Origin of the sequence: Virgisporangium ochraceum, assembly GCF_016863655.1 — a bacterium.
Taxonomy (GTDB): Bacteria; Actinomycetota; Actinomycetes; order Mycobacteriales; family Micromonosporaceae; genus Virgisporangium; species Virgisporangium ochraceum.
Genome location: NZ_BOPH01000041.1, coordinates 1 through 57,671, shown reverse-complemented (window position 1 = coordinate 57,671; position 57,671 = coordinate 1). Strand labels below are relative to the sequence as shown.

Annotated in this window: 48 protein-coding genes (1 of these 48 running past the window's edge); 20 read left to right on the top strand and 28 right to left on the bottom strand. The window is 72.3% G+C overall.

The window, feature by feature from the left end:
* The 10 genes from Voc01_RS16850 to Voc01_RS16805 all read right to left on the bottom strand — a co-directional run.
* On the bottom strand, nucleotides 1-625 hold the 5' portion of the coding sequence (locus Voc01_RS16850) for a GNAT family N-acetyltransferase (RefSeq protein WP_203928384.1). Its footprint begins 338 nt before the window's first position; the window shows 625 of its 963 coding nt (coding positions 1-625); the start codon lies at nucleotides 623-625; its stop codon lies off the left edge, out of view.
* 118 nt (nucleotides 626-743) lie between these two features.
* On the bottom strand, nucleotides 744-2,204 hold the full coding sequence (locus Voc01_RS16845; RefSeq protein WP_203928383.1) for a class I adenylate-forming enzyme family protein: 1,461 nt from the start codon (nucleotides 2,202-2,204) through the stop codon (nucleotides 744-746).
* The gene (locus Voc01_RS16840; RefSeq protein WP_203928382.1) at nucleotides 2,201-3,166 is read right to left on the bottom strand and encodes an LLM class F420-dependent oxidoreductase; all 966 of its coding nucleotides are present in this window, start codon (nucleotides 3,164-3,166) and stop codon (nucleotides 2,201-2,203) included. The genes Voc01_RS16845 and Voc01_RS16840 overlap by 4 nt, the downstream gene beginning before the upstream one ends.
* Complete coding sequence (locus Voc01_RS16835; protein WP_203928381.1) at nucleotides 3,163-3,561, bottom strand: nuclear transport factor 2 family protein; 399 nt, start codon at nucleotides 3,559-3,561, stop codon at nucleotides 3,163-3,165. The genes Voc01_RS16840 and Voc01_RS16835 overlap by 4 nt, the downstream gene beginning before the upstream one ends.
* Nucleotides 3,558-5,249, bottom strand: coding sequence for a class I adenylate-forming enzyme family protein (locus Voc01_RS16830; RefSeq protein WP_203928380.1), 1,692 nt, complete (start codon nucleotides 5,247-5,249; stop codon nucleotides 3,558-3,560). Before Voc01_RS16830 ends, Voc01_RS16835 begins: the two co-directional genes overlap by 4 nt.
* A gap of 14 nt (nucleotides 5,250-5,263) precedes the next feature.
* Entirely contained in the window at nucleotides 5,264-6,568 is a 1,305-nt protein-coding gene (locus Voc01_RS16825; protein ID WP_203928379.1) for an ABC transporter substrate-binding protein, read from the bottom strand.
* Nucleotides 6,565-7,656: a branched-chain amino acid ABC transporter permease gene (locus Voc01_RS16820; protein WP_203928378.1), complete on the bottom strand. Its 1,092-nt coding sequence runs from the start codon at nucleotides 7,654-7,656 to the stop codon at nucleotides 6,565-6,567. Before Voc01_RS16820 ends, Voc01_RS16825 begins: the two co-directional genes overlap by 4 nt.
* A complete protein-coding gene (locus Voc01_RS16815; protein WP_203928377.1) occupies nucleotides 7,653-8,549 on the bottom strand; it encodes a branched-chain amino acid ABC transporter permease in 897 nt (298 codons plus the stop codon). The genes Voc01_RS16820 and Voc01_RS16815 overlap by 4 nt, the downstream gene beginning before the upstream one ends.
* A 17-nt stretch (nucleotides 8,550-8,566) precedes the next feature.
* A complete protein-coding gene (locus tag Voc01_RS16810; RefSeq protein WP_203928376.1) occupies nucleotides 8,567-9,280 on the bottom strand; it encodes an ABC transporter ATP-binding protein in 714 nt (237 codons plus the stop codon).
* Complete coding sequence (locus tag Voc01_RS16805) at nucleotides 9,277-10,038, bottom strand: ABC transporter ATP-binding protein (protein ID WP_203928375.1); 762 nt, start codon at nucleotides 10,036-10,038, stop codon at nucleotides 9,277-9,279. The genes Voc01_RS16810 and Voc01_RS16805 overlap by 4 nt, the downstream gene beginning before the upstream one ends.
* A gap of 174 nt (nucleotides 10,039-10,212) precedes the next feature.
* Between Voc01_RS16805 and Voc01_RS16800 the strand changes: the two genes are divergently transcribed.
* From Voc01_RS16800 to Voc01_RS16780, 5 genes are read left to right on the top strand one after another with little or no spacing between them, the layout of a single operon-like run.
* Nucleotides 10,213-11,751, top strand: coding sequence for a long-chain-fatty-acid--CoA ligase (locus Voc01_RS16800; RefSeq protein WP_203928374.1), 1,539 nt, complete (start codon nucleotides 10,213-10,215; stop codon nucleotides 11,749-11,751).
* Nucleotides 11,751-12,251: a nuclear transport factor 2 family protein gene (locus Voc01_RS16795; protein ID WP_203928373.1), complete on the top strand. Its 501-nt coding sequence runs from the start codon at nucleotides 11,751-11,753 to the stop codon at nucleotides 12,249-12,251. The genes Voc01_RS16800 and Voc01_RS16795 overlap by 1 nt, the downstream gene beginning before the upstream one ends.
* Nucleotides 12,248-12,994, top strand: coding sequence for an SDR family oxidoreductase (locus Voc01_RS16790; protein ID WP_203928372.1), 747 nt, complete (start codon nucleotides 12,248-12,250; stop codon nucleotides 12,992-12,994). Before Voc01_RS16795 ends, Voc01_RS16790 begins: the two co-directional genes overlap by 4 nt.
* Nucleotides 12,994-14,034, top strand: a complete 1,041-nt coding sequence (locus Voc01_RS16785) for an NAD(P)H-dependent amine dehydrogenase family protein (RefSeq protein WP_203928371.1) — start codon at nucleotides 12,994-12,996, stop codon at nucleotides 14,032-14,034. Before Voc01_RS16790 ends, Voc01_RS16785 begins: the two co-directional genes overlap by 1 nt.
* Nucleotides 14,016-15,527: an AMP-binding protein gene (locus Voc01_RS16780; RefSeq protein ID WP_203928370.1), complete on the top strand. Its 1,512-nt coding sequence runs from the start codon at nucleotides 14,016-14,018 to the stop codon at nucleotides 15,525-15,527. Before Voc01_RS16785 ends, Voc01_RS16780 begins: the two co-directional genes overlap by 19 nt.
* On the opposite strand, the gene Voc01_RS16775 is transcribed toward Voc01_RS16780, so the two are convergent.
* Genes Voc01_RS16775 through Voc01_RS16755 form a run of 5 tightly spaced genes read right to left on the bottom strand, consistent with a single transcriptional unit; the run spans nucleotide 15,518 to nucleotide 21,280 of the window.
* On the bottom strand, nucleotides 15,518-16,222 hold the full coding sequence (locus tag Voc01_RS16775) for a VOC family protein (RefSeq protein ID WP_203928369.1): 705 nt from the start codon (nucleotides 16,220-16,222) through the stop codon (nucleotides 15,518-15,520). The two genes, Voc01_RS16780 and Voc01_RS16775, sit on opposite strands and share 10 nt — an antisense overlap.
* Nucleotides 16,219-17,619, bottom strand: coding sequence for an AMP-binding protein (locus Voc01_RS16770; RefSeq protein WP_203928368.1), 1,401 nt, complete (start codon nucleotides 17,617-17,619; stop codon nucleotides 16,219-16,221). The genes Voc01_RS16775 and Voc01_RS16770 overlap by 4 nt, the downstream gene beginning before the upstream one ends.
* Complete coding sequence (locus Voc01_RS16765; RefSeq protein ID WP_203928367.1) at nucleotides 17,606-18,544, bottom strand: winged helix-turn-helix transcriptional regulator; 939 nt, start codon at nucleotides 18,542-18,544, stop codon at nucleotides 17,606-17,608. The genes Voc01_RS16770 and Voc01_RS16765 overlap by 14 nt, the downstream gene beginning before the upstream one ends.
* Entirely contained in the window at nucleotides 18,545-20,056 is a 1,512-nt protein-coding gene (locus Voc01_RS16760; protein ID WP_203928366.1) for a carotenoid oxygenase family protein, read from the bottom strand.
* A 3-nt stretch (nucleotides 20,057-20,059) separates the two neighbouring features.
* Nucleotides 20,060-21,280 (bottom strand): acetyl-CoA acetyltransferase, encoded by a 1,221-nt coding sequence (locus Voc01_RS16755; RefSeq protein ID WP_203928365.1) that lies wholly within the window; start codon nucleotides 21,278-21,280, stop codon nucleotides 20,060-20,062.
* Nucleotides 21,281-21,399: 119 nt separating this feature from the next.
* Between Voc01_RS16755 and Voc01_RS16750 the strand changes: the two genes are divergently transcribed.
* From Voc01_RS16750 to Voc01_RS16735, 4 genes are read left to right on the top strand one after another with little or no spacing between them, the layout of a single operon-like run.
* Nucleotides 21,400-22,596 carry an acetyl-CoA C-acyltransferase gene (locus Voc01_RS16750; protein WP_203928364.1) on the top strand — a complete coding sequence of 399 codons (1,197 nt, stop codon included), beginning with the start codon at nucleotides 21,400-21,402 and terminating at the stop codon, nucleotides 22,594-22,596.
* A complete protein-coding gene (locus tag Voc01_RS16745) occupies nucleotides 22,593-23,447 on the top strand; it encodes an SDR family NAD(P)-dependent oxidoreductase (protein WP_203928363.1) in 855 nt (284 codons plus the stop codon). The genes Voc01_RS16750 and Voc01_RS16745 overlap by 4 nt, the downstream gene beginning before the upstream one ends.
* Nucleotides 23,444-24,250, top strand: a complete 807-nt coding sequence (locus tag Voc01_RS16740; protein WP_203928362.1) for a DUF1295 domain-containing protein — start codon at nucleotides 23,444-23,446, stop codon at nucleotides 24,248-24,250. The genes Voc01_RS16745 and Voc01_RS16740 overlap by 4 nt, the downstream gene beginning before the upstream one ends.
* Nucleotides 24,247-25,104 carry an acyl-CoA thioesterase gene (locus Voc01_RS16735; RefSeq protein WP_203928361.1) on the top strand — a complete coding sequence of 286 codons (858 nt, stop codon included), beginning with the start codon at nucleotides 24,247-24,249 and terminating at the stop codon, nucleotides 25,102-25,104. The genes Voc01_RS16740 and Voc01_RS16735 overlap by 4 nt, the downstream gene beginning before the upstream one ends.
* On the opposite strand, the gene Voc01_RS16730 is transcribed toward Voc01_RS16735, so the two are convergent.
* The gene (locus Voc01_RS16730; protein ID WP_203928360.1) at nucleotides 25,101-25,469 is read right to left on the bottom strand and encodes a VOC family protein; all 369 of its coding nucleotides are present in this window, start codon (nucleotides 25,467-25,469) and stop codon (nucleotides 25,101-25,103) included. The genes Voc01_RS16735 and Voc01_RS16730 overlap by 4 nt on opposite strands.
* A 51-nt stretch (nucleotides 25,470-25,520) precedes the next feature.
* Between Voc01_RS16730 and Voc01_RS16725 the strand changes: the two genes are divergently transcribed.
* The gene (locus Voc01_RS16725; RefSeq protein ID WP_203928359.1) at nucleotides 25,521-26,141 is read left to right on the top strand and encodes a winged helix-turn-helix transcriptional regulator; all 621 of its coding nucleotides are present in this window, start codon (nucleotides 25,521-25,523) and stop codon (nucleotides 26,139-26,141) included.
* Here the strand turns inward: Voc01_RS16725 and Voc01_RS16720 are convergent.
* The 3 genes from Voc01_RS16720 to Voc01_RS16710 are packed head-to-tail and all read right to left on the bottom strand — an operon-like array spanning nucleotide 26,119 to nucleotide 28,987.
* Entirely contained in the window at nucleotides 26,119-26,880 is a 762-nt protein-coding gene (locus tag Voc01_RS16720) for an ATP-binding cassette domain-containing protein (RefSeq protein WP_203928358.1), read from the bottom strand. The two genes, Voc01_RS16725 and Voc01_RS16720, sit on opposite strands and share 23 nt — an antisense overlap.
* A complete protein-coding gene (locus tag Voc01_RS16715) occupies nucleotides 26,877-27,866 on the bottom strand; it encodes an ABC transporter permease (protein ID WP_203928357.1) in 990 nt (329 codons plus the stop codon). Before Voc01_RS16715 ends, Voc01_RS16720 begins: the two co-directional genes overlap by 4 nt.
* The gene (locus tag Voc01_RS16710; RefSeq protein WP_203928356.1) at nucleotides 27,863-28,987 is read right to left on the bottom strand and encodes a sugar ABC transporter substrate-binding protein; all 1,125 of its coding nucleotides are present in this window, start codon (nucleotides 28,985-28,987) and stop codon (nucleotides 27,863-27,865) included. The genes Voc01_RS16715 and Voc01_RS16710 overlap by 4 nt, the downstream gene beginning before the upstream one ends.
* A gap of 92 nt (nucleotides 28,988-29,079) precedes the next feature.
* On the opposite strand from Voc01_RS16710, the gene Voc01_RS16705 reads away from it, so the two are divergent.
* A complete protein-coding gene (locus Voc01_RS16705) occupies nucleotides 29,080-30,111 on the top strand; it encodes a LysR family transcriptional regulator (RefSeq protein WP_203928355.1) in 1,032 nt (343 codons plus the stop codon).
* A 75-nt stretch (nucleotides 30,112-30,186) separates the two neighbouring features.
* On the opposite strand, the gene Voc01_RS16700 is transcribed toward Voc01_RS16705, so the two are convergent.
* Nucleotides 30,187-31,614: a glycoside hydrolase family 43 protein gene (locus Voc01_RS16700; RefSeq protein WP_203928354.1), complete on the bottom strand. Its 1,428-nt coding sequence runs from the start codon at nucleotides 31,612-31,614 to the stop codon at nucleotides 30,187-30,189.
* 10 nt (nucleotides 31,615-31,624) lie between these two features.
* Complete coding sequence (locus Voc01_RS16695; protein ID WP_203928353.1) at nucleotides 31,625-32,992, bottom strand: family 43 glycosylhydrolase; 1,368 nt, start codon at nucleotides 32,990-32,992, stop codon at nucleotides 31,625-31,627.
* Between the two features lie 73 nt (nucleotides 32,993-33,065).
* On the opposite strand from Voc01_RS16695, the gene Voc01_RS16690 reads away from it, so the two are divergent.
* Complete coding sequence (locus tag Voc01_RS16690) at nucleotides 33,066-33,797, top strand: phosphodiesterase (protein WP_203928352.1); 732 nt, start codon at nucleotides 33,066-33,068, stop codon at nucleotides 33,795-33,797.
* Between the two features lie 28 nt (nucleotides 33,798-33,825).
* On the top strand, nucleotides 33,826-34,311 hold the full coding sequence (locus Voc01_RS16685; protein ID WP_203928351.1) for a TspO/MBR family protein: 486 nt from the start codon (nucleotides 33,826-33,828) through the stop codon (nucleotides 34,309-34,311).
* Here Voc01_RS16685 and Voc01_RS16680 read toward each other — a convergent pair.
* Nucleotides 34,301-35,026, bottom strand: coding sequence for a DUF6882 domain-containing protein (locus Voc01_RS16680; RefSeq protein ID WP_203928350.1), 726 nt, complete (start codon nucleotides 35,024-35,026; stop codon nucleotides 34,301-34,303). The genes Voc01_RS16685 and Voc01_RS16680 overlap by 11 nt on opposite strands.
* Nucleotides 35,027-35,075: 49 nt before the next feature.
* Nucleotides 35,076-35,657: a TetR/AcrR family transcriptional regulator gene (locus Voc01_RS16675; protein WP_203928349.1), complete on the bottom strand. Its 582-nt coding sequence runs from the start codon at nucleotides 35,655-35,657 to the stop codon at nucleotides 35,076-35,078.
* A 45-nt stretch (nucleotides 35,658-35,702) separates the two neighbouring features.
* On the opposite strand from Voc01_RS16675, the gene Voc01_RS16670 reads away from it, so the two are divergent.
* From Voc01_RS16670 to Voc01_RS16660, 3 genes are read left to right on the top strand one after another with little or no spacing between them, the layout of a single operon-like run.
* The gene (locus tag Voc01_RS16670; RefSeq protein ID WP_203928348.1) at nucleotides 35,703-37,931 is read left to right on the top strand and encodes a glycoside hydrolase family 3 C-terminal domain-containing protein; all 2,229 of its coding nucleotides are present in this window, start codon (nucleotides 35,703-35,705) and stop codon (nucleotides 37,929-37,931) included.
* Nucleotides 37,932-37,965: 34 nt separating this feature from the next.
* Nucleotides 37,966-38,931 carry a zinc-binding dehydrogenase gene (locus tag Voc01_RS16665; protein ID WP_203928347.1) on the top strand — a complete coding sequence of 322 codons (966 nt, stop codon included), beginning with the start codon at nucleotides 37,966-37,968 and terminating at the stop codon, nucleotides 38,929-38,931.
* 28 nt (nucleotides 38,932-38,959) lie between these two features.
* Nucleotides 38,960-41,161 carry an Hsp70 family protein gene (locus tag Voc01_RS16660; RefSeq protein ID WP_203928346.1) on the top strand — a complete coding sequence of 734 codons (2,202 nt, stop codon included), beginning with the start codon at nucleotides 38,960-38,962 and terminating at the stop codon, nucleotides 41,159-41,161.
* On the opposite strand, the gene Voc01_RS16655 is transcribed toward Voc01_RS16660, so the two are convergent.
* Entirely contained in the window at nucleotides 41,151-42,596 is a 1,446-nt protein-coding gene (locus Voc01_RS16655; protein ID WP_203928345.1) for a short-chain fatty acyl-CoA regulator family protein, read from the bottom strand. The two genes, Voc01_RS16660 and Voc01_RS16655, sit on opposite strands and share 11 nt — an antisense overlap.
* Nucleotides 42,597-42,743: 147 nt before the next feature.
* Between Voc01_RS16655 and aceA the strand changes: the two genes are divergently transcribed.
* Nucleotides 42,744-44,033, top strand: a complete 1,290-nt coding sequence (gene aceA, locus Voc01_RS16645; protein ID WP_203928344.1) for an isocitrate lyase — start codon at nucleotides 42,744-42,746, stop codon at nucleotides 44,031-44,033.
* Nucleotides 44,030-45,586 (top strand): malate synthase A, encoded by a 1,557-nt coding sequence (gene aceB, locus Voc01_RS16640; protein WP_203928343.1) that lies wholly within the window; start codon nucleotides 44,030-44,032, stop codon nucleotides 45,584-45,586. The genes aceA and aceB overlap by 4 nt, the downstream gene beginning before the upstream one ends.
* Nucleotides 45,587-45,663: 77 nt before the next feature.
* On the opposite strand, the gene Voc01_RS16635 is transcribed toward aceB, so the two are convergent.
* Nucleotides 45,664-53,322 (bottom strand): hypothetical protein, encoded by a 7,659-nt coding sequence (locus tag Voc01_RS16635; RefSeq protein WP_203928342.1) that lies wholly within the window; start codon nucleotides 53,320-53,322, stop codon nucleotides 45,664-45,666.
* A gap of 164 nt (nucleotides 53,323-53,486) precedes the next feature.
* On the bottom strand, nucleotides 53,487-53,933 hold the full coding sequence (locus Voc01_RS16630) for a hypothetical protein (RefSeq protein ID WP_203928341.1): 447 nt from the start codon (nucleotides 53,931-53,933) through the stop codon (nucleotides 53,487-53,489).
* A gap of 174 nt (nucleotides 53,934-54,107) precedes the next feature.
* Between Voc01_RS16630 and Voc01_RS16625 the strand changes: the two genes are divergently transcribed.
* The gene (locus Voc01_RS16625) at nucleotides 54,108-55,766 is read left to right on the top strand and encodes a glycoside hydrolase family 9 protein (RefSeq protein WP_203928340.1); all 1,659 of its coding nucleotides are present in this window, start codon (nucleotides 54,108-54,110) and stop codon (nucleotides 55,764-55,766) included.
* Here the strand turns inward: Voc01_RS16625 and Voc01_RS16620 are convergent.
* Both Voc01_RS16620 and Voc01_RS16615 read right to left on the bottom strand, forming a co-directional pair.
* Complete coding sequence (locus Voc01_RS16620) at nucleotides 55,757-56,371, bottom strand: transcriptional regulator (protein WP_239160253.1); 615 nt, start codon at nucleotides 56,369-56,371, stop codon at nucleotides 55,757-55,759. The two genes, Voc01_RS16625 and Voc01_RS16620, sit on opposite strands and share 10 nt — an antisense overlap.
* The gene (locus Voc01_RS16615) at nucleotides 56,368-56,748 is read right to left on the bottom strand and encodes a DNA-binding protein (RefSeq protein WP_203928339.1); all 381 of its coding nucleotides are present in this window, start codon (nucleotides 56,746-56,748) and stop codon (nucleotides 56,368-56,370) included. The genes Voc01_RS16620 and Voc01_RS16615 overlap by 4 nt, the downstream gene beginning before the upstream one ends.
* A gap of 75 nt (nucleotides 56,749-56,823) precedes the next feature.
* Between Voc01_RS16615 and Voc01_RS16610 the strand changes: the two genes are divergently transcribed.
* The coding region (locus Voc01_RS16610) for a PEP/pyruvate-binding domain-containing protein (protein WP_203928338.1) at nucleotides 56,824-57,671 on the top strand (848 nt) is incomplete at its 3' end.

The window sequence follows — 57,671 nt, the reverse complement described above, 5'->3', positions numbered from 1 at the left end:
CCCACCGTTCGAGGTCGCGGCGGGTGTGCGCGTCGAGCGTGTTCTCGTTGACGCGCATCATGACGTCGACCAGTTCGTCGTACCGGTCGGCCGCCGGTTCGAAGCGCAGCCGGGTCGACCGGGGCGGCAGCCCGTCGGCGGGGGTCCAGCGCAGGTTGAGCCGCTCGACGAACCGCACCAGGCCGAACCGTTCGGCCGCGGCGATGCGCCGTTCGGCGTCGCGGCGGGCGTCGGCCCGCTCGTTCCAGTCGGCCGGCAGGAACAGGTGGTAGTCGGGACGGCCGCCCTCCGGCTGCGACGGCACCGAGTAGTCGGGCGGCACCAACGCCGCGTAGGCGGCCCGCATGAGCCCGGCGCCCACCTCGACGCCGTTCTCACCGTGGAAGTCGAAGTAGTCGACGCTCCACGGATGCTGGTGCCCGGGCGGCGCCCAGAACGCGATGCGGGCGACGACCTCGCCGTCGCGCTCGGCGATCCAGAGCCGGTCGGGACGGTAGTCGCCGTCGGCGACGAGTTCCTCGAAGGTCTTCGCCCGGACGCCGACGCCGCTGGCGGGCACGGGGAACGCGGCGAACCGCGGGTACTCGCCCTCATCGGCGAGCGGACGGTAGATGATCTGGGACAACGCGAACTCCTCCTGGAGCTAGCGCGCTTCCCCCACATGGTTCGGCAGGATGGGGAAAGGCGACATCGGGCTGGCGAACATCGGACCCCTCCCTTCTCTCGCGTGCGAAGCGTCCATCCTATCGGGACAGATACGCCTCGCGTAAAACGGGTTTCCGGACCTTCAGCGCGGCGTTGCGGGGCAACTGGTCGACCACCATCACGTCGGTGGGCTTCTTGTACGACGCCAGGCGTTCGCGGCAGTACCCCGCCACCCCATCAGCGGTGACCGTCGCGCCCGGAGCCGGAACGACCGCGGCGACGAGCGTCTCGCCCCAGCGTTCGCTCGGCACCCCGAACACCGCGACCTCGGCGACGCCGGGCATCGTGGCCAGCACCCGCTCGACCTCGGCCGGGTACACGTTCATGCCGCCGGTGACGACCATGTCCTTGAGCCGGTCGGTGATGTAGACGTAGCCGGCGGCGTCGACCCGGCCCACGTCGCCGGTGTGCAGCCAGCCGTCGCGGAGGACCTCGGCCGTCTCCTGTGGACGGTCGTGGTAGCCGGCGAACAGCGTCTCCGAGCTCACCAGCAGCTCGCCGGTCCCGCCCGGTGGCAGGTCGTCGCCGGACGGGGAGACCACCCGTACCGACGCGAGGTGCACGGGCCGGCCCGTGGAGGCGTGGACGTCGTCGGCCGCGCAGTCGGGTCCCCAGTCGCCGGGCACGGTCGCGGTGACCGGCGCGCCCGTCTCGGTCATCCCCCACGTCTCGACGAACCGGTCACCGACGACCGCGACGAGGTCGGCCATCACCTCGGGACGCAGCGCCGACGCGGAGTGCAGCACGCCGGTCAGCGAGGCGAGCACCTCGGGACGGCGCCGCACCTCGGCGGTGAACGCCGGCGCCAGCGGGCTCGGCACGTAGGTGAACTGGGACCGTTCCGCGACCATCCGGTCGACCCACTCGTCGGCGGGCAGCCCGGCCATGAACGACACCTCGCCGCCGAGGAACAGGTGCGGCAGCAGCACTCCCCAGATGCCGGCGACGAACGAGAACGTCCCGGTGAACGCGCACCGGCTCCCGGGTCGCAGTCCATAGTGGACGGGCATGTGCCGCACGATCCGCGCGAGGTTCGCGTACGTGTGCACCACGCCCTTGGGCGTGCCGGTGGTGCCGCTCGTGTACCCGACGATGCCCGGCGTGTCAGCAGGTGTGACAACGGCCGGAAGCGGCGTGGCGGAGTCGAGCAGGCCCGCGAAACCCTTGTCCACCACCAGATCCGCATCGGTGGTCGACGACACGAACAGCGCCGGCCGGGCGTCGTCGAGCACCGCGGCGACCTCCGGCGGCCGCAGCCGGTCGTTGACGTGCACCGCCGTGAAGCCGCCGAGCAGGCAGCCCAGGTAGCATTCCAGGGCCTCGACGCGGTTGTCGAACATCAGCGCCACGCGGTCACCCGGCCGGAGCCCGCGCGCCGCGAGCACGCCCGCGAACCGGGCGGCGTGGTCGAACAGTTCGGCGTAGGTACGGGTCACGGAACCGTGGCGCACGGCCGTGCGGTCCGGCACCCGCGCCGCCACGCGCGCGAGGAACCTCATCGCAGCGCGGCCGCCGCGTGGAGCGTCGCGCTCCCGGCGGGGTCGTCCACAGTGGACGCGGGGACGAGCACCACGTCGTCCACCCCGTGCGCCCGGTACTCCGCGATCCGCTTGGCCGCCACCTCCCCGTCTCCGAGGACCCCGACCGTGGCGACGAGGTCCCCGGAGACGGCCGCGAGCAGCTCGCGGGGGTGGGGCGCGGTGCGGGCGAACGCGACGATGTCGCCAAACCCGGCCCGCGTGAACATGTCGGCGTACCCGGGCGCGGCGAGGTATCCGACGAGCCCGCGGCGCAACTGTTCCACGGCGGCCGGGGTGAACCCGGGTCCGATGGCGGCCGGTGCCCAGACCGCGACGCGCGGCCGCCGGTCGCCCGCCGCGGCGTGCAGTTGCCGGACGAGGTCGCCGGCCGTGGCCGGGTCGACGAGGTTGAGCACCATGCGGTCGGCGTGCCGGGCGGCCGTGCGCACCGCGTGCGGACCGAACGCCGCGACGACCAGGTCGCCGCCGGGTGGGTCGAGCCGCAGCCGGTAGCCGCGTGTGCTCACCACCTCGCCGGCGACGTCGGCCCTCGCTCCGTCGAGGAGCAGGCGGACGGCCCGCGCCGACTCGTCGAGGGCCCGTGCGGCGCGCGCCCGCGACCGGCCGTGCCACCGCTCGACGACCACCGTGCTCGACGTGCCGAGCGCGACGTCGACCGGCCGCCCGGTCAACGCCGCCACCGAGGCCGCGCCCATCGCGATCATCGCCGGGTCCCGTACGGTGACCGCGAGCGGGCCGAGCACCAGCCGGGTCGACGGCAGCAGCGGACCGGCCGCGGTGGCGAGTGCGAACGCGTCGTACGTCGCCATCTCGCCGATCCACAGCGCGTCGAACCCGAGGTCGCCGACGATCCGCGCGGTGTCGAGCGCCTCCGACGCCGGCCGGTCCTGCCAGAGCCCGAGCGAGACCTGGACCGTCATGAATGCACGTGATCCGCCGCGAGACCCATGCCGCGCATCAGCGTGGCCCGGTCGTAGTACTCCAGCCACTCGGTGACGAGCCCGTCCTCGATCCGCAGGATGCCGACGACCGGCACCTCGCCGTGGTGTCCGTCGACGTCGAAGTCGTCGACCCGCTCGACGAAGACCCGGCCGTCGATGACGCCCAGCGCCTTGACGCGCAGCTCGATCCGCTCCAGACCCTGTGTCAGCGCCCGGATCCGTTCGCCGATCGCGTCCCGGCCGACGAGGGGATCCTGCATGACGCTGTGCAGCACCCCGTCGGCGGCGAACAGGCCGATGGCGCGGTCCCAGTCCTGCCGGTTCCACGCGTCGAACATGTCGCGGGCCACGGCGAGGCGTTCGTCGTCGGTCACGCGGTCTCCTTCGCGATGTCGTCGCGCAGCTCGCGCTTGAGGATCTTGCCGACGGGGTTGCGCGGCAACGACTCCCGCACCCGCAGGTACTCTGGCAGCTTGTACGAGGCGATCCGCTTGTCGCGCAGGAAGCCGACCAGGTCGTCCAGCGACACCGACTCGCCGGGACGCGGGACCACCACCGCGCACACCTTCTCGCCGAGCACGTCGTCGGGGTACCCGACGATCGCCACGTCGGCCACCGACGGGTGACCGGCGATGAGCCCTTCCAGCTCCGCCGGCGCGATGTTCATGCCGCCGCGGATCACCAGGTCCTTGGCGCGGTCGACGTACTCGAGGAACTGGTGGTCCGCGCCGGCGATCACGAACACGTCGCCGGTGCGCAGGTAGCCCTGCTCGTCGAACGGGCTCGGCAGGCGGTCGCCGTGCAGGTAGCCGGCGAACACCGTGGGGCCCTTGATGCGCAGCTCCCCCGGGACACCCGGCCCGGTGACCTCGTCGCCGGTCACCGGGTCGACCAGGCGCACGCTCGTCCAGTCGGCGATGCGGGAGGACCAGGTGTAGCCGGGAACGCCGTACCGCGGGAAGTAGCGGGCGCGCTCCGACGGGTCGGGAACGTCGTGCGGGTCGGTGAGCAGCGCGATGCCCTCGTTCGACCCGAAGAAGTTGATGATGCCGATGCCGCGCTCCTGCCAGCCGCGCACCATCGGCGGCTGTAGCGGCACCGACCCCGACCCGATCTGCTTGAGCGTGGAGATGTCGGCGGCGGCGAGCATCTCCGGACGCTGCAGCAGCAGCGTCAGCAGCGCCGGCGGGGCGACCGTGTAGGTGACGCCCTCGGCGCCGATCTGCCCGAGGAACGTGGGCAGGTCGAACGGGTGGTGCTGCACGAGCACGCAGCCGACCCGCAGCCACGGCAGGAACATCCCGTTGATGCCGGCCATGTTCACCATCGGGAACGGGTTGAGCAGCACGTCGTGCTCGGTGAGCCGGGGCGCGTCGACGGTGCCCCAGCAGATCGCCAGCCAGTCGTAGTGGCACCGCGGCACGCCCTTCGGGGTGCTCTCGGTGCCCGAGGTCCAGCAGATGGTCACGCACTCGTTCGGGTCGGCCACGTGGGGGTCCACTGTGGACGTCACCGCGGTCATCAGCGCGTCGGCGGACAGCACCCCGTCGGGAACGTCCGGCCCGAACGCGAGGACCGCCCGCAGCGACGGGATCGCCGGGGCGTACCCCGCCAACTCCGCCGCCGCGGCGCGGTCGCCGATCCGCGTCGAGGTGAGGAACAGCGAGGCCTCCGCGAGCCCGGCCAGCTCCACGATCTCGTGCTCGCGGAACTGCACCGGGAACGGCGTGACGATGAGCCCGAGCCGCCACGCGGCGAGGTACGCCGCGACGAGCTCGACGGTGTTCGGCAGCTGCACGGCCAACACGTCGCCGGCGGCGGCGCCGTGGTCGCGCAGCACGACGGCCAGCCGGTCGACCTCGCCGTCGAGCTCGCGCCACGTCAGCCGGCGCGGTTCGGTGCCGACGAGCGCCACCTTGTTGGCCGGGTCGACGACGGCGACGCGGTCGGGCTGCCGGGCGACCTGCGCCCGGAACAGGGGGTCCATGGTGTCCCGCGACCACCAGCCGCGCGCGGTGTAGTCCGCGACGCGCTCCGGCGGGTGCAGTGTACGTCCCGGCATGCCCGACCCCTCCCCTACTTCGTCAGGTACTTGCCGGAGATGTCGATGACATCGCCGGACGGCTTGAACTGCTGCTCGGCGGCGTTCCACTGGAACGTGCGGAACGCGAGGATGCCCAGCGGCGCGTTGGGTTGCATCCTCCACTTGATGCCGTCGATGAACATCGGCGGTTGGTACTCCTGAACCCGGGCCGCTTCGATGATTCCGGCGTGGCTCAGTCCGGAGGATGATGCGGCGGCCTTCTTGAACACGTCGATCATCATGTCGCCGATGACCCAGCCGTTGACCGTGTAGCTGTTGGTCGGCGCCGGGTTGTTGAGCTTCTTCAGCTTCTCCAGGTAGTCCTTCACCGCGGCGTCGTCGGCGTACAGCGGGCTCGCCGGGTTCTTCAGCCACACCGGTACGAGCTGACCGTCGGCGGCGGCACCGGCCGGCGCGTACAGGGTGCGGCCGTCGACGCAGTTCGACGGCTGGATGAACGTCTCGGGCTTCCAGCCGGTGCGGCCGACCGCCGTCGACAGCGCCGGGCAGTCGGTGGTGACGGCCGCGTTGATGAGGACCTGCGCACCGCTGGCCGACAGCGTGGACGCGGCGGCGGCCGGGTCGGCCAGCGACGCCTCCTTCACGATCGTGAAGTTGGTGCCCTGCAACGCCTTCTTGTAGCCGTCGGCGAGGCCCTTGCCGCTCTCGGTCTGGTTGATCGCGAGGGCCACCTTGGCGCCGTTCGGGTACTTCTGCTTCAGCAGCTCCACGCCGAACGCACCCTCCACGTCGGCGGACGGAAGGTACTGCGTGGTCCACGGGAAGTTCTTCACGTCGCGGAACGTCGGCACGCCCGACTGCGCGAACAGCAGCGGCACGCACGCGGCGTTCTGGTCGTCGGCGACCGCGTCGAGCTGGCCGGAGCCGAACACGTCGATCACGTTCACCTTGTCGCTCTGGATGAGCTGCCCGATGTTCGCCTTCGCCTTGGCCGGGTCGAACGCGTCGTCGCGGGTGACCACCTCGAGCTTGACACCGCTGACGCCGCCGGCCTCGTTCTCGACCGCGAACCGGTCCTTCATGCCCTGCAGCACCGCGCCGACGGCGCCGGCGAGCGGACCGGACAGGGCGGCGCTCCAGCCGACCTTCAGCGTGCCGGAGATCTTCTTCGTGGCGGCGTCGGGGTCGTCGCAGTCGTCGACGGGCGCCTTCCAGGCACCCGAGGCGGCCGCGGTGTCGCCGCCGTCGTCGGTGTCGTCGTTGGAGTTGGAGTTGCAGGCGGACAGAACGGTCGCCGCGGCAAGGACCGCCGCGAGGTACGCCAACGGACGTTTCATGTGGTTTCTCCTCGTGCCGCGGACGCACCGGCAGGTTCGAGCACCTGGGGTGGCGGTGCGTCCGGGGGTTTACCGGGGTCGGCCGGTCGGATCCGCACGATCCGGCCGGCGAGACGGCTGATCCCGCCGACGAGCCCATCGGGCATCAGGAAGATGATCAGGATCAGGGCCAGCCCGAAGAGGACGCCCGAAAGCTGCCCCTGGCTGACGTTCGATGGGTTGAGGTTCGCGGTGAGGTACGGGATGTACACCACCGCGAAGGCGCCGACGATGGGTCCGATGCGGGTCGCGGCGCCGCCGATGACCAGCCCGGTGATGAACTCGATGGACTTGAGCAGGGTGAAGGAGCCGTCCGGTGACAGGGCGGCGAGATACATGGCGAACAGGCAGCCGGCAAGCCCGGTGACGGCTCCCGACAGCCCGAACACCGACGTCTTCACGGCGGCGACGCGGATGCCCGACGCGGCCGCGGCGATCTCGTTGTCGCGGGTGGCGATCATCGCGAGGCCGGCACGGCTGCGTACGAGGTTGTGCACCAGCAGGAGCACGAGCAGAAGGACCACGATGGACAGCCAGAACATCCAGAGGTCGCGCTGGCCCGGCCGCAGCCCGGTCCACTCCGGGGGGTTGAGCAGCCGGCGGCGGATCACCAGGCCGCGGGCGCCGCCGGTGAGCTCCTCGAAGCGGCGCACCAGTTCCGGGAACGCGACGCCGACGGCGAGCGTCACCAGCGCGAGGTACAGCCCGCGGATCCGCAGCGCCGGCAGGCCGATGACGAACCCGACCACGAAGCACAGCACCAGCGCCGGCCCGATCGTGTACAGCGGGTCCCAGCCGTAGCGCATCACGAGCACGCCGGTGGTGTAGGCGCCGAGCCCGAAGAACGCGCTGTGCCCGATGGACAGCAGCCCGGTGTACCCGGTCGCGAGGTTCAGCCCGGTGATGGCGATCGCGTAGATGAACACGTTGGTGAGCTGGTTGACCCGGAACGGCGCCAGCCCCGACATCCACAGCAGCACCAGCGCGACGGCTACGCCGGTCGCGACGACGAGCGCGCGGTGCGTCCAGGTCCCACGTTCGATGATCACACGCGCTCCAACTGCCTGGTGCCGAACAGACCGTTGGGGCGCAGCACGAGCACGGCCACGATGATGGTCAGCGCCGCCGTCTGCGGGAGGGTGTCGCCGATGAAGCCGACGTAGCCCATGATGAGCTGCTGCGCGACGCCGAGCGCGAGCCCGGCGACCACCGCGCCGAGCGGGCTGTCGAGCCCGCCGAACAGCGCCGCCGCCGAGGCGTAGATGAGGATCGGGAACATCGTCTGCAGGCCCAATTGGGTCGGCGCGAGCGGGGTGATGAGCACCCCGGCGACCGCGCCGATCGCGCCGGACACGCCCCAGCCGAACATCAGCACCCGGCCGGTCTTCACGCCCGACAGCGCCGCCGACTCGGCGTTGCTGGCCACCGCCCGCATGTGCAGGCCGAGCTTCGTGCGGTTGAAGAGCAGGAACATCAGGGCGACGACGACGAGCACGAGCAGCCACACGCCGAGCCCGTCGTAGTACAGGCGGGCGCCGCCGACGCCGACGTAGTCGTCGAGGTCGTTCGGGAAGATGCTGGGCATCACCTTGGTCTCGGAGTTCCACAACAGGCCGCACAACGCGTTCAGCGCGGTGAACAACCCGAGACAGACGATGAGCACGGCCATGTCGTTGCGCCGGCGCACCGGGCGGATCAGCAGCCGCTCGACGCCGGCACCGAGCGCCAGCCCGGCCGCGGCGGCCGCGAGCAGGCCGACCCAGATCGGTGTGCCGAGCGTCGTCAGCCACCACGCGAGGTACGTGGTGAACAGCGCCAGCTCGCCCTGCGCGAAGTTGATGGTGCCGGACCCGCGGAACACGATGACGAGCGCGAGCGCCATCACCGCGTACACGCACCCGTTGGTGACCCCGTCGAAGACCCGGTCGAGCAGCAGCGACACGTCGTGTCCTCCCGTGCCTAGTAACCGAGGTAGGCGCGGCGGACCGCGTCGTTGTCGCGGAACTCGTCCGCCCCACCGGTGCTCGCGACCCGGCCGACCTCGAGCAGGTAGACCCGGTTCGCCAGCGCCAGCGCCAGGTCGGCGTTCTGCTCGACGAGCAGCAGCGCGGTGCCGGACTCGGCGTTGATGCGCCCGAGCACCGCGAACAGGTCGGCGACCACCTTCGGCGCGAGGCCGAGGCTGATCTCGTCGCACAGCAGCAGCTTCGGGCGGCTCATCAGCGCGCGGGCGACCGCGAGCATCTGCTGCTCGCCTCCGGAGAGCGTGCCGGCCACCTGTGCCTTGCGCTCGTTCAGCACCGGGAACACGTCGAACCAGTGCTCGAGGTCCGCCGTGATGCCGGCCGCGTCGCGGCGCACGGCCGCGCCGATGCGCAGGTTCTCCAGGACCGTCAGCGCGCTGAACGTCCCGCGGCCCTGCGGCACGAGGCTCACGCCCGCCGCGACCACCTTCTCCGGACGGTGGCTGCCGATCTCGGCGCCGGCGAAGCGGATGCTGCCCGTGCTCGGGAGCAGGCCCGAGATCGCGCGCATCAGGGTCGTCTTGCCCGCGCCGTTGGCGCCGAGGACGACGACGACCTCACGCTCGTCGACGTGGAGGTCGATGCCGTGCAGGACGCGGGCCTGACCGTAGCCGGCCATGAGGCGCTCGACGGCCAGCAGGGGACTCATGCGGCCTTCCCCAGGTACGCGGTGGCAACGGCCTCGTCCTGCTGCACGTCCGCGGGCACGCCGTCGGCGATCTTCCGGCCGGAGTCCATCGCGACGACGTGGTCGCAGATGCCCATCACCAGGCCCATGTGGTGCTCGACCAGCAGCGCCGAGAGGTCGTACTCGGTACGCACGCGCCGGATGAGCTCGCCCAGGTCGTGCACCTCGGCGTGGGTGAGGCCGCCGGCGGGCTCGTCGAGGAGCAGCAGGCGCGGCCGGGCGGCCAGCGCCCGCGCCAGTTCCACCCGTTTCAGCGTGCCGAACGGCAGACCGTGCGCCGGGCGGTGCGCGACGTCGGCGAGGTCGAGCGCGACCAGGATGTCCCAGGCCTCGGCACGCAGGGTGCGGTGGTGCCCGCGGGTGGTGGGCCAGCCGACCAGCGCGCTCGCGAGGTGCGCGGTCCGTCGCGTGTGGGCGCCGGCGACGGTGTTGTCGAGCACCGTCAACGACGGGAACAGCGCCAGGTTCTGGAACGTGCGGGCGATGCCGTGCCGCACGATGCGGTACCGGGGCACGCGCAGCAGATCGGTGTCACCGAACCGGATCGCGCCCGAGGTGGGCTGGTAGATGCGGGTGATGCAGTTGAACAACGTGGTCTTGCCGGCGCCGTTCGGACCGATGAGCCCGCAGATCTCGCCCGGCTCGACCGTGAACGAGATGCCGTCGAGGGCACGGACCCCGCCGAACTGGATGTGGACATCCTCGACGGTGAGGGTCATCCAGCGCCTCCGCTCGGTTCATACTTCAGTTGACGGTGCTACTCGCTTTACTACAACAATCGGAGTGACCCGTCAATGGCCCGTCATCCGATCGCAAACTGGCCGACACAAAGGACTTTCGAAGTCACTCCGGTAGTTGTAGCGTGTTGGCCACCCACCCCAGGGAGGTCGACGGTGTTCTCGATTGCTGACGTCGTCAGGGAGGCGGGCCGCGTGCGGCCCGACGCCGTGGCGGTTTCGGGCCAGGGCAGGCGTTCCACCTTCGGCGAGATCGACGAACGTTCCAACCGGGTCGCGTCCGGACTTGTTGCACTGGGCGTGCAGCCGGGCGACCGGGTCGCCTACGTCGGGCTCAACCGCACCGATGTGCTCGACATCGTCGCGGGCGTGTCGAAGGCCGGTGCGGTGCCCGTGCCGGTGAACTTCCGCCTGGCCGGCCCCGAACTCGCGGCCGTGCTGACCGATTCGGGGGCCGTCGTCCTGTTCGGCGAGCAGCCGCAGGTGGCGTTGCTGGGCGAAGCTCTGCCGTCCCCGATCCGGCGGCGGCTCGTCTTCGATCGCGACTACGACGAGTGGCTCGACGCGCAACCGGCGGACGACCCCGGCCACTCGACCGGTCCCGACGACCTGGCGTGCCTGCTCTACTCCTCGGGCACGACGGGCCTGCCCAAGGGTGTGATGGTCCGCAACCGCAACCTGCACTCGATGCTCGACGTGGCGCGGCGCCGGTGGCAGCTCGACCCGGGCGACTCCTCGCTGAACGTGTCGCCGTACTTCCACGTGCTCGGGTTCGCGTGGGCGGTGCACAGCCTGCGCCAGGGCGCCACCATCACGCAGGTGCGCGACGCCGGGCCGGCCGCGCTGCTGCCGATGATCGCCGGCGAGAAGGTGCGGGTCGCGGTGCTGGTGCCCGCGCTCATCGACATCGTGCTGCGCAGCCCGGGGCTCGACGGGGCCGACCTGTCGAGCCTGCGGCTGATCCTCTACGGTTCCGCGCCGATCTCGGTACCGCTGCTCACCGAGGCGACGAAGCGGCTCGGGGTCGCGATGGAGCAGTCGTACGGGCTCACCGAGGTCGCCGGCGGCGCCACGTTCCTCTCGCCGGAGGTGCACGAGCGGGCGCTCGCCGGGGAGACGGAGCTGCTGCGCTCGTGCGGGGTCGCCGATCCCGGCAGCGAGCTGCGGGTCGTCGATCCGTCCACACTGGACGATCTGCCCACCGGGTCGCCGGGCGAGGTGCTGATCCGGTCGCCCCAGGTGATGGCCGGGTACTGGAACCGGCCCGAGGAGACCGCGCACAGCCTGCTGCCCGACGGGTGGCTGCGCACCGGCGACGTCGGCTACCTCGACGGGGCCGGGTTCCTGTACCTGGTCGACCGCGCCAAGGACATGATCGTGTCGGGTGGCGAGAACGTCTACCCGGCCGAGGTGGAGCGGGTGCTCGTCCAGCATCCCGCGGTGGCCGAGGTGGCGGTCGTCGGCGCGCCCTCCCAGCGGTGGGGCGAGTCGCCGGTCGCGGTGGTGGTGCCGGAGCCCGGGTCCACAGTGGACGGGGATGAGCTGGTCGCCTGGTGCCGCGACCGGCTGGCCCACTACAAGTGCCCGGTGTCGGTGACCGTCGTGGAGGCGTTGCCGCGCAACGCGTCCGGGAAGGTGCTCCGGCGGGTGCTGCGCGAGCCGCTGTGGGCCGGGCACGAACGGAGGATCGGCTGATGTCGCTGCGGGACCTGCTCGACAAGCAGGAGATCACCGAGAACCTCACCCGGTACATGCGCGCGGTCGACCGTGGCGACCTCGACACGTTGCGCGCCTGCTACCTGCCGGGCGCGGTCGAGGAGCACGGCGGTGTCTACAGTGGACCCGCCGAGTCCTATGTGGACAGCATCGCCCGGACCCTGACGCATCCCCGGTCGGTGACCACGCACGTGCTCAGCAACGTCCTCATCGACCTCGACGGCGACCGGGCCGACGTCGAGTGCTACGTCACCGCGTTCGCCCGGGTGCGCGCCGGCGACACGCTGACCGTCGCCCGGATGGTCGACGTGTTCGAACGGGTCGACGGTCGTTGGGGAGTGCGGCACCGTCGTCTTCTCTGGGAGTGGAACCACGACATGAGCACCAACGAGGGCTGGATCTTCGGCCTGCTGGCGCCCGACACCTCGGTGCTGGTGCGCGGCGCGAAGTTCCCGGACGACCCGGTGTACAAGCCGTGACGGGGCTGTTCGAGGGCACCGTCGCGCTGGTGACCGGCGGCAACCGGGGCATCGGGCAGGCGTTCGTGGAGGAGCTGCTGGCGCAGGGCGCCTTCGTGTACGCGGCGAGCCGCGACCCCTCCGACGTTCACACTCCCGGCGCGGTGCCGATCGGGCTCGACGTCACCGACTCCGCTTCCGTTTCCGCGGCGGCCGCGCGGTGCACGGACGTCACGCTGCTCGTCAACAACGCCGGGTACTTCGCCAACACGCGGCTCGTCGTCACCGACGAGGTCGACGAGGCACGACGCGAGATGGAGGTGAACTACTTCGGGCCGCTCGCGACGACCCGGGCGTTCGCGCCCGTCCTCGGCGCCAACGGCGGCGGCCACATCGTCAACGTGCTGTCGGTGGCGGGCATCGTGCCGACCGCGTTCATGGGCGGGTACTCGCCGTCGAAGGCGGCCGCGCTGTTCCTGTCGGGGATCACGCGGGCCGAGCTCGAACCGCAGGGCACGCAGGTCACCGCGCTCATCGTCGGCTCGGTCGACACCCGCATGGCGTCGCACGTCGACGGTCACAAGGAGAAACCGCGCGACATCGCCGTCGCCGGGCTCAAGGCCGTGCGCAAGGGCGAGTGGGTCGCCGATACCGACTGGATGGCCGTCGACGCCCGGGCCCGGCTGGCCCGCGATCCGGTCGGCTACCAGCGCGGGCTGGGGAGGCTGGTGCACAAGGCGCAGCTGCGCACGGGGCGTGGCTGATGCGGGTCGTCCAGTGGGCCACCGGCGCGATCGGCAGGACGTGCCTGCGCGCGGTGCTCGACTCCCCCGACCTCGACCTGGTCGGCCTGTACGTGTACGGCGCGAAGAAGGAGGGCCGCGACGCGGGCGACATCGCGCGGCGCCCACTCACCGGCGTCACCGCGACCCGCGACGTCGAGGAGATCCTCGCGCTCGACGCCGACGTGGTGCTCCACACCCCGCGCCTGCAACTGGCGTACCAGCACCACGACGAGGACATCTGCCGGCTGCTGCGCTCGGGCAAGAACGTCGTCACGACCACCGGTCACCACTACCCGAAGGCGCACGGCGCCTCCCGTCACGAGATGTTCCGGCAGGCCGCCCTCGACGGCGGCGCCACTCTCTACGGCGTGGGCATCAGCCCGGGCGTCGTCGGCGAACGGCTCGCGCTCGCGCTCTCCGGCGTGGCGGTCTCACTCGACCGGATCGAGATCGACGAGGTGCTCGACGCCAGCGGCATGCCCGACCCGGAGTTCGCGTTCACCGTGCTGGGGCTGGGGTCGGATCCGTCCACCGTGGACCTGTCCGGCGGTGCGCTGCCCGTCCTCTTCGGACAGTTGTACCTGGAGACGCTGCGGTTCATGGCCGACCGCATGGGCGTCACGTTCGACCGGGTCGAGCCCGACCACCACCTGGAGGTGGCCTCCTCGGATCTGACGGTGTCGGCCGGCGTGATCCGGGCCGGCACGGTCGTGGCCACGGAGTGGCGCTGGCACGGGATCGTCGACGGTGCACGGTTCCTGACACTCGCCATCATCTGGACGATGGACCCGACCCTGCCCCGCTACGCCGGCCGCGACCACTGGACGGTCCGGATGACCGGCCGCCCGAATGTGGTGATGACGCTCAACCTGGTCGAGCCCGACGAGCCGGGGGTGCGCACGACCGCGGCGCAGTACGTCACCGCCGGCCCCGTGATCCGCGCGATCCCCGCGGTGGTCGCGGCGCCGCCGGGCATCTTCGAGCCGCCGGTGTTCGGCCCGTGGACGGCGCGATCGTGAGCCGCGACATCTTCGCCCGGCATCCCGACGGGTCGCGGGTGCTCGGCGTCGCCGACATCATCCGCCGCCGCGCGGCCGCGACCCCCGGCCTCACCGCGATGATCGAGCCGGATCGCACCACCACGTTCGCCGACCTCGACCGGCGCTCCACCCAGGTCGCCAACGCGCTGATCGCCCGCGGCGTCGAACCCGGCGACCGGGTGGCGTACATCGGCGCCAACTCGCCCGTGTTCCTGGAGGTGCTCTACGGCGCCACCAAGGCCGGCGCGATCGCGACCGCGGTGAACAACCGCCTCGCTCCCCCGGAGATCGCCGCCATCCTCGCCGACGCCGCCCCCGCGGTCGTGGTGGTCGACGATCCGGCCCTGGCCCCCGGGTCATTGACCGGTGACGGCTGGTTCGCCGACGCGTCCACAGTGGACCCGCTGGTACCCCGCGGCCCGGACGACACCGCGGTCATCTTCTACACGTCCGGCACGACCGGGCTGCCCAAGGGCATCATGCTCAGCGGCGACAACCTCGGCCAGGCGCTGGCCACCATGCACTACGACATGGAGCTCACCACCGACTCGGTGGCGATGGCGCCGATCCCGTACTTCCACATCTCCGGGCTGGGGCTGGCCCTCGTCGCCAACCTCAACGGCGCCGCGCTGCTGCTCGAGACCGCCACCGACCACGACGGGCTCGTCACGCTGCTGTCCGAACGGCGCGTGTCGCACGCCGCAGTGGTGCCGACGATCCTGCAGATCCTCCTGAACCTGCCCCGCACCCACGAGACCGACTGGTCGGCGCTGAAGTACCTCGTCTACGGCGCGATGCCGATCCCGTTACCGGTGATCCGGCAGGCGACCGAGGTGTTCGGCTGCCGGTTCATCCAGTCCTACGGGCTCACCGAGTCGACCGGTGGTGTCACGGTCCTGTGGCCCGAGGACCACTTCGTGGAGGCGCGGCTGCGGTCTGTCGGCCGCCCGATGCCCGGCGTCGAGGTCAGGGTCGTCGACCCGGTCACCCTCGAACCGCTGCCGCCCGGCCGGCGCGGCGAGGTGCTGATCGGCGGCGGGCACGTGATGCGCGGCTACTGGCAGCGCCCGGCCGAGACGGCGGCGACGATCGTCGACGGCTGGGTCCGCACCGGCGACGGCGGCTCCTTCGACGGGGACGGCTACCTCTACCTGCACGACCGCATCAAGGACATGATCGTCAGCGGCGGCGAGAACGTGTACCCGGCCGAGGTCGAGAGCGTCCTCACCGGCCACCCGGCGGTGGCGGAGGTGGCGGTCGTCGGCGTGCCGTCGCGGCGGTGGGGCGAGAGCCCGGTGGCGGTGGTGGTCCCCCGCCCCGGCGCGACCGTCGACGGAGCCGAACTGATCGCGTGGAGCCGCGAGCGGCTGGCCCACTTCAAGTGCCCGGTGGCCGTCCACGTGGTGGAGGCGCTACCGAGGAACGCCAGCGGCAAGCTGCTCAAGCACGTCCTGCGGTCGAGCTACACGTAGCGCAGCTCCACGCCGAGGAGGTCGCCGTCGGTCAGGCCGCCGCCGAGCGGCGAGCGACGCAGGGTGATCGTCCACTGCGGACGGTCGGCCTTCGGGACCAGATACACGAGGCGGCCGCCGAGGTCGAAGGTGTGCTTCTCCACCGGGCCGAAGCCGAGGATCTCGGTCCACAGCGCGGTGGCCGACGCCGGGTCCGCGACGCCGGCGTCGACGCGGAGGATGTCGTCGATCAGGGCGTCCGGGGACGGGTCGACGCCCATGCCGTCCCAGAACCACTTCTCCGGGTCGGCGATGCCGTCGAGCTCCAGCAGGAGACCGGCGTCGGCGGGGTGGAACTGGACGATCGGGTGGCCCATCACCCGCTGGTCGGCGGCCAGCCGCACGCCCAGGGCGACCGCCCGGTCGCGGGCGGCCTCGGCGTCGGAGTGCTGCACCGACAGGGCGTAGCCGCCACCACCGGTCTTCGCCAGCCAGCGCGACAGGGCCGCGCCCATCGGCGCGTCGCTCGACGGTGCCACCAGCTCCAGGTACGAGCCGCCGGCGAGCGCCATCGTGTCGTCGGCGAGGCCCACCGTGTCCAGCTCCGGGTCGGCGAAACCCTTGCCCAGCCGGAACTTCTCCCGCACCAGAGCGCCGGCGCCCTCGATGTCGCCGGTGGCGAGCACCACCTGCCGCAGCAACGCCCAGTCGGTCATGAGAGTCTCCCTTCCCGGAGAACACGCTTGAGCACCTTGCCGCTCGCGTTGCGGGGTAACGCGTCCACGAAGACCACCTCCGTGGGGCACTTGAAGTGCGCGATGCGCTCGCGGCACCACGCGATCAGGGAGGCGCCGTCCAGAGGGGCGGAGGCCACCACCACCGCCAGCGGGGTCTCGCCCCACCGCGCGGACGGCGTCCCGATGACGGCCACGTCGAGCACCGACGGGTGGTCGGAGAGCACCTTCTCCACCTCGGCCGGGTACACGTTCTCGCCACCGGAGATGATCATGTCCTTGATCCGGTCGCGGAGGTACAGGTAGCCGCCGTCGTCGAGGACGCCGGCGTCGCCGGTGCGCAGCCGACCGTCGGGGGTGAAGAGGTCGTCGGAGTCGCGGTTCCAGTAGCCCGAGGTGAGGCTGGGCCCGCGCACGAGCACCTCGCCGGTGCCGTCCATGATGGACACCTCGATGCCCGGCAGCGGTCGCCCCACCGACAGCAGCCGCGACTCCACGAAGTGGTCCTCCGGCGCGAGAACCGTGGCGACCCCGGTGGTCTCGGTGAGTCCGTAGGACTGGTGGAACCGCGCGCCGAGCACGTCGGTCGCCCGCTTCATCAGCGCCGGCGGGATCGGCGCACCGCCGTACACCACGTGCCGCAACGTGGAGACCTCCGACGCGGCGGGCGAGTCGACGATCGCCTGGATGAGCGAGGGAACCATCGCGGCGTGCGTCGCACGGTGCTCGACCAACTGCCGCAGCATCGAGTCGGGCGTCGGTTCCCGGTTCTGCACGATCGTGCCGCCGGCCGCCAGCGTGACCAGCGACCAGCCGGCGCCCGCGATATGGTGGTACGGCGTGGGAACCAGGCTCACCGTCGCACCGTCCACGGAGAACCGCGACCCGCACGCGGCCACCGTCCACGCCAACTGCGCGGCCTCGATCCGGACACCCTTCGGCCGGCCCGTCGTGCCCGAGGAGTACATGAGCAGCGCGGGACCCGCGTCCCGCGGCACGGCGGAAGACGGCGAGGCGATCCAGCGCTCGTAGTCGCGTCCGACGCGGACGACCTCGACCGACGGCGGCAGCGACGCCGCGAACGCCTCCCCGGCCACGACGAGCGTGATCCCGGCGTCGGCACAGATCCAGGCCAGCTCGTCGGCGGACAGGCGGAAGTTCAACGGGACCAGCGTGACGCCGGCCTTCGCCGCGCCGAGGAACAGTTCCCAGAACTCGGTGCCGTTGCGGTCGACGTACCCGACCTGCCCGCGCACCGCCCCGAGCGCCGACGCCGCCAGGTCGCCGCGCCGCCACAGTTCGTCGTACGTGAGCGACCGCCCGTCACCGGTGATCGCGACCCCGGAGTCGCGCCGGCGGACGAGGTCACGGAGCGCCATCGACCGACACGTCGCTGCCGCGCAGCGGTTCGCGGCACTGGTCGCAGGCCAGCCGGGGCGTGAACGTGCGCCGGCACTCGGTGTGCCGGTAGATCAGCGCGCGCCCCTCCGGCGACTTGAACCAGCGGTGACCCCAGTCGAGCGTGCACATGATGACCGGGAAGAACGCGCGACCCTTCGCGGTGAGGTGGTAGCTCTGCCAGTCGGAGCGGTCGAGCCCGGGCGCGACGGCGAGCACCTCGAGCTCGCAGAACGTGCGCAGCCGGTCGGCCACCATCGTCGGCGGGGCGCCGAGGCTGCGTTCGAAGTCCTTGAACCGGTGCGCGCCCAGGAACGCCGCGCCCAGCAGGGCGGCCGACCACCGGTTGCCGATGAGCGCCATCGTCTGCGGCACCAGGCCCGGCGCCGTTCCGCCGCCACTGGACGAGCGGCGGCGCGTGGTCGCCGCCGGGACGCTGCGCTCCCAGCCGCCGGCCGGGCCGAAGTCACCGGTGACGTCGCGCGGCTCCACCGGTTTGCGGCAGGCGGCGCACAGCAGCAGCGGCTGGAACGTGTTGCCGCAGCGGGTGTGGCGCATCGCCGGCAGCCGCTCGGCGTGCTCGGGCACCCACGCCGCCTCCCACGCCCAGATCGACAGCAGGATCGGCCACGTGTCTCGGCCGCGCTTGGTGAGCCGGTACTCGAACCGCGGCGGCCGCTCCTGGTAGGCCACCTTCTCCAGCAGACCCGCGTCGGCGAGCCGGGTGAGCCGGTTGGTCAGCACCGAGTTCGAGATCGCCAGCTGGTCGAGGAAGTCGTTGTACCGGCGCACGCCCGCGGTGGCGTAGCGCAGGATCGTGAGCGTCCACTCGTCGCCGATGAGGCCGATCGACTGCCCGACGGCGTTCTGACCGCCCTCGGGCAGGAGAGTGGGCTCATCCGACACCTACGACTCCATCCGCAGGGCCCGGCCCATCGTGTCGGCGGTGCGCCAGCCCGGGATCGACGACCCGGCCGCCCACGTGGCGTGGGTGCCGCTGGAAACCCGCTCGGGCAGCCGCACGCGCGCGATCGGGCCGTCAGCGACCCGCTTCGCGTCGAACACCAGGCACTCGGACCGGTTCTCGTTCATGTCGGTGGTCAGCGTAACGAGGTAGCCGTCGTCCTCGCCGGTGGACCCGACACGTGGCGCCATCGCGGTCTCGCTGCCGTACACGCCCTCGCCGAACGCGTAGTGCTCGTCGGTGCCGGTCGCCAGGTCGTGCTTGACCAGACCGCTGAACAGGAACCAGCTCGGCACGCCGGTGGCCGCGTACGCGTACCGGTTGCGCCGCCCGCCGAACCTGCCGTTGATCATGCCGAACTCGGTGACGCGGTCGCGCAGGCGCTCCTCCTTCACCGCGCCGGTCCTCAGGTTCAGCCGCCAGCGGTGCAGCCGCGACTGCATCCGGTCGAGCGCGAGGAAGCGGAACATCCGCTGGTAGTACGAGCCGTCGCCGCGGTCCTGCGGCTCCGGGTCGTCCTGGAAGAACCCGTCGAGGACGATCTCGTCGCCCTCCTCGTACGCGTTGACGAAGTGCAGCACGTACGTCGACTCCGCCTCGAACCAGCGCACCTGCTCCGTGGTGCCGCGCCGCGGGATCACCCCGATGCGCAGCGGCAGCTCAGGGTGGAACCGCGCCGCGTGGACGCCCTTCTCCAGCAGCTCCGGCTCCCAGAACAACGGGCAGTCGTTCAGGATCGCGTAGTTCTCGGTGTAGGCCATGTCGTGCGGCAGGCGCGGCCCGGGCAACGGGACGTCGACGTAGTGCACGAGGTGGTTGTCGGCGTCGACGACGCCGTAGTGCAGGTACGGCGCCTCCTTGCCGTAGTTGAAGAACAGCAGCTCGCCGGTGTGCTCGTCGCTCTTCGGGTGCGCCGAGACGCCCCAGGTCGACGGGGTCCACGCCGACTTGCCGAGCGTGTCGAGCGTCAACGGGTCGAGCCGGTAGACGTCGCCGCACTGGTAGAACGTCGACAGCGCCACGCCCGCGTGCACCACGACGTCGGTGCTGGAGGAGTCCTTGAGGCCGCCGCGCGCACCCCATCCATCTCGCAGGCTCTTCTTCGGCGGCTCGGCGAGCCCCGCCCACAGGGGCTCCTTCGTCTCCTGCTCGGCGAGGAAGCCGTCGGTGCGCACGAACCGGTTGCGGTAGAACGCCTTGCCGTCACGGAAGCCGACGACGTGGATCATCCCGTCACCGTCGAACGGGTGGTACCTCCCGGCGATCGCCGGATGTACCGGGTTCTCCGTGTTGCGCAGGTACACGCCGTCGAGGTCGGCCGGGAGCTCGCCGATCACGGTGAGGTCGTCGGCGCGCCACTCGCTCGTCTGCGGCTGCCACGGGCCGGTGCGGTACGGGTGGTCGTCGTCGTCGGGCAGCGTGGACAGGGCGTGGCCCACCAGTTCGACGTCCATGTGTCAGGCCTCCCCGTTGGTGACGACCAGGCTGACCGTGGTGGTCGTGCTCCCGCCGATGTTGAGTGTTCCCACGGTGCGCGCGCCCGGCACCTGGTGGTCGCCCGCCTGGTCGGTGACCTGCTTGTAGGCGTCGAGCAGCATGCGCACGCCGGTGGCGCCCACCGGGTGACCGCCACCGATGAGCCCGCCGCCCGGGTTCACCGGGATGCGTCCGCCGACGGCCAGGTCGCCGTTCTCGACCGCCTTCCAGCTCTCGCCCGGCGCGGTGATACCGAAGTGGTCGATCGCGGCGTACTCGGACATCGAGAAGCAGTCGTGGGTCTCGATCGCGTCGAGCTGCCCGAGCCCTACCCGTGCCCGCCCGAACGCGTCGGTGATCGCCTTGCGCACGTGCGGCAGCACGTACGGCTGGCCGGCGCTGTGCTCGAGCTTCTGCGCCAGCGCGAGCCCGACCGTGGTGTGACCCCAGCCGGCGATGCGGGCCACCTTCGTCATGGGGTGCGCCGCGAGGTACCGGTCGGACACCAGGACCACACCGGCGGCGCCGTCGGTGATCTGGCTGCAGTCGGTGCGCCGCACCCGTCCCTCGACCGCCGGGTTCGCCGTGTCGTCGTCGCTGAAGCTGGCGTCGGTGAACCGCCACGCGCGCGTCTGCGCGTTCGGGTTCGACCGGGCGTTGGTGTAGTTCAGCTTGGCGATCGCGTGCAGGTGCGCGTCGTCGAGCCCGTAGCGCTTGTCGTACTCGTCGGCGAGCGCGCTGAACATGTAGGGCCACATGAACTTCGCGTCCTGACCCTCGTGGCCGATCCATGCGGCGGCGCCGAGGAGCCGGGACGCGTCGTCGCCCGGAACGGTGCGCTCGAGCTCGACGCCGAGCACCAGCGCCACGTCGTACCGGCCCGACTCCAGGTCGGCCATCGCCGCCAGCACCGCGATGCTCCCGGACGCGCACGCGGCCTCGTGGCGGGCGGCCGGGATGCCCCACAGCCGCGGGTCGACCGTGGCGGGCATGCCGCCGAGCTGGCCCTGGCCGGTGAACAGCTGCCCGAACGCGTTGCCGACGTGGATCACGCCGATGTCGGCCGGGTCGACGCCCGACGCTTCGAGCGTCCCGGTGACCCCCGCCTCGACCAGCTCGGCGAAGCCGTGCCCGGCCCGGCCCCAGTTGGTGGCGAAATCGGTCTGGAATCCGCCGGCTACCCAGGTGGCAGAAGTAGTCACACCGGCACCTCCGTTCACGCGTCCTTACTATAACAGACAGAGTTAGTCGTCAACGGGAGCTGTTTCTGGCGAGGAAGATCCCCTTGCCAAGACGGGGGCGTGAGACTACACCTAACAGAGTGACCTCACGCGCCGTCCACATCCTGGACTTTGTCCGGACGCCACGCGGGAAAGGGTCGGCGAAAGGCTCGCTCCACCACCTCACGCCGACCGACCTGGTGGTACACCTGCAGCACGCGCTCGTCGAGCGCACCGGCCTGGACCCGGAGCGGGTCGAGGACGTCACCCTGGGCCTCGCCTCCCAGAACGGCGAACAGGGCGCGAACCTCGCCCGCACCGCCACCCTCCTCGCCGGCTGGGGCGACCGCGTCCCCGGCGTGACGCTCAACCGCTTCTGCGCCTCCGGGATCGACGCGGTGTCACAGACCGCGGCCCGCCTCAAGGCCGACGACCTCCAGCTGGCCGTCGCCGGCGGCGTCGAGAGCGTCTCGCGCGTACCGATGTTCTCCGACGAGGGTCCCCTGTGGACCGACCCCGACACGATCACGCGCGTCGGCTCGGTGCACATGGGCATCGCCGCCGACCTCAACGCCACGAAGGACGGTTGGCAGCGCCCCGAGCTCGACGCCTACGGCGCGGAGACCCAGCACAAGGCCGCCAGAGCCTGGGACGCCGGCTTCTACGCGCGCTCGGTGGTGCCGGTCGGCGGCTTCGCCCGCGACGAGCTGATCCGGGCGGACACCACCGTCGAGGGTCTCGCCGCGCTGCCGCCCGCGTTCACGGGGATCGGCGCGTCCGGCCAGGACGCGATCGCGATGGCCGCGCACCCGGAGATCGGACCGATCGAGCACCGTCACACGGTCGGCACGTCGCCCGCGCTCGCCGACGCCGCCGCGCTCGTGCTGCTCGGTACGGAGGACGCCGCCGACCGGGCGGGCCTGCGCCCGCGTGCCCGGGTCGTCGCCGCGGCCACCGCCTCGACGGATCCGGTCATCATGCTCACCGCCGGGCAGCACGCGGTCGAGAAGGTCATCGCGAAGGCCGGACTGCAGCCGAGGGACATCGACGTGTTCGAGTTCGCCGAGGCGTTCTCCGCGCTGTGCCTCACGTTCCGCCGCGACCTCGACGCCGGACCGGACCGCATGAACCCCAACGGTGGCACCATCGCGATGGGCCACGCGTTCGGCGCCACCGGCGCGATCCTCGTCGGGCAGTGCGTCGACGAGCTCGAACGGCGCGAGGGCCGGTACGGCGTGGCCGCGGTCAGCGGTGCGGCCGGCCTCGGCGTGGCCGTCCTCGTCGAGCGGGTCCCGTGAACGGCAGCGTCGGGATCGTCACCGGCGGCGGCAAGGGGTTGGGACGGGCGTTCGCGCTCCACCTGGCCGCGCGGGGGGCCGCGGTGGTCGTCAGCAACCGCAACGACTCCGCCGGCCGCGTCGTGGCCGAGATCGAAAAGGCGGGGGGACGCGCGTGCGCCGAGTACAGCGACGTCAGCGACCCCGACGCCGGGGAACGCATCGTCCGGACGGCGCTGGACACGTTCGGGCGCCTGGACTTCCTCGTCACCAGTGCCGCGGTCAGCGGTCCGGCGATGTTCCACCGGTCGAGCGTCGCGGCGCTGCGCGACGTGCTCGCCGTGAACGTCCTCGGCACCGCGGGCGTCGCGATGGCCGCGTCGGCGCACATGCGCGCGAATGGAGGCGGGCGCATCGTGCTCGTGGCGAGCACCGCCGGCCTGCACGGTGAGACGACCGTCTCGGCGTACGCGGCGAGCAAGGGCGCGGTGATCGCGCTCGGGCGCACCATCGCCCGGGAGGGCGGGCCCCGCAACGTGTACACCAACGTCCTGCTGCCGTACGCCACCACCCAGATGACCGAGGCGAACATGGACGACCACTTCCGCGACGTGATGACCGCGGAGTCGGTGGCGCCCGTGGTGGCCGCGCTCGTCGACCCGGCCGGCCGGGTCAACGGCGAGGTGATCGTGGCGGCGAACGGCGCGCTGCGGGCCACCGGCGCGGTCGAGTGGGGCACCGTCCACCATCCGTCCACGATGGACGGTGCGGAGCTGGAACGGCTGCTCGCCGACAGCCGCGGCGGCAAGCCGCACGAGTACCGCACGGCGCACGACGCGTTCGTCGAGTTCGCACAGGAGGGGCTGCGATGAGCTGGGGAGCGCTCGGACTCAACCTCGTCGTGAGCGCCGGCGCGGTCGCGCTCACCATGCTCGCCACGATGCTGTACGCGCTGCGCCGCGGCGAGCAGAGCATCGTCGACACGGTGTGGGGCCTCGGTTTCGTGGTCGTCGCGACCGTGTCGTTCGGGCTGTCGGGTGCGCTCGGCGAGGGCGACGACACCCGCCGGTGGATCGTGCTCGGGCTCACCGCCGTCTGGGGGATCCGCCTCGGCGTCTACATCTTCGCCCGCAACCACGGCAAGGGCGAAGACCCGCGGTACGCCGCGCTGATGCGCCGCAACACCGGCCGCACCGTGCCGTTCGTCGTCAAGTGGATCTACTGGCCGCAGGGCTCGATCATGTGGGTGGTGTCGCTGCCGGTCCAGGTGGCGATGTACGGGTCCGCGAACGTCGGTGTCGTCACGTGGATCGGCGTCGCGGTGTGGGCGGTCGGGCTCGCGTTCGAGGCGGTCGGAGACGCGCAACTGGCCCGGTTCAAGGCCGACCCGGCGAACCGCGGGAAACTCATGGACCGCGGCCTCTGGGGCTGGACCCGGCACCCGAACTACTTCGGCGACAGCCTGGTGTGGTTCGGGCTGTGGCTCCTCGCGTGCTCGCACTGGGTCGGGCTGCTGACCGTGGTCGCGCCGGTGCTGATGACGTACATGCTCGTGAACAAGAGCGGTAAGGCTTTGCTGGAGCGGCGGATGGCCCGCTCCCGCGGTGACGCGTACGCCGACTACGTCGCGCGCACGAGCGGCTTCCTCCCCCGCCCGCCGCGGCGGGCCGCGTGACCCACGATCTGGCCGACCTGCTCGACGTCCTCGACCTCAAGCAGTCGGCCGACGACCGCTTCGTCGGCCGCAACGCCGCGCTCGACCTGCCCCGCGTGTTCGGCGGGCAGGTCGCCGCGCAGGCGCTGGTCGCCGCCGGTCGCACCGTCGCGGGTGGACGGACACCGCAGTCGCTGTACGCCGACTTCCTGCGCCCCGGCCGGTCGGAGGTGCCGATCGAGTTCGTGGTGGAGACCGTGCGGGAGGGCCGCACCCGCTCGAACCGGTCCGTGGCCGCGCTCCAGGACGGCAGGGAGATCCTGCGGATGTCCGTGGCCTTCGGGCATCCGGACGTCACCGAGCCCCGGGTCGGCCACCAGACGCCGACGCCGCCCGCTCCCCCGCCGTCCGCCATGCCGTCGCTGGCCGAGAGCGTCGCCCGCTACGGCGGGCTCGACGGCATGTGGACCGGGTTCGACGCGGTCGAGATCCGGTTGGACCTGCGCACCGTCGACGGTGGCTCGCGCGACCTGATCTGGATGCGCGCCGCCGGCACGCTGCCCGACGACCCGCTCGTGCACGCCGCGGTGACCTGCTACGCCACCGACCTCACGCTGCTCGCCGCCGCACTCGTGCCGCACGGCCTGGTGATCGGCCGCGAACGCGACGACCGGCACGCCTGGGACACCGTGTCGCTGGACCACGCCCTGTGGCTGCACCGCGTCCCGCGCGCCGACGACTGGATGCTGTTCGACCAGCACTCACCGGTCGCCTCCTGGGGACGCGCGTTGAGCGCCGCCGGAATCTTCGCCCCGGACGGCGAACTGGTGGCGACGGTCGCCCAGGAGGGCCTGCTGCGGGCGTCGCCGCTCTAGGCCGGTCCGGCGAGCCCGACGAGGTTGCCCTCCGGGTCGGTGAAGTGGGCGACGACCAGGTCGCCGCCGGGCGAGCGCACCGGTCCCATCGCCCTTTTCCCACCGAGGCTCTCGGCCTTCTCCAGCGCCTCGGCCACGTCGTCGACCCCCACGTAGAAGACGGTGTGCGGCGCGTAGCCGGCACCGCCGCCGACGCCACCGGGGATGGTCTCGCCCTCGACGAAGCCGTAGTTGCCGGCCTCGGAGACCGGTTCGGCGACCGGGCCGCCGACCGCATACTCCCACCCGAAGAGCGAGCCGTAGTAGTCGCGGAGCCGGCCCGGGTCGGCTCCGATGATCTCGTAGTGAACGACCTGCCGCGCCATGCGTCCTCCATGTAGTTGTTAAAAACAACCTGGAGGTTTTAATATCACACCATGCCCACGACGCGCACCTACGCCGACTCCTGCGGCATCGGGCGTGCCCTCGACGTGGTGGGGGAGCGCTGGGCGCTGCTCGTGGTGCGCGAGCTGCTGCTCGGCCCGCAACGCTTCACCGACCTCCGGCGCGCCCTGCCCGGCGCGAGCTCGAACCTTCTGGCCGACCGGCTGCGTGAGCTGCACGAGCGCGGTGTCGTCGCGCGTCGCACGCTGCCACCGCCCGGGGCGGCGAAGGTCTACGAGCTGACGGACTGGGGCCGCGAGCTGGAGCCGATCGTGCTCGCCCTGGGCGCGTGGGGCCTGCGCGTGCCGGCACCGGAGCCGAGCACGCTCAGCGCCACCTCGATCCTCATCTACCTGCGCGGCTCGCTCGACCCCGGGCACCGCACGTTCCGCGTCGAACTCGACGACCGCGTCTGGACCGTCTCCTCACGGGACGGGGAAACCGTTGTCACGCAAGGCCAGCCGGAGCACGCCGACGGGTCTGTCCGCACCGACCCGCGTACGCTGAACGAGCTCATCGACGACCCGGCCGCGCTGCCCGACCTCGTCGCCGCCGGACGGGCCGAGACCCACGGCGCCATCGGCTACCTGTTCACCTCCCGCCGGTCCCCGTAGCCCGGCGCCGCCGGTACTCCGAGACGACCAGGTCGGTCAGCTCGTCGAGTGAGGTCTCCGCGGTCGGCTTGTCGAACGTGATCGTGCCGTGCTGCAACAGGTTCACGCGGTCGCACACGTCGAGCACCTGGGCGTAGTTGTGCACGATCAGAATCATCGCGATGTCGCCCCTGGCTTTCAGGTCGGCGATCAGGTCGAGGATCTGGGCGCCCTCCTTCGCGCCCATCGCGGCCAACGGCTCGTCGAGCAGCAGGACGCGCCGCGCCGAGTACACCGAGCGGGCCACGGCGATCGCCTGCCGCTGCCCGCCCGACAGCCGGGCCACCTCGACGGTCACGTCGGGGATGTCGACGCCGATCTCGTCGAGGTGCTGGCGGGCCAGCTTGCGCATGGCCCGGTTGCGCAGGAACGGCCAGCGCACGACCTCCCGGTTGAGGAACATGTTGTGGTAGACGGACAACTGGTCGACCAGCGCCAGGTCCTGGTACACGGTGTCGATGCCGAGCGAGCGGGCGTGCCCGACGGAGCGCAGCGTCGTCTCCTCGCCGTCGACCACGATGCGGCCGGAGTCGGGCCGGTGGAAGCCGCACAGCGTCTTGATGAGCGTCGACTTCCCCGCGCCGTTGTCGCCGATGAGCCCGAGCACCTCGCCCCTGCCCAGCCGCAGCGACACGTCGCGCAGCGCGGTGACCGGGCCGAACCGCTTGCTGATGTGCTCGGCGCGCAGCAGCTCGGTCATCGCAGCGTGCCCTTCGTCCGGAGGCGGGCCAGGTACACGTTGAGGATCATCGCGAGCAGGATCGCGATGCCGAGGATCAGGTCGAACCGGTCGGCGTTGACCCCCACGAGGTTGAGCCCGTCACGGAGGATGCCGAGCACCAGCGCACCCAGCAGCGCGCCCACGATGGTCCCCGATCCGCCCGCCAACGCCGTCCCGCCGATCACGGCCGCCGCCACGGAGGCGAACATGATCCCGGACCCGCCCGCGAGCGGCTCGATCGAGTTGATGCGGAACGCCTCCAGGACGCCCGTCAACGCGCCGAGCATGCTCGCGATCATGAAGTTGCCTATCTTGATGCGGTTGACCCGCACCCCGGCCTCGCCGGCACCGTGCTGGTTGCCACCGGTCGCCACCGTGTGCAGGCCCCACCGGGTCTGGCTGAGCACGACCTGGAACGCGAGCACGATCGCGAGCGCCCACGTGATCTCCGCCCAGGGCGCCGCGCCCAGCCACCACGCCACCCCGCGCGCCGCCTCCGGAATCGGTACCGGGTAGGCGTGCGAGGTCACCAGCGTGATGCCGTTGAGGAGGAAGAGCATGCCCAGCGTGGTCACGAAGGACGGAACGTGCAGGCGGACCGTGACCAGACCGTTGACCAGGCCCACGACGGCGCCCGCCGCCACCGCGAGCACGATCGCGAGCAGCACGGGCACGCCGTGGAACGAGATGGCGTAGTGCATCAGGAACGGCGCCAGCGCGTACATGTGCCCGACCGACAGGTCGATCTCGCCGCTGATCAGCAGCAGCACCTGGCCGGTCGCCAGGATCGCCACCGGCGCGACATAGTGCGAGATCGTCACGAGGTTGCCCTCGGTGGCGAACGCCGGGCTGGCGGCGTTGAAGTACACCGCCAGCCCGATCGCCACGAGCAGGATGCTGGCTTCGCGGAACCGGAGAAGCCGTTGGCCGCCGCGGCGGGCGGCGGCGATCGTCAACGTGGTCATTTGTGCGGGATCGGGCCGCTGCGCGTCACGACCTTCTGCGCCGTGTCCGAACCTTCGAAACGCGTCTTGACGTCGCTGAACTGGCTGACGTTGTCCTTGGTGACGAACGACAGCGACGTGTTGGTGTCGGGAGGCGAGACCAGCCCGCCGGACAGGTTGTAGAGATACAGGGCGATGACCGGCAGGAAGCCCTGCAGGTACGGCTGCTGGTCGATCGTGAAGTCGAGGCTGCCGCCCTTGACGCTCTCGAGCGTGCCGGGCTGCAGGTCGAACCCGCCGGCGATGACGCCCTTGTCCTTGAGCTTCAGCTTCGCGACCACCTTGCCCAGCGCGTCGGTCGACCCGCCGTCGACGGCCAGCAGCCCCTTGGCGTTCGGGTGGCCCGCCAGGTACGCCTCGATGGCGTTGAGCTCGTTGGGGAGGTCGGTGCCGGTCGCGATCTGGGTGAACGTGTGGCTGGTCCCCGACTCCTTCAGCACGTCGCGCGCGCCGTCGCTGCGGGGCTGGATGTTGAGTGAGCCCGGCGTGGCGATGAAGCACACCACCTCGCCGCCGCTGAACTTGCTCTCCAGCAGCTTGGTGCCGAGCGAGCGGCCCGAGTCGTACAACGGCTGCCCGATGTAGGACAGCCGCGAGGTGCCCGGGTTCCCCGGCTCGCCGTCGGCGTTGTAGCTCACCACCGGGATGCCGGCGTCGAGCGCCTTGTTGACCGGGTCGGTGAACGCCCGCGCGTCGGTGACCGCGAGCGCGATCCCGTTCGCCTTCGCCGACACGGCGGCGTTCGTCGCGTTGACCATCTCGCCGACGACGGCGTTCTGCGAGCCGGTCCACTGGTAGTCGCAGCCGAGCAGCGCGCAAGCGTCGGCGATGCCGTACTGGGTGGGTGTGAAGAACGGGTGGGCGGTGACGTGACAGACGAAGACGAAGCGCCACTTGGGCGTCGCCGGGAAGTTGCCGGCGGCGCCGGCCTGTGCCTTGTTCTCCGAGCAGGCGGTGAGCAGCGCGCCCGCGGCGAGCGCGGCACTGCTCAGCCCGGCGCCCGACAGCAGCCGCCGCCGGGTGACCGGGTTGAGGTCGAGGGTGTCGACGGCCTCCTCGACGCGGGGGTGGACCGTTCGCATCGGCTCTCCTGTTGGTTCGGTGCCGTTACTTACCTAGCTTGGGGCCGGTCGGCGGAGGACAAGGAGTCCCATCTCCCCATAACATGCGGGTTATGGAGCTGGAGCTGCGCCATCTCCGCGTCATCTGCGTCGTCGCCGAGGCGGGCAGCATCGGCCGTGCCGCCGCCGCGCTGCGCGTCTCCCAGCCCGGCCTGTCCGCCCAACTGCACCGCATCGAGCGGATGCTGGGCGGCACGCTGTTCATCCGGCGCAACCACGGGGTCACCACCACCTCGTTCGGCGAGATGGTGCTGACCCGCTGCCGCGCGGTCCTGCCGACGATCGACGAGCTGAGCCGCGCGACCACGCGCGTCACCCTCGACGCCGTCGGCACCGAGCCCCGGCTGCTGCGCATCGGCACGGTCAACGCGCCGCTGCTGCCCGCCCTCGTCACCGGCCTGACCGGACGGTTCCCCACCGCCGCGATCACCACGCACGGCGAAGGGTCGCCGACCCCGCTGGTGCACATGGTCGCCGGCGGCCTCCTCGAACTGGCCGTCGCCGGCGAGAACCCGGTGTACGAGCTACCGGTGCGCCCCGAGGTCGCGTACCACACCGTGGCGACCGAGCCGGTGTTCGCGCTGCTCGCCGCCGACCACCCGCTGGCCGCCCGCGCCGAGATCGACCTGGCCGACCTCGCCGGCGAGCGCTTCGGCCTCCCCCGCCCCGACGACGACCGCTGCCACGAGTACTACGCGCTGGCCTGCCTGGCGGCCGGCTTCGAGATGCGCGCGACGCACGACGTCGAGGGCACCCCGCTGCTCGACCTCATCCGCGCCGGCCACGCGGTGACGTTCTGCCAGGCGACGTTCCGCACCAGCCCCGACCTGGCGGTGGTGCCCCTCGCCGGCACGCCGCTGTGGTACCGGCACGTGCTGATCTGGCCCCGCGAGGGCGTGCTGGCCGACCACGGCGCCCTCGTGTGCGGGCTGGCGGCCGCCGGGTACCACGCGGCGGTCCGGCGCAACTCCGCCTATCCGGCGTGGCTGGCCCGCCACGGTGACCTGGTGCGGCCGGCGGCCACCCGCGTCGAGGAGCGCCCGTCGGCCGCCCGTGTCGAACCGCGGCCACCCGCCTGCTGTTAGCGATAACAGACGGCCGCGCGGCGCACGGCCAGGCCGCATGAGCCCGCGCCGCGCGGCGCGGGCCGCGCCGGTCGCTCAGGTCGTGAGGCGGAAGGTCGCGTCCGCGCGTTCCTGGGTGGTGGTGACCGGGTCGATGCGGAGCAGGTAGCTGTAGTGACGCAGGTACCGGTCCGGGTAGTTGTAGGACTGGTACGACGTCCACGACGAGTTGGCCAGGCCCGCCACCGCGCGGAACGTGGCGTCGGCGGCGAACGTGGTGCTCCCGTCGTTGGGCGCCAGCACCAGGTCGTAGTTGTAGTGGCGCAGGTAGTACCCCGGGTAGTTGACCGACTCGAACGACACCGTGCCGCTCGCGCCGGCCAGGCCCGGCCGCACCCGGAACTGGGCGTCCTGGGCCGGGCTGACGTTCGGGTCGATGCGCACGTCGAGGTTGGCGTGGCGCACGTACCGGTCCTGGAAGTTGTAGGACTGGATGCGGTTCACGGGAGCGTTCGTGCCCCACCGGCCCAGCACCCGGCTCTCCTCCGCCGCGGTGAGGTTGAGGATCGAGCCGTGGCGCTTGCGGGTGCCGCCCATGCCGTAGTCGGTGCGGGTGCGGAAGTTCTGCACGCTGCCGAGGTTCGTCGACGTCACCGGCATGTAGCCGCGACCGGTCGCGTACTGGTCGAGCCACAGGCTCCACTCGCTGCGCCCGTTGAACTGCGCCCACATCGGGCCCTCGACGACGTTGCCGCCGCCGGTTCCGTTGGAGATGCCCAGATGTGACAGGTTGCCGAGCGTCGTCCACGAGCCGAGCACCGAGTTGCTGGCCTCGATCGTGATGTGCCCGTCGGCGGAGGCGCGGTAGTAGCGGTAGGCACTGTTCGGCGCCTCGATGATCTGGGTGTCGATGATGCCCTGTCCGCTGCCGCGGTCGATGTAGAGCTGCGGCGCGGTGAACGTGCGGAAGTCGCTGGTCCGCACGTACCAGATGCGGTGCTTGGTGACCCCGTTGCGCAGCGAGTTCGTCGCCCAGTAGACGACGTAGTCGTTCGTCGCCGGGTTCCAGATCGCCTCCGGCGCCCACGCGTTGCCGGCGCCGGAGATTCCGGCGGCGACGTTGATGAGACGGGGTTGCGACCAGTTCACGAGGTCGCTGGACTCCCACACCACCAGCGACGTGCTGCCCCGGTTCGCCGCGTCGGACCACGAGGTGCCGCTCGCGATGCGCAGGTCGGTGGCGACGATCCAGTACCGGTCACCCGCCGGCGACCGCACGAGCGCGGGGTCACGCACGCCCTGGGTGCCCACCGTGGACAGGAGGACGGGGCTGCCGCCGTTGAGGTCCGTCCAGTTCAGACCGTCGCGGCTGTGCGCGAAGTAGATCTGCTCGCCCCGGGCCGACTCCCCGATGAAGTGCGCCAGCAGGTAACCGGTGAACGGGTCCAACGCGGCCGCGGGCCCGGCCGGCACGACGATGAAGGACCCGATCAGGGCCAGCAGGGCGACAAGCCGTTTCAGCACGACAGGCTCCTCATCGGGTGGGGACGACCGGCGCGATGGTGCCGTCGGCGTTGAAGCGCATCACGTCGACGGCCGTCTCGCGGTTGGTGCCGTTGCCGGCCGGCACGGCGAACCGGTGGTAGGCGATGTACCAGGTGTCGGAGTTCGGGGCACGCACCACCGAGTGGTGCCCGGTGCCGAGGATGGCGCCGCTCTTGCGCAGCACCACGCCGCGGTTGGTCCACGGGCCGAGCGGCGACGTGCCGGTGGCGTAGGCGACCCGGTAGTCCTCGCTGCGGGTGTCGTTCTCCGACCACATCAGGTAGTAGGTGCCGTTGCGCTTGAACACGAACGGCGCCTCGTTGTACCCGCTCGGCGTGATCGTGCGCACCTGGGCGGCATCGAACGACACCATGTCGTCGTTCAACGGCACCACCCGCGCCACGCCCTGCCCCCAGTAGAGGTAGGAGCGGCCGTCGTCGTCGGTGAACACCATCGGGTCGATGGCCTGGCCGCCGGAGAACTGTCCACTCTGGACCAACGGGCGGCCGAGCGCGTCGCGGAACGGCCCCGTCGGCGACGCCGACACGGCGACCCCGAGCTGCTTCGCGCCGTTGACCAGGCCGCCGCTGAAATACAGGTAGTACCGGCCGAACTTCAGCGTCACGGCCGGCGCCCACGCCGAGTCGTCGGCCCACGACACGTCCGGGCCGTGGTCGAGGATCACGCCGTGGTCGGTCCAGGTGACCAGGTCGGCCGACGAGAACGCCTTGTAGTACGTGCCGCCCCAGCCGGCGTAGCCGTCGGTGGTCGGGTACAGGTAGTAGCGGCCGTTGAAGGTCACGAGGTGCGGGTCGGCGAACAGCCCGGGGATCACCGGGTTCTTGTCGGTCTTCGGCGCCCACGGCGCCACGAGGCGGAACGAGCTGTCGGCGACGGCACCCACCGCGTCGAGCCACAGCGCGAAGTCGCGGTGCCGGATCCGCCGGTCGGGATAGTTGTACGACACCAGCGACACCGATCCCGCCACCGACCCGTCGGCCGCGCAGAACGTGGCGTCGCCGCGGAACGTCGCGTCGCCGGTGTTGGCGTCGACGCGCAGCCGGTAGTCGCGGTGGCGCAGGAACAGCCCGCTCTTCGTCCGGAACGAGTAGCACGCGGGCGAGGCCAGGCCGTTCACGACGGTGAAGGTCGCGTCGAGCTTGAGCTGGGTGGCACCGCTCGAGGTGACCGGGTCCAGCCGGGCCAACGAGTCGAGGTGACGCACGAAGCGGCCGGCGTAGTTGACCGCCTCCAGCGACACCGCACCGGTGGGCAGCGTCGCCGCGTACGCCGCGGATGCGGTGACGGCAACGCCCACCAGCAGCACGAGCACCGCGGCAGCGGCCCGGATCCGCATCCTCGACCTCCCGTTGTTATCGATAACAATCAATGGTGGCGGTCCACCTGTCAAGGGCGGCCACACTGGACCCATGTTCGTCATCGCCCACATCAGCGACATCCATCTCGACGGCACCGAGCGGTCCACCGGGCGCGCCGCCCGGGTCATGGACCACCTCCGGACGCTGGAGGAGCACCTCGACGTCATCCTCGTCACCGGCGACCTCGCCGACCACGGCGCCGAGCCCGAGTACGAGGAGGTCGCCCGCATCGCCACCGCGTCGGTGCCGGTGCTGCTGTGCCCCGGCAACCACGACGCGCGTCCCCCGTACCGCAAGGCGCTGCTCGGCGAGGACCCCGACGACTCGCCGATCAACCGGACCTACCGCATCGGCGGGGTGACGTTCCTGATGGCCGACTCGTCGATCCCCGGCCGCGACCCCGGTCTCCTCGACGACCCGACCCTCGCGTGGCTCGACCGCGAGCTCGCCAGCGACGACGGGCCGGCGTTCATCTGTCTCCACCACCCGCCGGTCCCGTTGCACATGCCCTTCGTCGACGGGATCCGGCTGCAGCGTCCCGACGGCCTCGCCGCGGTCGTGGAGCGGCATCCGCGCGTGGTGGCGGTGCTGTGCGGCCACGCGCACACCCCGGCGGCGACGACGTTCGCGGGCCGGCCGCTGCTGGTCGCACCGGGCGTGGCGTCGACGGTCAAGCTGCCGTGGGAGCCCGGCCCGGGCCTCGACCGGGACCTCCCGCCGGCCATCGCGTTCCACCTGTTCGACGACGGCCGCCTCACGACCCATTTCCGGCTGGTGGCGTAGGAACCGCGCGCGGGGGTAGACCAACGGCGTGACCGCCTACGCCATCCGCTCCCCCGCCGTGCGGTGGGCCGGCCTCGCCGGTTTCGCCGCCGCCGTCACCGCGGCAGCGCTGCTCGGCACGCTCGCCGTCACCGGGACGGCCGGCGAGTACGCGACGCTCGACCGTCCCTCGTGGGCGCCGCCGTCGTGGCTGTTCGGTCCCGTGTGGACGGTGCTCTACGGGATGATCGCCGTCGCCGGCTGGCTGGTGTGGCGGCGGGTCGGCGCCGACCGGGTCCTGGTGCCGTACGCGGTGCAGCTGGTGCTCAACGCCGCCTGGACACCGATCTTCTTCGGCGCCGGGCAGTACGGGTGGGCGCTGGTCGACATCGTCGCGATGTGGGTGGCGATCGCGGTGACCATTCTCGGTTTCCGCCGCGTCCACCGGGCCGCGGCGTGGCTGCTGGTGCCGTATCTGCTCTGGGTGAGCTACGCGACCGCCCTGAACGCCGCGATCTGGTACCTCAACCGGTAGCGGCGCCCAGCCGCGCCTGGAGGTCCTTCACCCGGCCGAGGTCGTCGAACGCCACGTGGGCGGTGAACCGCGGTCCGGTGATGGTCAGCGTCTCCCGGTCGTCGCTGAAGACCGCCGACATGCCGCGGCGCACGGCGTAGCTGTAGAACGCGCGGCGGTGGTTGGTCAGCGGGATCTCGGCCAGGCCCTGCTGCAGGATCCGCATGACGCGGGCCGGTTCCGGCTCCGGCAGCTCGAAGTCGGGGTGCTCGATGAGGAACCCGCCGCGGGTGCCGCCGCCCGCCGGCGCGTTGTAGTGCGTCCAGACGCCGGTGAGCGTCTTCGCGGCCTCGATGAAGAACGTGGCCGCCAGGTGCGGTTCGTCCGGCTGACCGGGCAGCTCGGCGAACGGCACCTCGGGCTCGGCGAACAGCGCGAGGTCGTGGCGGCGCCCCCAGTCCCGCAGCGACTCGGACAACCGCGACGCCTCGGGGTGGAACCCGGACGGGTTGGCCCACGCCCACAACCACGACCGCGGGCCGGGCGCCGCCGAGCCCAACAGGTGCATCCGGGTGCAGGTGCGCGGCGTCGCGCCGGTGAAGCTGAACTCCGGTTTGCTGAGTTCGACCTGCCAGTTGTGCTCACCGAGCACCTCTTCCAGGTGCACCTGGTGCTCCAGTGACAGGAGCGCGGCATCGTCGGTCAGATCGGTGAACACGTGAAGAAGATCAGTCACGCGGACCGACCCTAGCAACGGACCGCCAACGGGACCGGCCGGACCGGCCTCAGCCGAACAGGGTGTCGGCCGCACGCTCCCACTCCACCACGAGGTCGGTGCCGCCGGGATCGCGCAGCCACTGGATCTGCAGGCCGTCCATCAGGGCGATCACCTGGCGCGCCAACGACTCCGGCCGGTCGCTCACCCCGGTTGCCAGTGCGGTCAACGTCTCCAGGACCCGCGCCTGCCGCGTCACGAAGTACGCGTGCGCGGGGTGGTCCGGCGCGAGCGACTCGGCCTCCAGCACGGCGAACAGCCGCACGATCTCCGGCTGCGACGCGTTGCGCCGCACCAGCGCCGCGCACACGCGCCGCAGGTCGACGCCGGCGGACAGGCCGTCCGTGCCGAGGTCCGCGGTCAGCGCGCGGCCGTCTTCGGCGTCGCGATGGTCGAGGACCGCGAGCAGCAGCCCGTCCTTGGACCCCACGTGGTGCAGCAGACCGGGGACGGTGAGCCCACAGCCGTCGGCGACGTCCTGCATCGACAGGCCCCAGAAGCCGCGCTCGGCGATGAGCCGGGTGGTGACCCCGATGATCTGGCCACGCCGCTCGGCCACCGGCAGCCGGACCCTTGCCGTGCCACGGTTCACCTGGCTAGATTACCGCTACCTACCAGGTACTAGGTAAGGACACGGATGCTCACCACGGAGCAGCAGGCCGCGCTCACCAGCGGTCACGACATGTGGCACACGTCGGCCGTCGGCGACCTCCCGTCGATCACCGTCACCGACGGGCCGCACGGCGTACGCAAGCAGGCCGCCGACGCCAAGGACCTCATCACCGGCGAGCCGGCGACCTGCTTCCCGCCGGCGGTCGCGCTCGGGTCGAGCTGGGACCCCGAGCTCGTGCACCGCGTCGGGGTGGCGCTCGGCGAGGAGGCCCGCGCGATGGGCGTCTCCGTGCTGCTCGGCCCCGGCATCAACCTCAAGCGCAGCCCGCTCGGCGGTCGCAACTTCGAGTACTACGCCGAGGACCCGTTGCTCACCGGCATCCTGGCGGTCGAGTGGGTGAAGGGCCTGCAGAGCCAGGGTGTGGGCGCGTCGCTCAAGCACTTCGCGGTCAACAGCCAGGAGACCGACCGCATGCGCGTCAGCGCCGACGTCGACGAGCGCACGCTGCGCGAGCTGTACCTGCACGCGTTCCAGCGCGTCGTCGAGCAGGCGCAGCCGTGGACGGTCATGTGCGCCTACAACCGCGTCAACGGCGTCTACGCGTCGGAGCACCGGTGGCTGCTCACCGAGGTGCTGCGCGACGAGTGGGGCTTCGAGGGCCTCGTGGTCTCCGACTGGGGTGCCGTGGTCGACCGGGTCGCGGCGGTCGCCGCCGGCCTCGACCTCACGATGCCCGGCCCCGACGAGCCCGGCGACCGGGCCCTGGTCGCGGCGGTCGCCGACGGCAGCCTCGACCCGGCCGCCCTGGAGACCTCCGCCGCGCGCGTGCGGGCGCTGGTGGACAAGGCGCTGCGGCACGCCGACCCCGACGCGACCTACGACGAGGCCGCGCACCACGCGCTGGCCCGGGAGGCGGCCGCGCGCTCGATCGTGCTGCTGCGCAACGAGGGCGGGCTGCTGCCACTGTCCACCTCGGACACCTCGGTGGCGGTCATCGGCGAGATCGCCAACACCCCGCGCTACCAGGGCGGCGGGAGCTCGCAGATCACGCCGACCCGGCTCGACGACGCGCTCACCGAGATCCGCACGCTGACCTCCGCCGAGGTGACGTTCGCGGCCGGGTACGCCGTCGACGGCGGCGAGGACGGTGCGCTCGTCGCGGAGGCCGTCGAGGTGGCCGCGGCGGCCGACGTCGCCGTGGTGTTCGTCGGCACGGCGCACGAGACCGAGGGCGCCGACCGGGCCGGCATCGACCTGCCCGCCGGGCAACTGGCGCTCGTCGAGCGGATCGTGGCCGCCAACCCGCGCACGGTCGTCGTGCTCTCCAACGGCGCGGTCGTGCGCACCACCCCGTGGGACCGCGCGGTGCCGGCGCTCGTCGAGGGCTGGCTGCTCGGGCAGGCCGGCGGCGGCGCCCTCGCCGACGTGCTGTTCGGTGTGGTCAACCCCTCGGGCCGGCTTTCCGAGACCATCCCGCACCGGCTCGCCGACCACCCGTCGCACCTCGACTTTCCCGGCGAGGCCGGGCACGTGCGCTACGGCGAGGGCATCCACGTCGGCTACCGCGGCTTCGACGCGCGGGAGCAGGACGTCGCCTACCCGTTCGGGTTCGGCCTTTCGTACACGACGTTCGCGTACGGCGACGCCACCGCGTCCATCGTGGACGGTGACGTCGAGGTGCGCGTCGCGGTCACGAACACCGGCGACCGCGACGGCCGCGAGGTGGTGCAGGTGTACGCCGGCCTGCCGGGCTCGAAGGTGCGCCGCGCGCCGCGCGAGCTCAAGGGGTTCGCCAACGTCGCGGTCGCGGCCGGCGCCACCGTCGAGGTGACGGTCCGCATCCCGCGGGCCGACCTCGCCTACTGGGACCCGTGGCTGGGCCGGTGGGCCGTGGAGGGCGGGGAGTACGTGCTGTCCGTCGGCGCCTCCTCGCGGGACGTGCGCACGTCCGTCACCGTGGCCGTGGACGGCGACGACACCCGGCGCCCCCTGACGGCCGGGTCCACGCTCCAGGAGTGGCTCGACGACCCGAAGGGCGCCGAGGTGCTCATGAACGCGTGGGCCGCCGCGACCGCCGGCGGCGACGACACCGGCGACGGCACGGGCGGGAACAACCAGGCCGCCGCCGCCCTCGCCGACCCGCAGGTGTTCATGTTCCTGGCCAGCCTCCCGCTGGGCCGCCTGACGTCGTTCGCCGGCGACCAGTTCGGCGCCGACGCGATCGACGCGCTCGTGCGCGAGGCCAACTCTTGACCTCAACATTTGTCGAGGTTCGATACTGGACCGCATGCGTGCGATCCAGGTGGCCTCGTTCGGCGGGCCCGAGGTACTGACCCCGACGGACCTGCCCGACCCCGAACCCGGTCCCGGGCAGGTCGTCGTCGGCCTCGCCGCGGCCGACGTCATCTTCCTCGACACGTTGCTGCGCAGCGGCTGGGGCCGGGACTTCTTCCCGGTGCCGCTGCCGTACGTGCCGGGCCACGGGGGTGCCGGCACGGTCCTGCGGACCGGCGAGGGCGTCGACCCGGCCTGGACCGGGCGCCGGGTCGTCGCCCGGATCCCGTACGGCGGCTACGCCGAACGGGCGGTCGCCGACCTCGACCGGATCGTCCCCGTGCCCGACGACCTGCCGTTCGAGGTCGCCGCCGGGCTGCTCCACGACGGCGCCACCGCGCTGAACCTCGACCGCCTCGGTTCGCCGGACAAGGACGAGTGGGTGCTGGTCACGGCCGCCGCGGGCGGGGCCGGGACGCTGCTGGTCCAGCTCGCCGTCGACGCCGGGGCCCGCGTCGTGGCCGCGGCGTCGTCCGCGGAGAAGCGGGCGCTGGCCGCCAGCCTGGGCGCCGACGTGACCGTGGACTACACCCGGGACGGCTGGCCCGACGAGGTACGCGCGGCCACCGGCGGCGGCGCCGCGCTGGCCTTCGACGGCGCCGGCGGCGCGCTCGGAACGTCCACAGTGGACGCGCTGGCGGACGGCGGCCGGCTGGTGACCTACGGCACCGCGGACGGGTTCGCCGCGCCCGACCCCGCCACCCTGGCCCGCCGCGGGATCCGCCTCCTCCAGCCGCTGCTGGCCGGTCCGCCGCCGAACGCCGTCGTACGCGAACTGCTGACCGAGGCGCTCGACCTCGCCGTCGGCGGCCACCTGCGTCCCGTGATCGCCGCCACCCTGCCGCTCGACCGCGCCGCCGACGTCCACCGCGCCCTGGCCGCCCGCTCGGTGGCCGGCAAGTCCCTGCTCATTCCCTGACCCGACACCCCGCGGTTACAGTCGGAGCGTGACCGGTCAGCCCGTGCGGCTCGGGATCGACTTCGGCACCTCGAGCACCGTCGCCACGATGGTCGACCCGCTGGGACGGGCCCGACCGCTGATGTTCGACGCCTCTCCCCTGCTGCCCTCGGCCACGCTGGCCCGGCCCGGCGAGCCCGACCTCCGCACCGGTGCCGACGCCGAGCGGGCCGCGCCGGCGTACCCGGCCGGCTTCGAGGCGGCACCGAAGCGACGCGTCGACGACGGCACCGTGTGGCTCGGCGGACGCGCCGTTCCGGTGCCCGACCTCGTCGGCGCGGTGTTCGACCGGATCGCCGCCGAGGCGGTGCGTGCCGCCGGCGCGAAGGTCGGCGCCGCGACGCTCACCCACCCCGCGGCGTGGGGCCGGCACCGCCTCGACGTGCTCGTCGAGGCCGCGGCGCGGGCGGGGCTGCCGCCGGTCGACCTCGTTCCGGAGCCCGTGGCGGCCGCCGCGTACCTCGTACACGTGCTGGGGCACGCGGTGTCGGCCGGGCGGTCCGTCGTCGTCTACGACCTCGGCGCGGGCTCGTTCGACGTCAGCGTGGTGCGCCCGTACGGCAACGGGTTCGCGGTCACCGCCACCGCCGGGCTCGCCGACGTCGGCGGCCTCGCGCTCGACGCCCTCGTGGTGCAGCACGCGCGGCAGGTCACCGGCGCGCCGGCCGACGCCTGGCGGCGGCTGGACTGGCCGCGCGACCCGGCCGACCAGGCGGCCCGCATGGCGCTGTGGCGGGCCGCCCGGGCCGCCAAGGAGGAGCTGTCCCGGCACCCGGCGGCCGACCTGCGGGTGCCGGTCATCGACCGCACCGTGCGCCTCACGCGGGAGGAGTTCGACCGGCTCGCGCGGCCGGTGATCGGGCGGACCGTCGAGCTCACCGTCGACCTGCTGCACCGGTCGGCCGCCGCGCGGGCGTCGGTCGACGCGGTGTTCCTCGTCGGCGGGTCGGCACGGATCCCGCTGGTCGCCACGATGCTGCACCGCGCGCTCGGTGTCGCGCCGGTGGTCACCGACGATCCGGACCTCGCGGTCAGCGAGGGCTGCCTGGACGCGACGACGGTGGCCGCGCTGGCGCCGCTGCCCACCCGGCCGGTGATCGACCTCGGCGAACCGCCGCCGCTGGAGCCCGAGCCGGAGGTGGACACCGTCGCGCGCCGGGTCAGCCGGCGGGTCGCGCTCGGCGCGGGCGCCGCGGCGGCCGCGCTCACGACGACGGCCGTGGCGGTCGCGCTGTTCGACGGCGACCCGCGCGTGCGACCCGCGAGCATCCCGGTGACGCCGCCCGTCGAGCCCGCCGGAGCCGTGTCGGGTGCGCGGCTGATCGCCCGGATCGACGCCCACGAGGGCCGGGTGCGCGACCTCGGCTTCAGCCGCAACGGCGCGCTGCTCGTCACCGGCGGCGACGACGCGACCGCCAGGGTCTGGGACGTCGCCACCCGCGCGCCGGTCGGCCAGCCGCGGCCGGGCACCGGGCCGGTGGTCGCCGTCGCGTTCGGGCCCGCCGACACCGTGCTGCTCGTCGCCGGGCGCGCGGGGGTGCGGCTGTGGAGCACCGCCACGGTGTCCACAGTGGACGTCGAGGTCGGTTCGGCTCCGGTCAGCGACGCCGCCCTGAGCATCCACGGCGAGACGGTCATCACCGCCCAGCAGGGACAGGTCCGGTTCTCCGACCGGATCGGCCGGCCGCTGCGGACCATGGCGGTACCCGCCGGCGCGACCCCGACGGTCGGGCTCAGCGCCGACGGGCGCCTGCTCGCCACCGCCGACGGCAGCCACGACGTGGTGCTGTGGGACGTGCCGAGCAACCAGCGGCTCGGCGACCCGCTGCACGTCGACGCCTACGTCCTCCACCGCGCCGGGTTCAGCCCGACCGGCACCACGGTGCTCACCGTCGGCTCCGGCGGGGCGGGGCTGTGGGACACCGCCGGCCACACGCTCCTGCACACGCTCGGCGGTACCCACGACGCCGACGTCACCGGTGGCGGGTTCACGCGCGACGGCGACGTCGTCGCCACGGTCAGCGCCGACCGGACGGTCGCGTTGTGGCGGGCCGGCTCGGGCCAGCCCGTCGGGGACCCGTTGACGGGCCACGACGGCGCCGTCGTCAGCATCGCGTTCAGCCAGGACGGGAAGACGTTCGCCACCGGCGACGACGGTGGTTCGGTGTGCCTGTGGGAGCTCACCCGCTGACGCCCGGTTCGCTGTGCGGGTACGGCGCGAACGTGCTGCGGTTCTCGCTCACCGCGAGGCTGCGCCCGATCTGCGGGAACGCCCGCTGCGGGCAGCCCTCGCGGTCACACACCTTGCAGCCGACGCCGATCGGCACGGCCGCGTCGCGGTCGTCGAGGTCGCGGCCGGCGGCGTACACGAGCCGGTCGGCGTGCCGCACGTCGCACCCGAGGCCGACGGCGAACGTCTTGCCCGGCGCGCCGTAGCGGCCGGGCGTGCGGGTCACCGTGCGCGCCACCCACAGGTAGCGGCTGTTGTCGGGCATGCTGGCGATCTGCACGAGGATGCGGCCGGGCGCGGCGAACGCCTCGTAGACGTTCCACAGTGGACACGTGCTGCCGGTACGGGTGAAGTGGAACCCGGTGGCCGACGAGCGCTTGGACATGTTGCCCGCCCGGTCGACCCGGATGAACGAGAACGGCACCCCGCGCAGCCGGGGCCGTTGCAGCGTGCTGAGCCGGTGGCACACGGTCTCGAAGCCGACGCCGAAGTGGTCGGCCAGCCGCTCGATGTCGTACCGGTACCGCTCGGCGGTCGCGTGCACCGCCCGGTACGGCATGATGACCGCCGCGGCGAAGTAGTTGGCCAGGCCCACGCGGGTCAGCGTCACCGCGGGCGGCGAGCTGAGCTCGTCGTCGGCCGCGAGGTCGGTGATCAGGTCGGCGTACTCGGCGAACGCGAGCTGCACCGCCATCCGGAACGCCTGCTGACCGGGGCGCAGGTGCCCGGCGAGGTACAGCCGCTTCGTGGTGTCGTCGTACCGGTGCTGCTCCCCCGGGTTCGTCGGGCTCGACGGGCTGCCGGCGTCGAGCCCGACGACCTGGATGCCGTGCCGCGCCAGCCGGGCGTCGAGAGCGGCCAGCATCTGGCCGGGCCGCGCGCCGATCTCCGCGGCGACCCGCTCGGCGGCGTCGTCGAGCTCGGCGATGTAGTTGTGCCGCCGGTAGAAGTAGTCGCGGGCCTCCTCGTGCGGCATCATCGCGATCTGCGGCGCCGGCGCGTCGGAGGCGCGCCCGTCGGTGAGCAGCGCCAGCTGCTCCAGCGCCTGGCGGTAGCGGCGGTGCAGGGTCACCAGGGCCCGCGCGGTGTGCGGCAGCTTCTCGGCCAGCTCGGCCGCCTCACCGGCGGCCTCGGGCGAGGCCAGCGCGCCGTCGGCGACCACCTCGCGGATCTCGGCGATGAGCCGCGTGACGTCGTGCGCGGCGAAGAACCCCGCGTCGACGCCGAACTCCTCGCACAGCCGCAGCAGCACCGGCACGGTCAGCGGCCGGGAGTCGTGCTCGATCTGGTTGAGGTAGCTCGGCGATACGGACAGCCGCCGCGCCAGGGCGGCCTGGCTCAGCCCGCGGTCTTCGCGGAGCCGCCGTAAGCGACGGCCGGCATAGGTCTTGTCCATCACCGGACTATACGACCGTTAACCATTAACAACCTTCGCAAACTAACCGAACAAGATTAGCGAAAGTTAGCTTCGACCGCAGACGGAACGCCGTGCGACGGTGGCTAAGACGCAGTTCCCATAGTTCGCAAGGATCGGAGCCACCCCATGACTGACCGGCAGACCGCTGCGGCGGAGATCGAACGCGAATGGTCCACCGACCCGCGCTGGAGCGGCGTGGAGCGGACCTACTCGGCGGCCGACGTGGTGCGGCTGCGCGGCAGCGTCACGGAGGAGCACACGCTCGCCCGGCGCGGCGCCGAGAAGCTCTGGGACCTGATGCACACCGAGGACTACGTGCACGCCCTCGGCGCACTGACCGGTAACCAGGCCGTGCAACAGGTCAGGGCCGGGCTCAAGGCGATCTACCTCAGCGGCTGGCAGGTCGCGGCCGACGCGAACCTGAGCGGCCACACGTACCCCGACCAGAGCCTCTACCCCGCGAACTCGGTGCCGAGCGTGGTGCGCCGCATCAACAACGCGTTGCTGCGGGCCGACCAGATCGAATGGGCCGAGGGCTCCCAGCAGAGGGACTGGCTCGTGCCGATCGTCGCCGACGCGGAGGCCGGCTTCGGCGGCGTGCTCAACGCGTTCGAGCTGATGCGCGGGATGATCGCCGCCGGCGCGGCGGGCGTGCACTGGGAGGACCAGCTCGCGTCGGAGAAGAAGTGCGGCCACCTCGGCGGCAAGGTGCTCGTGCCGACCGGTCAGCACGTGCGCACCCTGAACGCGGCCCGGCTCGCGGCCGACGTGGCCGGCGTGCCGAGCGTGATCGTGGCCCGCACCGACGCGCAGGCGGCGACGCTCATCACCAGCGACCTCGACGAGCGCGACGCGCGGTACGTCACCGGGGAGCGCACCGCGGAAGGGTTCTACCGCGTGAACGCCGGCATAGCGCCGTGCATCACCCGGGGCCTCGCCTACGCGCCGCACGCCGACCTGCTGTGGATGGAGACCTCGAAGCCCGACCTCGACGTGGCCCGCGAGTTCGCCGAGGCCATCAAGGCGAAGTACCCCGACCAGCTGCTCGCGTACAACTGCTCGCCGTCGTTCAACTGGAAGAAGCACCTCGACGACGCCACGATCGCGAAGTTCCAGCGCGAGCTCGGCCACATGGGCTACAAGTTCCAGTTCATCACGCTGGCCGGCTTCCACGCGCTCAACCACTCGATGTTCGACCTGGCCCGCGGCTACGCCGAGACCGGCATGACCGCCTACGTCGACCTGCAGGAGCGCGAGTTCGCCGCCGAGGCCGAGGGCTACACGGCCACCCGCCACCAGCGCGAGGTCGGCACCGGGTACTTCGACCTGGTCAGCACCACGATCAACCCGCAGAGCGACACCGTCGCGATGCGCGGGTCCACCGAGCACGAACAGTTCGCGGGAGCCACCAAATGATCGAGATCCGGGGCAGCGAGAACCGTCAGGACGAACTGTTCACCCCCGACGCGCTGGCGTTCCTCGTCGAGCTCGACCGCCGGTTCGCCGGCGCGCGGGTCGACCTGCTGGAGCGCCGCCGCCGGCGCCGCACCCGGCTCGCCCGCGGCGCCGAGAGGCTCGGATTCCTTCCGGAGACCGCGGCGATCCGTGATGATCCGACATGGCGGGTCGCCGCGCCGGCGCCGGGTCTGGTCGACCGGCGGGTCGAGATCACCGGCCCGCCACAGCGGACGATGACCGTCAACGCGCTCAACTCCGGCGCGAAGGTCTGGCTGGCCGACTTCGAGGACGCGACCTCACCCACGTGGGAGAACATCGTCGGCGGCCAGCTGAACCTGATCGACGCCCGGGAGGGTCGCCTCGACTTCGTCTCGGGCGCCGGCAAGCGGTACCGCGTCGGCGACGACCCGGCCACCGTCGTGGTCCGGCCCCGCGGATGGCACCTGGTCGAGAAGCACGTGGTGGTGGACGGGCACCCGATGCCGGCCGCGCTCGTCGACTTCGGGCTCTACATCTTCCACAACCGGGAGACGCCGTACTTCTACCTCCCGAAGCTCGAGAACCACCGCGAGGCGCGGCTGTGGAACGACGTGTTCTGCCACGCCCAGCACCTGCTCGGCATCCCGTACGGCACGATCCGCGCCACCGTGCTCATCGAGACCATCACCGCCGCGTTCGAGATGGAGGAGATCCTCTACGAGCTGCGTGACCACAGTGGAGGGTTGAACGCCGGCCGCTGGGACTACATCTTCAGCGTCATCAAGACGTTCGGCGCCGACCCCGACGCCGTGCTGCCCGACCGCGCCAAGGTGCGCATGACGGTCCCCTTCATGCGGGCCTACACCGAGCTGCTGGTGAAGACCTGCCACAAGCGCGGCGCCCACGCGATCGGCGGCATGGCCGCGTTCATCCCGAGCCGCGACACCGCCGCGAACGAGCGCGCGTTCGCCCACGTGCGGGTCGACAAGGAACGCGAGGCGTCGGCCGGGTTCGACGGGTCGTGGGTGGCGCACCCGGCGCTGGTTCCGGTGTGCCGGGACGTGTTCGACCGGCACGTGGGCGAGAACCCGCACCAGATCGGCCGGCAGCGCTTCGACGTGGACGTCACCGCCGAGGACCTCCTCGACTTCGCCAGCGCCGGCACGGAGGTCACCGAGACGGGCGTGCGTAACAACATCGCCGTCGCGCTGCGGTACCTGCGGGCCTGGCTCGGCGGCACCGGCGCCGTGGCCATCTACGACCTGATGGAGGACGCCGCCACGGCGGAGATCGCCCGCTGCCAGATCTGGCAGTGGCTACGCCACGGCACCCGCCTCACCGACGGGCGGACGATCGACCACGAGCTCGTCGCGAAGCTCCTCGACGAGGAGTACACCGCCGCCGACGCGGAGACCGAGGGCCGCGACGAGAACCTCGCCCGCGCCGGCAACCTGTTCAACCGGATGGCGCTGCAGCCCGACCTGCCCGAGTTCTTCACCACCCGCGCCTACGCCACGTACCTGGCCCGATAGCCGCACCCCACCCCCGAAAGGTTTGACGGGTCGGATACCTGCTCCATGGGCCTGCAGGTATCCGACCCGTCATTCGCTCACGCGGGCAGGCGGTAGCGGCGGACCGGGCGTCGACGCACCGGACGCCGCCCGGCGGGCCGGCCGACGAGCTGCCGGGGACCGAACCGCACCAGCACGCCGACCGCGATCAGCACCATGCCGTAGAGGACGATGGCCTCGATCGGCGTACCGGTCTTCGCCAGGTCGCCGTCGCCGTAGGCGCCACCACGGCCGCCGCCGGAGCCACCGGACCCGCCGCTGCCGCCGCCACCGCCGGGGCCGGTCACCGGCGGCACGACCACCGGCGCGTTGCGCACCTGCAGCATCGCGACCGCCGTGTTGTTGCCGGACTGGTCCTCGACCGTGCTCGTGGCGGCCCGCGCGACGATGGCGTAGTCGCCAACCGGCACGCTGTCGTCGATCTCCAGGGTCAGGTACAGGATGTCGATGTTGGCGTCGGTCTGGTCGGGCAGCGTGCAGTCCAGGTCGCCCTCGAAGTCGACCGTGCAGGCCCCGCCGGTGTAGGTCACCGTCTGGCCCGGCGGCAGGCCCGCCTCCTCCCGCACCCAGACCGGGTCGGCCACCCGCGGCTGCCACCCCACGGTCGCCACCGATACCTTCTCGGTGAGCCCCCACTGCGACATGCTCTGACCGGTCGCCGCCTCGGTCTCGCGACGCGCGGAGACCACGCCCACGCCGAGCGGCAGGTCGATGTCGAGCTCGGTGTCGCCGGCCGGGTCGAGGCCGAGGTTGCCGATCGGCAGCGCGACCTCCACGTCCGCGCCGCGGACCGCCTCGATCGTCGGGTCCTCGAACCTGACCGTGAGGTCGGCGCCCGACGGGGCCACCTCGAACGTCGGCATCGGGTCGTCCTCGGCACCGGAGCAGTTGCCGTTGGTGTCCTCGTCGACGCAGCCGCCGCTGGGCTTCGAGCCGACCGGCGTGGTCTGGCTGACCTTCAGCTCCAGGTTGAACGTCTTCGACTCCTGGTCGAGCAGGTTCGTCGTGCAGGTGATCACGCCGGGACCGTTGGAGACGCACGGCAGGGTGTTCGGGGTCACCAGCTCCATGCCGTTGGGCAGGAAGATGTCGACGATCGCCGGGGTGGCGTCGAGCGGACCGTTGTTCTTCAGGGTCACCGGGACGATCGTGGTCATGTTCTTGGTCAGCCGCAGCCGGCTCGGCTGCCCGAGCGTCACCGTGACGTTCTGCTCCGGCTCGATGCTGAACGCCAGCGGCCCGCTGATCCCGGTCGAGCCCCGCGACCCGCTGAGCGTGATGCTCGTCGGCCGCCACTCGAGGACCGCGGTCACCGACGCGTCGACCTCGACGGTCAGCGTCACCAGGGTCGACGTGCCCGGTGTCACCGCGACCGGCGTGCACACGATCTCGGTCGCCGGATCGATCGTGCACTGCGTCGCGCCGACGCTCGCGGCGGTGACGTCGAAGCCGGCCGGCCGCCCGGTCATCGGGATGCGCAGCGTCTGCCCGGTGAGCGCCTGGGTCGCCGTGATCGTCACCGTGGCCGTACCGGTGTCACCCGGCGCCACCCGCGCCGCGGTCGTGGTCATCGTCGCCACCGCCGACAGCGGTGCCAGCGGCACCACCCCCGGAACCGGCTCGTCGGTGCCGGAGCACGCGCCGTCGTTGTTCAGGTCGACGCAGCCGGGCGGCGGCGGGGTGGTCAGGTCGGCGTTCGCCGGGATCTGGATCTTCGGCGTGAGCACGATCGCGGGCGCGTTCGGGTTCTGCGTGACCCAGCAGTCGAGCTGGGTCGGCGAGGCCCGGTCGCAGTAGGTGTCGGTGTTCGCGTCGAGCGGGTCGACGAACGTCGTGCCCTGCGGCGCCACGACGCTGAACGGGGCGTTCGTCGCCGTGGACGGGCCGCTGTTGGTCACCGAGATGGTCAGGTCGGCCTGCTCGCCCGGCAGCACCGTGTCGTCCAGCGGCGGGTCGACGTCGGCGACGAGCGTCACCTGCGGCGGTGCGATCTGGACGATGGTGCCGCCCTGCGCGTCGGTCTGCTGGTCCGGACCGGGCTGGAACGTCGTGGTGATCGTCGCCGCGAAGAACGCCGACTGGCTCACGTCCGGTGCCGCCTTGAACGTCATGACGATCGGCGTCCCACCGTTCTCCGCCACGTTCACCGGCGGGCAGGTGACCTGCGAGTTGGCGATCGCGCACGGCTGTCCGGCGGCGGTGACCGTGAGCAGCTCCACGCCGACCGGCAGCGAGTTCGTCGGGAACGTGACGACCACGCCCGGCACCGGCTCCTCACCGGTGAGCGTCAGCACCGCCTGGCCGGTCGAGCCCGGCACCAGGTTCACCACGTCCAGGTGGCCGTCGATCGCGGTGACGAGCAGGATGTTCGGGTCGATCCCGGGCAGGTTCCGGTCGGTCGGCCCGCAGGTGCCGTTGCTGTCGAGGTCGACGCAGCCACCGGTGATGACGACGTCTCCCCGCGCGTTCGGCGAGACGAGCACCATCACGTCGAACGCCTCCGGCGACATCGCCGCGGCCGCCAGCGTGACCCCGCACAGCAGCCGGGTGTTCGAGACCCGCTGGCAGATCTGGGCCGCCCGACCGCTGAGCGTGTCGAAGCTGGTGCCCGGCGGGGCGACGACCGAGACCGGCAGCCCCGCCGCGTCCGACGGGCCCAGGTTGTCGATCGAGATCGACATGACGGCTTCGGTGCCCGGCCGGACGGTGTCCGCCGCCGGCCCGACGATCGTGACGTCGAGCGGGTGGACCGGTGCGCCCGAGACGGCCAGCGTGCCCGTCCTGGTCACCGTGTCCGAGCCGTTGGCCAGCGTGAAGCCGGGCACCGTCCAGGAGACGCCGCCGGGCACGTCGGCCGCCACGTCGACGACGATGCCGACCGTCCGCGGGGTGACCGGCGCCAGATTCGCGACCGGGCAGGAGATCTCGGAGACGGTCACGGTGCAGTCGACGTTGCCGACCTTCGCCGACGCGATGTCGAACCCGTCGGGCAGGCTCGCCAGCGGGATCGTGAGCGTGAGGTTCGCGTACGCCTGGGTCGCGGTGAACTGCAGCGCGGCCGTGCCGGTCGCGCCGGGCGTCACCGTGGTCGGGGTGACCGTGACGCCGGAGACCGACGCGAGCGTGCGGCCCAGCGTGATCGACGGCATCGCGCTGTCGGTGCCCGTGCCGCAGGTTCCGCTGAGGTCCAGGTCGGCGCAGCCGCCGGTCAGCGGAACGGCGGGGTCGGCGGTCGGCGCGACCACCACCGGCACGTCCAGCCCGATGGTGCCGTTGACGGCGTTGATCGTCACCACGCAGTTGAGCACGCGGGCCGACACCTTGACGCAGTGGTCGATGGCGTCCTGGTCGGTGAGGGTGCCGATCGCCGTGCCCGGGGGCAGGATGATCGGCACCACGGCGTTCGACGCGGCCGACGGGCCGTTGTTCCGCACCGTCGCGGTGACGGTGCCCGTGCCGCCGGGCAGCACCGAGCCGGCCGCCGGCATGGCCCACGTGATCCCGAGCGTGTAGTTCGGGGCACCCGCGTAGACCAGCGGACCACCGCCGCTGAGCACCTGCGCGGTCGGCGCGGACTGCGTGACCTTGATGCCGTTGGTGCTCCACGCCGCCGTCGTGCTGACCAGCGGGTCGACGGTGACCTGGAAGGTCACCGGAACCGTCTGGTTCGCCGCGACCGACACGTTGCTACAGGTGATCACCGTGGTGATCGGGCACGCGCCGGACGGGCCGGTGGCGCTGCCGGGCACGACGGTGAAACCGGACGGCAGGCCGTCCAACGGGATCTCGACCGTGAGCCCGCTGCGGACCTGCGTGCTGGTGAGCCGCACGGTCGCGGTGCCGGCCGGTGCGCCCGGCGCGACGGTCGTCGGCAGCGTGGTGATCGAGATGACCTGGCCGATCGGCGTGTCGAGGTCGATCGCCGGAACGGCCACGTCGGGCGCGGCGCCGCACACGAGGTTGGCGTCGACGTCGACGCAGCCGCCGGTGAGCGGCGCGGCCGCGTTGGCCGACGCGGAGACGCCGAGCGGGATCGGCAGCTCCAGCGGGGGGTCGGCGGCCGCGAGCGTGATCAGGCACGCCAGCTGGGTCGAGGAGACCCGGGTGCAGACGTCACCGGTGGGGTCGATGCCCGCGATGTCGCCGAACGTCGTCCCGACCGGCGCGAACACGTTGACCGGCGCGTTGAGCGCGTTCGACGGACCCTCGTTGTCGATCGTGACCGTCAGCGAGGTGGACCCGCCGGGCAGCACCGTGTCGGCCGCCGGCGCGTCGACCGAGACGTCGAGGTCGAAGTCCCGGGCGCCGGCCTGCACGAGGCTGCCGCCGGCCTGCAGGGTGTCGGCGCCGGGCAGCGGGCTCTCCGCGACGGTGATGCTGGTGCTGGTCCACTGGGTGGTCGGCGCGACGTCGGCGGCCACGTCGACCGCCACGCTGATGGAGATGCTGGCCTGGCCGGTACCGCCGACGGTGATGCCGGTGCAGCGGATGACGTTGTTCGGCACGTCGATCTCGCAGTCGGCGTCGTCACCGGCGCCGACCGGGGTGACCCCGGTGACCGTGAAGCCGGCGGGCAGGCTGCTCAACGGGATGGTGACGACGATGTCGTCGACCTCCCGGCTGGCGTTGACCACCACCGTGGTGCTGCCGCTGTCGCCGGGTGCGATCGTCACCGGCTGCGTGTTCACCGACACGACGTCGACGAACCGCGGCGTCATGACGATGTCGGGCATCTTCTTGTCTTCGGGGTCGCAGTTCAGGTCGTGGTCCCCCACGTCGACGCAGCCGGAGGTCAGCGGCAGCGACGGGTCGGCGGTCACCGACGCGATGAGCGGAACCACCAGTTGCAGCGGGTCGCCGAACGCGATGTCGCGCGGGCAGACCAGCCGGCCGGGAGCCGACAGGATGCACGTGGCCAGCGGCGTGTTGGTGCGGTCGCCGATCACCGTGTTGACCGGCGCGACGATCTGGATCGGGAACGCGACCGCGTCGGAGGGACCGTTGTTGGTGACGGTGACCGTGACGGTGAACGCGTCACCCGGCTCGACGACGCCGGGGGCGGGCACCTGGTACTGCACGTCGAGCGTGTTCTGGCGGGCCGAGATCGTCGCCAGCGGTCCGGTGGTCGTCACCTTCGCCGCGTCCGGCGCGTCGGTCTCGGCGGCCACGATGCCGCTCGCGAGCCAGGTCTGTGCGGGCGCGACGTCCGGGTCGGCCTTGATGGTCAGGCGCACCCGCGTGGTGCCGCCCTCGGCGATGTCGACACCGGTGCACGTCACCGCCGGCGTCAGCACGCAGTTGGACCCGTTGCCGGCGGTGGCCGCGACGACCGTGACCCCGGGCGGCAGGGCACCGAGCGGCACGGTCACGACCGCGTCGTTCACCGGGTCGAAGCCGGCGCTCAGGATGATCTCGCCGATCGACGAGGTGCCCGGTACCACCGGCGTCGGCAACGTGACCGCGGTGACGTTCTCCTCGAACGGCACCTGCAGCACGATCGTTGGGATCGCCGGGTCGGACGCGGTGCAGTTCAGGCTGCCGTCGCGGTCGATGCAGCCGCCGGTGACCGGCGTGGTGGGGTCGGCCGACGCGAGCACGTCGAGCGGCACCGTGAACGACTTCGGCGCCTCGGCGACCGTCAGGTCCATCTTGCAGCTGAGCTGGGTGGCGGTGACCCGCGTGCAGTAGTTCACCGCGCCGCCGGTCAACGGCGACGGGAACTGCGTGCCGGCCGGCGCGATGACGCCGAACACCGCCTGGTTGGCGTCGGACGGGCCGGTGTTGTCGATCGTCACCGTGAACTGGGTGCTCTCGCCCGGCTCGACGGTCTCGGCGGCCGGCATCTGGAACGTCGGCACGAGGGTGACCTGCGGCGTCGGCGTCACCAGGGTTCCGGTGGCGTACGCGGTGCTGTCGCTGCCGCTGACGCTCACCCGGTTGCCCGCGGTGGCCACCCAGGCGGACGTCACCGACGACACGAGCGTCACCGGCACCGACACGGTGACCGAACCGCCGCCGCCCGGGATCAGCACGCCGTCACAGGTGAGCGCCTGCGACGTGGACATGCAGGTGCCGCCGCCGGTGGTGCTCACCGCGCCCGGGGTGTAGCCCGCCGGCAGCGGCGGGAACGTGATCGTGGTGCCCACCGAGTTCGACGGGCCGTTGTTGACGAACTTCGCCGTGAACGTCGCCGACGCGCCACCGGGTACGGCGCTGACGCCGTTGAGCGTGATGCCACCGGTGAACCGCACGTCGGGGGGCGAGACCGTGGCGAGCCGGTCCGACAGGGTCACCGTCGTGCCGTTCATGACCGCGGCGATGTTGGTGGCGTCCCAGTGCGTGCCGGGCACGGCGTTCTGCCCGGCCGCCACGGTGAGCGTCACCGGGGTCGAGGAGTTCGCGGCGACCGGCACGCCGGTGCAGGTGACGGTCGTGGGCGAGACGGTGCACGGCTGGCCGGCCGCGTTCGCGGCGGTGACGGTCAGCCCGGTCGGCAGCGTGGACAGCGGCACGGTGACCGTGGAGGCGTTGGCGTCGGACGGGCCGTTGTTCTTCACCGCGAGCGACGCCGCGCCCGTCGCGCCGGGCGCGACGCTCACCGGCGTGGCGGTGATGGTGCCGCCGGTGGTCAGCGGCGGGAGGACGGTGACCAGCGTCGTGGCCGAGCCGGTGGCGGCCGTGGCCTCGGTGCCGCCGACGCCGACGACCAGGTCGGAGCTCGCGGTGATCGCGCCGGCGGCCGGCGCCCAGTTGGTCATGCCGGGTGACGGCGAGAGCGTCACCGGGATGCTGACGGTCACCTGGTCGTTGCCGGGGACGGTGATGTTCTCGCAGGTGATGTAGCCGCCGCCGGTCGAGCAGGTGCCGCCGCCCGTGGTGGTTACGGAGCCGACCTGGTAGCCGACGCCGGGCATCGGGATCCTGATCGTGGTGTTCGGGGCCGCGACGTCGCCGGTGTTGGTCAGCGTCACCGTCGGGGTGCCGGTCTGGCCGGGGGCGCGGGACACACCGGTCGCGCCCAGCCCGCCGCTGATCTTCGCGTTGCCCGTGCAGACCGCCTCGGTGACGACCACCGTGCCGCTCGCGACGACCGAGAGCCCGCCGAGCAGCGTCAGGTCGACGCCGCGCACGGTGTACGTCAGCGCGCCGGTCGAGTTGTTGTAGCTGACGATCCGGCGGTCGACGTAGCCGGTCAGCACGCCGGGCACGTTGATCGCCAGGTCGGCGTCGACGGTGACCGGGAGGCCGGCGACCTTCAGACCGGTCGCGGTGGTGCCGCCGGAGATGCCGGTCGGCGTCAGCGCGCACGAGGACCGGATGACGTCGGCGGTCACGGCGCCGAGCACGTCGAGCCCGGCGACCTCCGAGGAGGACCCGCCGCCGTTGCTCGTCGGGCCGGCGTTGGCCTTGGTGAGCCCGGCGTCGAGGAGCGTCGGGCCGAGCACACCGCCGAGCAGCGGGGTGACGCCGTCCTGCGTGCTCTTCGCGCTCTGGCCGGTCGACCAGCTCAGGTTGGGGGTCGCCGCGGTGAGCGTGATGCCGCCGAGGACGGCCGGCAGGAGCTTGATGCTGGCGCGTAACGCCTGCGCCGTCGCCGCGACCGGCGGCGTCGCCGCCTGCGCCGGCAGTGGGACGGCCACCGCCGGAACCGTCATGCCCAGCACCATCGCTGCCAGCGCGCTCACCAGTCGACGCATCCGCTACTCCTACCGAAGACCCGCTCGAGACGGAAAGTAGTTATCGGGTGACACTCAGTCCTGTACATGGGGGAGCTTCGTCCGGAGCGCGCCGCATCCCGGCCACGAGGGCGGGCGCGGGCACCGTCCGGACGGCGCGACCGGCGAACCGGTCGACAGACCCGTCAGGTCGTGAGGTGTCCCTGCAGGTGCCGTGCGGAGACGAGAGGGCCGGAGCCGGCCGCGAGGAGGCGTAAGCCGTTGGCGACGACCGCCCCGACCGGCGCACCGGTGACGGCGAGCACGTCCGCGACCACCGCGCCGCTGTAGACGTCGATGTCGGTCACCACGAGCACGGTCGACCGCAGGACGCCGTGGGACTCGGTGGTCGGCGTGACCATCACCTGCCGCTGCTCGGGCGCCGGCGTGCCGGCCCCGTGCGGCGGAGCGGGAGCGGTATGCCCGCCGGTGAACGCGGAGAGCACCGACCGCACGCGGGGCGCCCAGTCGTCGTCGGCCAGGGCCGGGGCCGCGGGGGCGGCGGCACAGACGACGAGCAGGACGGCGATGAGCATGCCGCTCCACGCCATCCAGCGGAATCGCCGGTCACCGCTCCGCCTGGGCGCAGCCACGGATCACCTTCCCCCAAGGACCCATCGAGGACGCGGATCCCGTTCCGCCCCCAAACCCGTCAGTCGCGGACAGTAGTCGAGTAGTGACCTTTAGTCCCCGAATTCGCCGAATGTCGGAGGGAACCGCCCAGGTGCGTGGTAACCCTGTTCTGCGGGCGACTACGGTCGTTCAGCATGATCGGCACAGGGGACGCCCGGCCGCGCGTCCGGGTGAACCAGGTGGGCTACCTGCCCGGCCGTCCGATGCGCGCGACGCTCGTCGTGGCCGGGCACGCGGACGCGCCCGTCGGGTTCGTCGTGCGCGACGCCTCCGGCGAGAAGGTCCATAGTGGACGGTCACAGCCCTGGCCGGCACGACCGGAACCCACCTCCGGCCAGTGGGTGCACGTGCTCGACTTCACCGGTCTCGACGCCACCGGGGAGGGGTTCCGCGTCGAGGCCGACGGCGCCGTCAGCCACCCGTTCGCCATCGACGACCGGCTCTACGACCCGCTGGCCTTCGACGCCCTGCGGTTCTTCCGGCTGATGCGGTGCGGCGCGCCGGTCGACGACCCCGTGCACGGCCGACCCGCGGGCCACCTCGGCGACCGTGCAGTACCGGCGTGGACCGGCCCCGACGCCGAGCGGCTGTACCCCGGCTGGACCCCTACCGGCACGTTCGACGTGTCCGGCGGCTGGTACGACGCCGGGGACTACGGGAAGTACACCACCAGCGGCGCCCTCGCGGAGTGGCAGTTGCTGGGCACGATCGGGCTGCTCAGCGGGTCCCATGACGATCTTTCCGACCGGATCCGGAGCGAGTGCCGCTGGCAGCTCGACTGGTTGCTGCGCATGCGGGTGCCGGCGGGCGACCCGTTGGCCGGCATGGCGTTCCATCGCGTGCACGGCACCGAGTGGTCGCCGCTGCCCGGCCGCCCGCACGAGGACCCGACCACCCGCGTGCTGCACCGGCCGTCGACCACCGCGACGCTGCACGTGGCAGCGGCCGCCGCCCACGGCGCCCGGCTCCTGCGCGACGACGACCCCGCCTACGCGGCCACCCTGCTCGCCGCCGCCCGCGACGCGTACGCCGCCGCCCACCGCAACCCGGTGCTCCTCGCCCCCGACGACGAGGGCGCGTTCGGCGGCGGACCCTACAACGACGCCGACCCGGCCGACGACTTCTACTGGGCGGCGGCCGAACTGTGGCTGGCGACCGGCTCCCCCGCGTATCTGCGCGACCTGGAGTCCTCGCCGGAGCACACCGCGGACGCGTTCAGCGCCAACGGGTTCGATGCCGGCGGGTTCGACTTCCACCGGGTCACCGCGCCGGCGCGGCTCTCGCTCGCCGGTTCCCTGCCGTCGGCGCGCGAGAGTGTCGTCGCGGCGGCCGACCGGCTGGTCGGCGTCCAGGAGCGGCAGCCGTGGGGCCAGCCGTACGCCCCCGACGACGGCTGGGACTGGGGGTCGAACGGGCGGCTGCTGAACAACCTCGTGGTGCTCGCGGTCGCGCACCGCACGACCGGCGACCCGCGCTACCACGACGCCGTGGCGTCGGGCGTCGACTACCTGTTCGGTCGCAACGCGCTCGGGCAGAGCTACGTCACCGGGTACGGCACCGACTTCAGCCGGCGCCAGCGCACCCGCGTCTTCGGCTCCACTCCCCCACGCGGCGCGCTCGCCGGCGGGGCGAACTCGAAGCCCACCCCGGGCTTCCCGTCCGACCCCCGCCTCGACGGGCTGCCGCCGCAGCTGCGCTACCTCGACGAGCCGACGTCGGAGGTCACCAACGACGTGTGCGTCCGGTGGAACGCGCCGCTCGTGTTCGTCGCGGCCTACCTGGCTCAGCGCTGAAGGCCCAGCGTGGCGATCAGGTCCTCGTGGAGCTCGAACCACACCCGGTGGCAGGAGTCGACGCCGGTGCCGTCGACCCACTCGCGCTCCCCGGCCGTCGCCTTCGTGAGCGCCGCGGCGAAGCGGGTGTCGTAGCCCCGGAACCGGGCCAGCTGGCCGGCCAGGTCCCGGGCCAGCGGCGCCAGCTCACCGTCGATCGCGGCCAGTTCGGCCAGGACCCGGGCGTCCCACCGCCGGTCGTCGTGGGTGTTGGCCGCGAGCGGCGCTCCGGGCCGGGGGCGCAGCTGCCAGTCGGTGCACGCCCGTTGCAGGCGCGCGTTCAACGGCAGGAACGCCTCGTGCGCCTCGGCGACCACCGCCCTCCCGCCCGCCACGCCGTCGAGCTCGGCGGCGAGGCGGCGCTCGTTCTCCGCGCGTCCGCGGTCGGTGAGCGACCATCCGCCGACGCCGGCGAACTCCGACCACGTGACCCAGCCGTACGCCTGACCGTCGAGCAGCAGCTCCTGGACTTCCGCGCGGTCGAGGTCGAACCTCCGCGCGACCCGGTCGGCGTCGGCCATGCCCAGCAGGCGCACGGCGTGCAGCACCAGTAGTTCGTCGGTCACGAGCCGTGCACCCGGTTCTGGAGCCGGTCGAGGCGCTGCTGGCAGGCCTGCGGCGAGTTCAGTCCCATCGCCCGGGCCATCTCGGCCCAGGTGAGCTCCAGCGCGCGGGCGGTGAACAGCAACGAGGCCTCGAGCTGGTCGAGCTCGGCGCGCGCGGCGGCGAGCAGTTCGAGAGCGGCCACCGCGCCGTCGCGCTGGCCCGGGTCGGCGGCCGGCGTACGCCCGGACCACCAGAGGAACGCGTGCACCAGGTCCGTCGCCGACGGTGGGACCGGCGGAGGCTGCCACGGGCGCGGGTCGAGCCGGCCGGGCCCGAGGGCGACGAGGCGCTCGCGGGCGGAGCGTTCCCGGTGGGCGCGGGCCTGGTCGTCGTTCATGTCCTCTCTCGCATCCTTTGCCACAGGATGTAAGGTGCATCATCAACGGAATGTTGTCAACAGAATGTTGAAGAGATGATCGTCGAGCTGCGGGCGGCCACGGTCGCCACCTGCGGCGGCAAGGCCGGGGTGCTGGGGCTGCTGCTGCGGGCCGGGATCCGCGTGCCGGACGGGTACGTGATCCCGTCCGGTTCCCCTGTTCCGGCGGTGCTGGACGGCCCCGGCGGGGCTGTGCTGGACGGCCCCGGCGGGGCTGTGGCCGTGCGGTCGTCCGCGAGCACCGAGGACCTGGCGGACGCCTCGGCGGCCGGCCAGCACGACAGCGTCCTCGGCGTGCGGGGCGCCGATGCGATCGCCGGGGCGGTGCGGGCGTGCCGGGAGTCGCTGTGGTCGGAGCGGGCGGTCGCGTACCGGCGGGCGCGGGGCCTCACCGCGGAGCCGGTGATGGCGGTGCTGGTCCAGCGGCATGTCGACGCCGACGTGGCCGGGGTGGCGTTCACCGGTGACGCCGTGCGGATCGAAGCGGCGTGGGGGCTGGGCGAGAGCGTGGTGCACGGCCTGGTCACCCCGGACTCGTGGACGGTGCTCGCGGACCGGATCACCGCTCGCTCCGTCGGTGACAAGCGGGAGCGCGTCGACCGGGCACCGGCGGGCGGCACCGCGCGGACGCCGGTGGCGGCCGGCGACCGCGAGCGGCCGTGCCTGTCGGACGGGCAGGTGCGCCGCGTCGCCGCGACGTGCCGGCGGATCGCGGAGATCCTCGGAACGCCGGTCGACGTCGAATGGGCCGTGGCCGGTGACGAGCTGTGGGTCCTCCAGGCCCGCCCGGTCACGGCGGAACTGCCCGGGCCGGCCGGGCTGCACGGGCCGGCGGAACTGCCCGGGCCGGCCGGGCTGCCCGGGCCGGCGGAACTGCCCGGGCC

Coding starts and splice junctions, on each gene's coding strand:
- Voc01_RS16845 (WP_203928383.1), bottom strand. CDS start 2,204: ATGAGGTTCCTCGCGCGCGTGGCGGCGCGGGTGCCGGACCGCACGGCC.
- Voc01_RS16840 (WP_203928382.1), bottom strand. CDS start 3,166: ATGACGGTCCAGGTCTCGCTCGGGCTCTGGCAGGACCGGCCGGCGTCG.
- Voc01_RS16830 (WP_203928380.1), bottom strand. CDS start 5,249: ATGCCGGGACGTACACTGCACCCGCCGGAGCGCGTCGCGGACTACACC.
- Voc01_RS16825 (WP_203928379.1), bottom strand. CDS start 6,568: ATGAAACGTCCGTTGGCGTACCTCGCGGCGGTCCTTGCCGCGGCGACC.
- Voc01_RS16810 (WP_203928376.1), bottom strand. CDS start 9,280: ATGAGTCCCCTGCTGGCCGTCGAGCGCCTCATGGCCGGCTACGGTCAG.
- Voc01_RS16805 (WP_203928375.1), bottom strand. CDS start 10,038: ATGACCCTCACCGTCGAGGATGTCCACATCCAGTTCGGCGGGGTCCGT.
- Voc01_RS16795 (WP_203928373.1), top strand. CDS start 11,751: ATGTCGCTGCGGGACCTGCTCGACAAGCAGGAGATCACCGAGAACCTC.
- Voc01_RS16785 (WP_203928371.1), top strand. CDS start 12,994: ATGCGGGTCGTCCAGTGGGCCACCGGCGCGATCGGCAGGACGTGCCTG.
- Voc01_RS16775 (WP_203928369.1), bottom strand. CDS start 16,222: ATGACCGACTGGGCGTTGCTGCGGCAGGTGGTGCTCGCCACCGGCGAC.
- Voc01_RS16770 (WP_203928368.1), bottom strand. CDS start 17,619: ATGGCGCTCCGTGACCTCGTCCGCCGGCGCGACTCCGGGGTCGCGATC.
- Voc01_RS16760 (WP_203928366.1), bottom strand. CDS start 20,056: ATGGACGTCGAACTGGTGGGCCACGCCCTGTCCACGCTGCCCGACGAC.
- Voc01_RS16740 (WP_203928362.1), top strand. CDS start 23,444: ATGAGCTGGGGAGCGCTCGGACTCAACCTCGTCGTGAGCGCCGGCGCG.
- Voc01_RS16730 (WP_203928360.1), bottom strand. CDS start 25,469: ATGGCGCGGCAGGTCGTTCACTACGAGATCATCGGAGCCGACCCGGGC.
- Voc01_RS16725 (WP_203928359.1), top strand. CDS start 25,521: ATGCCCACGACGCGCACCTACGCCGACTCCTGCGGCATCGGGCGTGCC.
- Voc01_RS16720 (WP_203928358.1), bottom strand. CDS start 26,880: ATGACCGAGCTGCTGCGCGCCGAGCACATCAGCAAGCGGTTCGGCCCG.
- Voc01_RS16715 (WP_203928357.1), bottom strand. CDS start 27,866: ATGACCACGTTGACGATCGCCGCCGCCCGCCGCGGCGGCCAACGGCTT.
- Voc01_RS16710 (WP_203928356.1), bottom strand. CDS start 28,987: ATGCGAACGGTCCACCCCCGCGTCGAGGAGGCCGTCGACACCCTCGAC.
- Voc01_RS16705 (WP_203928355.1), top strand. CDS start 29,080: ATGGAGCTGGAGCTGCGCCATCTCCGCGTCATCTGCGTCGTCGCCGAG.
- Voc01_RS16695 (WP_203928353.1), bottom strand. CDS start 32,992: ATGCGGATCCGGGCCGCTGCCGCGGTGCTCGTGCTGCTGGTGGGCGTT.
- Voc01_RS16690 (WP_203928352.1), top strand. CDS start 33,066: ATGTTCGTCATCGCCCACATCAGCGACATCCATCTCGACGGCACCGAG.
- Voc01_RS16670 (WP_203928348.1), top strand. CDS start 35,703: ATGCTCACCACGGAGCAGCAGGCCGCGCTCACCAGCGGTCACGACATG.
- Voc01_RS16665 (WP_203928347.1), top strand. CDS start 37,966: ATGCGTGCGATCCAGGTGGCCTCGTTCGGCGGGCCCGAGGTACTGACC.
- Voc01_RS16655 (WP_203928345.1), bottom strand. CDS start 42,596: ATGGACAAGACCTATGCCGGCCGTCGCTTACGGCGGCTCCGCGAAGAC.
- aceA (WP_203928344.1), top strand. CDS start 42,744: ATGACTGACCGGCAGACCGCTGCGGCGGAGATCGAACGCGAATGGTCC.
- aceB (WP_203928343.1), top strand. CDS start 44,030: ATGATCGAGATCCGGGGCAGCGAGAACCGTCAGGACGAACTGTTCACC.
- Voc01_RS16635 (WP_203928342.1), bottom strand. CDS start 53,322: ATGCGTCGACTGGTGAGCGCGCTGGCAGCGATGGTGCTGGGCATGACG.
- Voc01_RS16625 (WP_203928340.1), top strand. CDS start 54,108: ATGATCGGCACAGGGGACGCCCGGCCGCGCGTCCGGGTGAACCAGGTG.
- Voc01_RS16615 (WP_203928339.1), bottom strand. CDS start 56,748: ATGAACGACGACCAGGCCCGCGCCCACCGGGAACGCTCCGCCCGCGAG.